Source organism: Pseudomonas sp. sp1636, from assembly GCF_030376615.1.
GTDB lineage: Bacteria > Pseudomonadota > Gammaproteobacteria > Pseudomonadales > Pseudomonadaceae > Aquipseudomonas.
In genome coordinates this window covers 111,015-163,594 of the sequence record NZ_JARRAB010000009.1, presented here as the reverse complement: position 1 = coordinate 163,594, position 52,580 = coordinate 111,015, and the positions used below count along the sequence as shown (strand labels likewise).

Genomic DNA, 52,580 nt, shown 5'->3' with positions numbered 1-52,580 from the left:
CCGGCTACTCTTCGGTCCCCACTGACGGCGTACGCCTTGCGTTATCAAGCATCGGGGGAATGTCGGCAGCGCCGACATCTCTCCCGCAACGAGGGCTTGGTTCGGCGCAGAGCCTGATACCGCCGGCCATATGTGGCAGGCAGCACGCCATGCCAGGTTACTCGGCAACCCATCTCGTCTACGGCCACGGGATCGCCCCCTGACAGACCTCGGACTCCGCTCCGCCAGGCGTAGACACCACGCTCAAGACCTTGCCGGCCGCCACCGGTGTATACGGCTATTGCCAAAATCGACCGCGAACAGCGTGCCGTCGCCCGCTACGGCAACCGCGATGGCATGCTCGAACTGACCTGGATCATCACCCCGGCTGCCGAAGCTGGTGAGAAAGCGGCCGTCCGCGGAGAATTTCTGGATCCGATGGTTGTAGAAGTCGGCGGCGAACAGATTGCCCTGTCGATCGACAGCCACGCCGGTCACGGTCGCGAACCAGCCGTTGAAGGGGCCGAAGATGTTGATGGCAAAGGGGCCACCCCATTTGCGCACGAACACTCCTTGGCGGTCGAATTGCTGTATTCGGTCGTTGTAGCCGTCAGCAACGTACAGCGCCCCCTCCGGGCCGATCGACACGGCAGTGGGGTAGTTGAACTCACCGGCGCCGATGCCGATCTTGCCGGTCGCGCCTTTCTGCCGGACAAAGCGGCCATCGGCCTCCAGTTGCTGAATGCGCTGGTTGTAGACGTCGGCGACCCATAGTTTGCCATCGACCGCGACTGCCACGCCGCCGGGAGAATCGAACTCGCCGGGGCCACTGCCCGTGCGGCCGATGATGCGCCTGGGCGTGCCGTCCAGGCCGAACACCTGGATGCGGTCGTTGAAGTATTCGGCCACATAGAGTTCGTCGGCGTGCAGCGTCAGGTTCATCGGCCGGCCGAGTTGCCCGACGCCACTGCCGGGCGTACCGAACTGGCGTTTGAAGTCGCCGTCGAAATCGAAGACCTGGATACGCCCGTTGCGTGCATCGGCAACGAACACCTCATCGCCAGCAACGGCGATGCCGGTCGGGTCGTTGAACTGCCCGGGGCCGCTGCCCGGCTCACCCCAGGCGCCGACGAACTCATAGGACGGCTCCAGGGGCGAGGGCACGAAGGCCAGCCAGGCGGACAGGCCGAGGAACGCCAGAATGATGATGGTATTACGGCCCAGCTTGAACACAGCAGCGCGTTGCATGGCGGCGCCCCTTAGAAGTTGACGCGAAAGCCGGCGGTGAGCCGGTAGTCGGTCTCCAGCGCGCTGCCGTTGAGTTGCTGATGCACGGGGATCTGCACGCCGGCCTCGAGGATCCATTTTTTTGTCACGTATTGCAGTCCGGGGGTGATGAACAGCGTGGTGCCTCCCGAATTCGCATCGGCGCTCCCGCCGCTGCGATCCTTGTCCGCGTGCAGCAGGTTGGCTTCGAGCACGCCATAGAGGAAAGCCGGAACGCCGGCACCCAGGCGACGTGGCAGCAGGCGGTACTGCAGCGAGCCGTCGACCTGCCAACGGTTGCCGGCCTGAAAGCCGTTGGCTTCGCCGTTGGCCTGGTAACTCACCTGGCTGTCGATTTGAAAGTCTAGGGTCTGATAGGTGAGCACCGCACCGCCGAGCGCATCCCAGGAACCGGAACCCGGCTGCAGTGCCGGCGGCAGACGGCCAAAACCGTCCCGAGCGTTATCCTCGCCGGTCGGCGCCTTCACCCCGAGGAACGGCGCGATGCGCAAGGTCTGTCCCGGCGCGTCGTACTGGTAGGCGGTGTAGCGGCCCAGCACGGTGAGATCGCCCATAGCGGACTTGCTTCGGCTGAGATCCTGCCCGCCCATGCGCATGTCCAGGCGCTTGTCGAACCAGGGCAGCATGCCGAACAGCGCGAAGTCGCCGGTTACGCCATAGCCCAGCACCGACACCAGCCCCGTCACCTGCATGTCGCGTCTGGCAGGGGTGGGGTCGCCGGCGCTTTGCATGAAGACCAACTGCTCGCGCCACACGTAGCCGCCTTCATGTACCGGCAGCGCCGTGTTGAAGGTGATAGGCGCGCTCCACGCGGCGGCGGGCGTCAGGCATAAGCTGGCCATGGCCAGTTTCAGCACTGTCTGCATGTCATTGCCCCTCTGGCGCAACCTGTTCGAAGGTGCGCAGGCTGAAGCCGGCGGCTTTTACTGCCTTCTGCACCGCAGCTTCATCGAGGATCGCGCCATCCTGCATGGTGACGATCACACTGCCGTCCTCGATATTGGTCTCAAGGCGTTCGACGCCGACGAGGGCGCTCAGCTTCTTCTCGATGCCATAGGCGCAGAAAGGGCAGGCCAGCCCGTCGACCGCGAGACGGTAGCTGGGGCCGGCGGCAAGCGCGGCCGCCGTGGCCATAAGCAGACTTACTGCCATGCCCAGCGTTGAGATGTAGCGGATGAATTTCATTGGCAGCTCCCATTCGTCTCGGTTCTGAGGAATCGGGTGAAGATGACCCTGGAACGCCTGGGTCAAATCTGGTTTGCCTTGCGCGCAGCAGCCCGGGCCCAGGCCAGTGCGACTGTTGGCAGCAGCAGCCATTGCAGCAGCGGCGAGACGCCGAGGGCAATGATCGGCGTCAGCGGCATCCATTCGGAATAGGCCCAACTCATCCGCACCGCCGTGTTGAACCACTCGCTGAACACTGTATACGCGAGACCGAAACCGACTGCGACGGCCCCTACCCGTCCCCAGCGCCAGCGCTCGAGCGGGCCGGCACGAGTGACGAGCAGCGCGACGAGCAGGGCCAGGACACCAATCAGCATGTCCCCCAGCGTGCAGTGGATGACGGCGTAGACGATGGATGCAGGCGACGCCTGCGTCCACAGGGTATAGAGCGGCAACTGGGCGAGTTCCCAGAGCAGGTTGAGGGGCGCGAAGACGACCAGATAGCGCACCAAGACCACGCGCCAGACGTGCGGATCTTCATGCCAGAGACGCCGCGTTCCTGTGCCTGTCGTCATCGATCGAACTCCTTGTGTCGGCCTGGCAAGCTAGCGCCCGTCGCGCCAGGCAGCGCTGATAGATTGTGAAAAGCTCCCGCCTACTGCGACCGTCTCGCGACGCTGATTGATATGTTCACAAGCTCTGGGCACAGGTGCTGGGAAGCTATTAACGCCCCTCTCTGGTCATCAGCACTATCTCGCCCAGCCCGAAGCAACATCACCTTGGCAGTGTCGCTGCCATGAATTCATAGCATGAACTCAACCCAGGTCTATTTTTGCACTTTCTGCCATTCAAACTTCATGAAGGGCTTATCAACCGGTGTCTTGGCAATGTGGTTGATGTAATTGCTCATGATTTTCTGGGATAGACCAAGGATCACTTCCAGTACATGACGCTGCTCATAGCCGGCAGCATAAAAGGCTTGCAGGTCTGCGCCTGCGACTTCACCACGGTTGCGAACCACTGCCAGGGTAAAGCTGCGCAAGGCTTCCAGTCGCTCGTTGGGTAACGGCGTTTCGTCGCGCAATGCATTGTTCACATCGTCCGCCACCTGCATCGCCTTGGCGATACCGGTATGTGCCGGCACACAGTAATGACAGCCGTGTTCGACGTTGATGCTCTGCCACACCACGGTTTTTTCATCGGCGTCAAAACTGCTGTCGAGAAATAGCGCATGCAATTTCTTGTACGCGTCCAGCACGCCAGGCGCCTCAGCCATTACGGCATGCAAGCCCGGGATCATGCCAAAGCTTTTCATGGAGTCCTCCAGCAATGGCTTGGCTGCTTGTGGCGCTGAAGACTGGTCATGCAGTTTGAAACTCTTCATGAAAATCACCTCTACGTGTATTGAGCGATTGCTCAACAATGGCAACCAGGCTAGCTATATTTGAGCGATCACTCAAGTTATAATTGAGCAACCACTCAAAACCATGAAAATATCGAGCGTCGTCACGGGCCGCTTTTCACAAACACTCAGGTTGAATCTTTAGCAGTTACCCTACCCGCCGATGCGAGCGAGAAACCCATGCCCAGAGTTGCTAAATATGATCGTCACACGGCACTGAACAGGGCTGTCGCTCTGTTCTGGGAACGCGGTTATTTCGCCTCATCGCTGAAACATATCGAGCAGGCGCTGGACATGCGCCCTGGCAGTCTCTATGCCACCTTTGGCAGCAAGAGCGGCTTGTTCGCCGAGGCTCTGGATCTGTACGCAGGCTACATGGGCGAAGAATTGCAGCGCCTGCTCGATACACATTCGTCTGTATTGGAAGCCCTTAAAGCCTATTTCCAGTCGCTAGCCTGCGCGTGCACGGCGACCAACGCACCCCCTGCCCGAGCCTGCATGATCGTCAAAACCCTGCTGGAAGTCGGCGATCAGGAGCCGCAACTGCAACTCAAGGTCAACACGCTGCTCGATGCCGTCGAGCATAATCTGAGCGCCGTACTTGAGCGCGCGCAGCAGCGCGGCGAGCTAAGCCCAGATATTGATTGCCCCCGACTGGCACGCCTGCTTCAGGCCCAAATCATTGGTTTGCGCGCCTTTGCCCAGCGCCAGACGCCCGCCCGGCACGTACTCGAACTTGCCGAGGATATGACCGCCCTGTTGGATCACTATGCGCAGAGAAGCACTGCGGCATAAGTCCATTGCCTCCTTGGAGTACAGCCGGCTTATCCGCGCACGCCAATCAAGATGGCAACCAATGGCCCGGCTGCCGAGTTGATGATTGCGCCGGCCGGTCTGCTATCCCCTATCCCGCGCAGCAGGACAGTTGCTGCACATCCTTGAAGAAGGTCTGCGCGCAGAGCTTGAGCCCCTCCACCATGGTCAGGTAGGGAAACAGCTGGTCGGCCAGCTCCTGCACCGTCATTCGCGCCCGAATGGCAATGGCGGCAGTCTGGATCAGCTCCCCCGCCTCGGCAGACACTGCCTGAACGCCCAGCAGTCGACCGCTGCCAGCTTCGGCGACCAGTTTGATGAACCCTCGGCTGTCGAAGTTGACCAACGCGCGCGGCACATGCTCCAGGCTCAGGATGCGGCTGTCGGTTTCAAGCCCGGCCTGCTGCGCCTGCACCTCGTTGTAGCCGACGGTGGCCACCTGCGGGTCGGTAAACACCACTGCGGGCATAGCCGCCAGATCGAGGCTCGCCTCGCCACCGTTCATGTTGATCGCCGCGCGGGTGCCGGCTGCCGCCGCCACATAGACGAACTGCGGCTGGTCGGTGCAGTCGCCGGCCGCATAGATATTGGCTGCGCTGGTGCGCATGCCCTGGTCGATCTGGATGCCGCCGCGCTGATTAAGCTTCACCCCGGCAGCTTCCAGGTTCATGCCTCGGCTGTTAGGCGTGCGTCCGGTGGCAACCAGCAACTGCTCGGCCCGTACCTCGCCGTGGTGAGTGCTCAGGATGAACTCGCCATTGTCGTAGGACACTTGGCTGGCTTGCGTGTGCTCCAGCACCTCGATGCCCTCCATGCGCAAGGCCGCCGTCAGCGCTTCGCCGATGGCCGGATCTTCGCGATAGAACAGCGTGTGACGCGCCAGGATCGTCACTTGGCTACCCAGGCGGGCAAAGGCCTGTGCCAACTCCAGCGCTACCACTGAGGAACCGATAACCGCCAAGCGGTTGGGAATCGCATCGCTCACCAGGGCCTCGGTGGAGATCCAGTACGGCGTGTCCTTGAGGCCAGGAATCGGCGGAACGGCCGGACTCGCGCCAGTGGCAACCAGGCAACGGTCGAACGCCAGCACGCGTTCGTCGCCTTTACTCAGCGCTACAACGAGGTGTTGGTCGTCCTGGAAGCTGGCCTGACCGCGCAGCACAGTGATGGCTTGAGAGCTCTCCAGTATGCCTTCGTACTTGGCTGAGCGCAGTTCGTCTACACGAGCCTGTTGCTGTGCAAGCAGCCGATCGCGCAGGACGATTGGCGTCGTGGCGGGCAATCCAGCGTCGAATGGGCTCTCGCGGCGCAGATGGGCCACATGCGCGGCGCGAATCATGATCTTCGACGGCACGCAGCCGATGTTGACGCAGGTGCCGCCGATGACGCCACGTTCGATCAGGGTGACGCGGGCACCGCCTTCCACCGCCTTGAGCGCGGCTGCCATGGCGGCACCGCCACTACCGATGACGGCAATGTGCAGCGCTTGCTCACCATTCGCCTGCGTAGTTTTTCGAACTGGCCTGTCCAGCGCTTGCTCGAATAGAACCGCAGAGTCGTTTGGGTTATTGGCTACCCGCGCACCGTAGCCGAGCGTAGTTACCGCCGCGATAAGCGGTTCCAGGCTCACCTGGCCATCGGTCGCGATTGCTGCCAATCCCTGGGGATAGGAAACACTCGCCGAGCGCACCCCCGCAACCTGCTCCAATGCCTGCCTGACATGCTCAGTACAGGATCCGCAGGTCATGCCCTCCACCTGGAGTTCGATCATCATTTTTCTCCCGTCTTCGAGGCGGCGATACAGCAAGCATTGGCTTTACGCTTCTTGTGCAGGGCGTACAGGGTCAGCGCAATAAAGGCGGCGAGTGCCGGTAACAGGACGTAGTCCAGGTACCCGGTCAAGGCGGACAGCCCGACTACCCCAAGCAGAATCACCAACAGCGGCGTAAAACAACACAGTGCCGCCACCACCGAGCCGCCCAGGCCGATCTTCAACAGCGTATTGGGGTTGCTCATCGTCACTCCTTGATCGACGCGGGATAGCCCGCGTTCTCGGTGGCTTTGGTGAGGGCATCTAGGTTGGTCTTGGTGTCATCGAAGGTGACTATTGCTTCGCGGTTCGCATAACTCACCTCGGCCTTGGACACCCCTTCGACCTTGGTCAGCGCCTTCTTCACCGTGAACGGGCAAGCGGCGCAGGTCATGCCGGGCACCGCCAGGGTGACGGTCTGCGTGGCCGCCCAGGTAGGCGCAGCTATGAGGGTGGTGAGGGCTACGGTTGCGAGCAGTTTTTTGTAAGGCGCATCCATGCGCCTTACCCCTGCGTGGCTGACGCGAGAATTTGTTCCGGACATTTTTTTCATCGCGAACTCCGATCAGTAGAACAAGGGCAGGATGTACGGGAAGCCGAGGGCGACCAGCACCAAGGCCGTCACCACCCAGAACAGCAACTTGTAGGTGGTACGCACCTGTGGAATCGCGCAGACCTCCCCCGTTTTGCAGACGGCTGCCGGTCGAAAGATCCGTCGCCAGGCGAAGAACAGTGCGACCAGCGCTGCGCCGATAAAGAGCGGCCGATAAGGTTCCAGCACGGTCAAGTTGCCGATCCAGGCCCCGCTGAACCCCAGCGTGATCAACAGCAGCGGCCCCAGGCAGCAAGTCGAGGCAAGCATCGCAGCCAGTCCTCCCGCGACCAGTGGGGCGCGTCCGTTTGACGGCTCAGACATGCTTTTCTCCTTCCGATTATTCGAGCGATGACCTAAGGTTACTTCCGTAGTCATGTACGGACTCAAGCGCTATGCACAGCAAACCAGAGAGCCTGACCATCGGTGCCTTCGCCAAGGCCGCCGGGGTTAACGTGGAAACCATCCGTTTCTATCAACGCAAGGGGCTGTTGGCGGAGCCGCAGCGCCCCCAGGGCGGTATCCGCCGCTACGGACAGGCGGACGTGGCGCGGCTGAGCTTCGTGAAAACGGCCCAGCGCCTGGGCTTCAGCCTGGACGAGATCGCCGAACTGCTACGCCTTGAAGATGGCACTCACTGCGCGGAGGCCAGCCACCTGGCCGAGTACAGGCTGCAGGACGTACGAGCCAAGCTGGCCGACCTGACGCGGATAGAGTCCGCTTTGTCCCAACTTGTGAGCGCCTGCCAAGCCGGCAAGGGCAAGGTCTGCTGCCCGCTGATCGCCTCGTTACAAGGCACAACGGCTCTCGCCGCCAGCGGCGCTGACATTGGCTGATGAGGGGCCACGCGCCGCCCCCGAGCCCACTGGCCAGCTGTCGAGCGGGCTGTCGATGAGCCCCCACGAATACCCGCTGCCGATCGACGGCCCCTGGAATGCCCTTCTCTGCCGGCTACTGCCTTCTGTTGGCAGGCTCAATTGTCTAAACAACCACCGCCGTGAATCAGATATTCCAAAGCCCGCAGCTTGCCCTCACGGTCTTCGTAGTGCATGACCGAGGGCACGACATCGCATACCTGGCTGGTGTCGCTGATGGACAGAACCCGCGCGATATCCAACTTCATCCCGTAGTGATAGGTCTCAACCGGGGTCTGCTCAAGGCGTGACGGGGCATCACGCGACACATCCTGGATCAGTTGAGTCTGGCCGGCATGTGCCAACCCTCCAGCACTGACCAGGGTTATCGCGGCGAACAGGCCGGCAATCCGGATTGTGCTTTTCATGACGTCATCCTCCAAAAGGGAATTTGACTTGCATGAATTTGATACGCACTTGAAGCGGTTGTTACACCTCGAGTCATGCGGCTAGACCCTACAGAAGCACTTGACCTACACCGATCAAGCCGGATCGATCCCGAGTTAATGCGTAGCTGAGGCCAGGCTTGAACTCGCAATCAATCAACAGGTAATCCATGCCTCGACTTAACCCGAGCGCTTCTCGATAGCGTGCTGGATATGACCAAGCGTGGCCTCTATCTCTGTACTGTTCGGCGGCACCGCTAACGCCTGCAAGACGGCCGACGTCAGAGCCAATTGTTTGATGTAGGTGCGGCAGTTTTTGCATTGGCGCAGATGCACATAGGCAGCGATGCGTTTTCCAAGGCTCAGTTGCTTATCGATAACATCCGAGCCTAACTGTGCCATTTCTCGGCAGGTCAGCATGTTCGTCCTCCTCGAAAAATGTAGCCGTCATATGTGGACAATCAGTCGTACCTCAACACCAAGCCCCCGACTGGAAACGTTCTTGGCTCGATGCGCAGCAGTGCAAATATCGAATGCCTTCACACATAGCCTTTCACAAGCGCTCAGCTGCGGCCGATAGATACCAGCGCCGCCTCGAGTTCCTGCGAACTCAGGTAAGACAGCGGCAAGGCGAGAAACTTGTCGACCCGATACACGATGCTCGCCACTGCCGCATCGAACACCGCATCGATGTCCGCCTGAGTGCCGCCTTCGGTTGCCGGGTCGGGCAACCCCCAGTGCGCTCTCAACGCACTACCAAAGAAGGTCGGACAAGGTTCGGCGGCGGCGTTGTCGCACAGGCTGATGAGCAGATCCGGCTGCAACTGCCGATGCTCTGCCTGGGACTTGCTGTGCAGTCCATCGATCGCGATGCCGGCGCGCTGTAGCGCCCTCAGGCTTTGCGGATGAACCCAGCCACACGGGTTGCTCCCCGCGCTGTAGGCGTGCATATGTGCTGGGGCCAGATGGTTGAAGATGGCCTCGGCGAGGATGCTGCGGCAACTATTGGCGGTACAGAGAAACAGAATATTCATCGCATGCTCACCTAACAATCAATGCCGGGTCAGGGCTGAACGCCTTGGGCCTGGTTCAGGGCCTGAACCCAGCTGTCGACGGAAATGGGTAAATAGCCGGTGATCTCCAGCGTACGATCTTCGAACACATCCTCACCTGGATGGGCCGCCTGCCAAGCCGCAACCACCTGATCGCGATGCTCGATCAGCGCCTGGATATGGGGGCGGAATAGCTGCAACAGTGCAGTCAGCCACAGATTGGCTGGCCAGGATGGATGGGCATGGTCGATGCAAAACGTCGGCAGCAGCTGTTTCACCGCTGCGGCGGGATACCAGGTCTCGCCCGTCACCCAGCGATTGCAGGCGAACAGTCCAATCGGCTGGCCCCAGGCATCCATGGACACGGCAATCAGATGGGCGATGGCCTCGTCGCCGCTCGGCCAGGGTTCACTCCCCGCTGGCGCCGACAGCGGTTGCAACGAACCGGGGATGCCCTGACCACGGATGAACGTATGGAAATGGCCATGTTCCAGGCCGCCTTCACGGTGAGCGTGGTAGTAGTACTGCGCATGGCTGTCACTGTCGTACACGTCGCTATCGGGGTAATGATTCATCTCGTAGAAGCCGTCATGGCCCTTGAGCAATTCGCCGACCACATTGAGACCGGCCTTGCTCAAGGCTCGCTGACAGCGACGGATTTCTTCTGCCGCAGCCAGTTGAGCCGATCGTTCTGCCGCGCTCAACCGCTCGGCATGTGGCAGTTCGATCGCACAGTCGGGCAGCGCGGTATCGAAAGCAGGAAGTTGGGCGTTCATGGCTGGATCTCGAAAAAGGGCCGGGGCGGAGGAGCAGCCGCCCCGGTCAAGGCACGTTCATTACTTGGCAGCGCAGGGGTTCTTGGCCGCACAGGGATTTTTCGCGGCGCAAGGGTTGGCCGCGGCACAGGGGTTCTTGGCGGCGCAAGGGTTGGCCGCACAGGGATTGGGCTTGAAACTCGTCTGCAGAGTTGCGGTATAGGCAACCAGCGCCGCCAGCTCTTTCGACTCCCAGCCCAGGGCCTTGGATGCCATGGGCGCGACCATGCAGATCTGGATCATCTCGTCGAGAAACACCTGGGACATGCCGAACTGATTCTTCGCCATGGCCACTTCATGGGGATATGCCTTGGCAAAACTGGCCTGGAACAGGTTGCCGCCCTGGTGGCAGGTAGCGCAAGACAGGCCGTTAGTGCTCAGCTTGGGATCCTTGTAGAGTTTCTCGCCATAGGCCTTCAGCTCGGCCTGTGCGCCTTGATAGGGTTTGTAGTTGGCCGGGCGCTTGACCGACTTGACGGCGCAGGGGTTCATCTTCGCCGCGCAGGGATTGGCGGCGCAGGGATTTTTCGCCGCGCACGGGTTTTTAGCCGCGCAGGGATTCTTCGCTGCACAAGGATTCAAGCTGCTGGGTGCGCACTTGCCCGCACATGGGCTGCAGGGGTTGGCGGCCATGGCCGGGCCTGAAAGTGCCATGGCCAGCACCGTCGCCGACACCATGCCGGCAAGGGGACGATAACAGTGTGAAGCAGGAAGGTCGGGGCATATGTGGCGCATAGTGATTTCCTCAATCCACGGTTAGCAACGGTACGTTGTGCACTTACCCTTGGGCAGCGGGCATCGAACTGGTCTGCGCCCTTGGGCAATAGCGGCAAAAAACCGAGTCATTCCCGATCCAGGCACCATAAGCAATGGATCTCTCCCACAGGTGGCACCTGCATGTGTTCGCCCAACAAAACTAAGAAGCAACTCGGCCGATTTTGTTACAGAGAGAGTCTCTCCAGAGAGAGTCTCTCCAATTAGGCGATGACTATGCCGCCACACCTGCCGCAGCTCATCGACGGTATGCAGCAAGCCGCCGATGGCTGACGTGACGGCTGGGCAGATCAACCAGCGCCTTAGCCACCAAGAGCGTTAGCCACCAAGAGCGACTCCTCCGCGGGAACCACTCCTCAGCAAAATACAATGCTCCGCAGGCGTCTTGGCCAAGTGACTACTGGCTCTTGGCGGCACAAGGATTCTTGGCTGCGCACGGATTCTTTGCGGCGCAAGGGTTAGCCGCACAAGGACTCTTGGCGGCACAGGGGTTCTTCGCCGCGCATGGGTTTGCCGCACACGGGTTCGCCGCACAGGGATTCATGGCCGCAGGTGCACACTTGGCGGCACAAGGCGAACAAGGATTTGCGGCCAGCACCGGCCCTGCCAACGCCATGCTTAGAGCACCCGCACACAGCATGGCGGCCAGGGGACGGCGAGCGACGGCGTTGGCTTTGTTTTTCAGTTGGTGAGTCATGTTAGTTCCTCAAATTTTTGTATGGAGTGCCGTGTCGTATGGGTAGGGAACTTCGATGTTGCTCCACCCTGGGAATGCGCACGCCGGATGCCCCCTTTGTTTACGGGCAAGCACCGTTCGCTTAACTCAGATGCAGGGAGCGCTGTTTTGTTACAAGCGCCCTCTGGATCAGTACACCCCCACGTTCTGTTACGCACTGGGCCCGGCTATTTCCCGCCCCCCGGTGGCAAAAAACCTGGAACAGTGACATGGCTTGCGGGCTTTCATATTCACGCCAGCCATGACAACTACGTTGTAACAATGCACTCTGGCTTGCCTCTAATTAACAACACGGATGACCTGCACTGCGCACTTGCAGGCCATTGATGGAGAAATAGATGGATGAACAGGAACTGATCAAACGGCTGCGCCAGGGTGACAAGGGCGCCCTGGCGTCGGTGATCAAACTGCATCATGCCTTCCTGGTGGCCATGGCCACCCCACTGGTGGGCAATGACCTCGCCGACGATGTCGCACAGGAAACCTGGCTGAGGGCTTTTGCCGCGATTGGCAAATTCGAAGGCCGCTCCAAACTGCGCACATGGCTCGCCCGGATCGCGATCAACGAAGCTCATGCCATGCGCCGCAAAACAGGTCGTGAAGTGTCCCTCGATGGCTGGGGTAGCGATAGCGGATCGCCCATAGGCATGCGCTTCAACGAGCAAGGTGCGTGGGAGGCACCGCCCATGCAGTGGCACCATGAAACACCCGACGAGCTTCTGACTGAAGCTGAACTCTATGAGTGCATTCACAAACACCTGCACAAGCTGCCTGAAGACCAGCAAAGCGTGGTGATGATGCGCGAGCTGGGCGGGCTGAACTACGGCGAAATAGCCCAGGCGCTTAATCTGGCGGAGGGCAATATCCGTGTATTACTGCACCGCGGGCGGCAACGGATGCATGCCATGCTTAATCATTTCGAGGAGGTAGGAGCATGCTGACCTGCCGTGAGATGTCCGAACTCGGCTCCGACATCATTGAGGGTGATCTGCGCTTAAGTACTCGCTGGGCAGTGTTCATGCATCTGAAAATGTGCCCACGCTGCACGCTGTACATCAAACAGCTGAAACTCACCGCTGAAGTACTGCAACAACTACCGTTAAACGCAGAAGCGGTTGATAGCGCGGCCATTCTGAAAAAACTGCAAGAGCGAGATACATAACAGAACTAGTCAGTGCTGTAACAAAAACGCGAGCAGATTCTCATAAGGGTACAGCCTCCATGAGGGGCAGACCTGACCATGAATCTGGAGTACGCGCTTGACTGACAGCACTGCAGCCGAAGCCCCCACCGCTATTGCCCCCTGCCTGGTCTTGTTGTGTAAGCGACCAGCGCTGGGGCACTCCAAGCAGCGCCTGGCGCAGCAAATAGGCCTGCAACCGGCCTTGGACATCGCTCAACTGCTGCTCGCTTGCGCCCTGGAAGATCTTCACCAATGGCCCGCGCCCAAGGTCATTGCCCCCGACCATTCGCGCCATTTGCCTTGGGCGCAGGCTCTCTGTCCGCAGGCCTTGGGCATGGCCCAACATGACGGCAATCTGGGTCAGCGCCTCAACGACCTGGATAGCCGATTGCACGCTCTCGACCTGCAGCGCTTGATCTACATCGGCAGTGACTGCCCCGTACTACAGCCCAGTGACTACCAGCGAGTGACCTGCCTGCTTGAAGCCAATGATACGGTGCTACTCGCAGCCAAAGATGGCGGCGTGGTGCTGATGGCCTCGAACCGTTCGTGGCCCGACCTGAGCGCACTGCCCTGGAGCACAGAGCACCTGGGCTCGGCTCTGTTTGACTGCTGTCAGCGAGCCGGCCACTCGGTGGCATGGGCCGGGGAGTTGTTCGATATCGACCACAAGGAAGATCTGTACGCGCTGCCCAGCCTGCTCGAACAACACGGCCAGCCTGCACGACTGAACCTGCACCACGCCCTGCAGCAATTGGGAGTGCCTGCCCATGCCTGTTAACCCGCCGATCAGCGTAATCATCCCCTGCTGGCAGGATACCGTCGTGCTCGAGCAGTTGCTGTCGCGCCTCAATCAACTGGCGCAACGCTCCAGGCAAGAGCTTCAACTTATCGTGGTCGATGCCGCGGGCTGTCAAACCTGCCGCCAACTGTGCCTGCAATACGAGGCACAATGGATACCGGCCGATCCCTGCAAGGGACGCAACTGCGCCTGGGCGCGATGCATGCCCGGCATTCGATCCTGTGGTTTTTGCATGCCGACGCCCAGTTACAAGGCAACCCACTACCCGATCTTCAAGCCAGAATGGCTTCAGGCGCGGTAGGCGGTTACTTCGCCTTCCACTTCAGCGGCAATGGCTGCTGGCAGAGCCGGTTGCTGGAACGGTTAATCGCCTGGCGCAACCATTTCGGGGTGCCCTATGGCGATCAGGGCATCTTTGTTGAGGCCAGTGCCTACTCTGCCTGCGGCCAGCACAGCCCCTGGCCGCTGTTTGAAGAGGTGGAACTGGTCAAGCAACTGCGCAAGCTGGGCCGCTTTGAACGTATCGCACAAGGTTTGAAAGCCGACCCCAGACGCTGGCAGCGCGACGGCTGGTGGCGCCGCTCATTGCACAATCGTGTGCTTGTGCTGGCCTATGTTCTCGGCGTACCGGCCACTTATCTGGCTCGACGCTACAACCGCGGCAACCCTACCCCCGCCCTCCCCGCCAACAAATCATAGGAGCCCTTATGCGCGCCCTGTTATTGCTCGTGATGCTAGGCCTGAGTGGCCTGTCGTTTGCCAAACCGTTCGAACACAACCATCCTCAATGGACAGCTCTGCTGGCTCGTCATGTCACCTGGGTAAAGCCCGGTTATGCCAGTCAAGTCGACTATCAGGGTTTCCAACAGGATCAGGCCGAGCTTGACAGCTACCTGGCCGTTCTTTCGAACGTGCCGCGCCAGCAATATGACACCTGGAGTCGCGACCAGCGTCTGGCCTTTCTGATCAATGCCTATAACGCCTTTACCGTAAAGCTTGTCACCGAGCATTACCCGCTAGACTCGATCAAGGACATTGGCGGCGTGTTCGGTAGCCCCTGGACTCAAGCATTCATCCCGCTGTTCGGGCAAACCTTGACGCTCAACCAGATCGAGCATTCGATGATCCGCGAACCCGGCGTATTCGACGAACCACGCATCCACTTCGCGGTTAACTGTGCCTCCATAGGCTGCCCGGCCCTGCGCCCCGATGCCTTCGTTGCCAGCACAATCGATGCGCAGTTACAGGACAGCCAGCGGCGCTTTCTCAGTGATCGCAGCCGTAACCGTTTCGATGCCGCCGGCGGCCATTTCCGAGTCTCGAAAATTTTCGATTGGTACGCCGACGACTTCACCAAGCAATCAGGCTCGCTGCAAACCTACCTGCAAAAACAGGCGACCTTGCTGGCAGCCGCCGAGGAGCAGGCACAGGCCCAGAGCACAAGCAAAGTAAAGTTCCTCGACTACAACTGGTCACTCAACCAAGCCCATTGATCCGGAGAGCGCCCGATGACAGACAAGACCGCATTGGTACTCGCCGGCGGCGGTAGCCTGGGCGCCGTGCAGGTTGGCATGCTGCAGGCGTTGATCGCGGCGGAGGTTGCGATCGACCTGGTGGTCGGGGCGTCGGTCGGCGCCATCAACGGTGCCCATTTCGCCAGCAAACCGAACGCCAAGGGCGTTGCCGAACTGGCCGACATCTGGTGCGCACTTGGCAAGCGGGATATTTTCCCCTTTTCCCTGCTGGGCGCGACCAAGGCCCTGCTGCTAAACCGCGGGCATATTCTCGATAATGCCGGCCTGCGCCGGATGATTCTGTCGGCACTGCCGATCAGTCGCCTGGAAGACTGCGAGCTGCCCCTGCATGTGGTCACCACCGACCTGCTCAGCGGTGCCGAGGTGTTGCAGTCACAGGGCGACATCCTCCAGGCGTTGCTGGCCAGCGCCGCCATTCCGCTGGTCTATCCGCCGATTGCCATCGACGGACACTTGCTGATGGACGGCGGCGTAGCCAGCAATACCCCGATCGCCAGTGCTGTGGCACTGGGCGCGAAGCGCATCCTGGTTCTGCCCACCGGTTTTGGTTGCGCCTGCAAGGCTCCGCCCAAGGGGTTCGTGGCGCTGGCTCTGCATACCCTCAACCTGATGAGCATGCGCCAACTGGTACGCGACATTGAGCTGTATACCCCGCAGGCCCGCATTCATGTGGCCGCACCCTTATGCCCCTTGGGCGTTTCGGTATTCGATTTCACTCAGACGCGCGACCTGATCGAGCGCGCCAAGCTGCAGACCCAGACCTGGCTGGAGAGCGGCGGGCTCGAGCAAACGGGCGTTCCCGACTCCCTGCGCGCGCACCTGCACGCTGATATGGATATGCAGGAGATGGCATGAACGCCTTCGTCGAACGGCACCAGCACCTCTGGCAATCCTTTCGCCGCCTGCCAATGTGGGTACAGTTATGGATGGCGGCCATCCTCTTGCCCGCCAACCTGCTCAGCCTGTTTCTGCTCGATTACCCCAGCGCGCGCATGATCGCGCTGGCCGCCCTGCTGGCGCTGGGCAGCAACATGCTGCTGATGTACTGGTATGCGGGGTTCACTCGGCTGATGGCCTTGCCCCATCTGCTGGTTTGGGGGCCACTTGAGGTGATGTTGCTGATGTATCTGATGGCAGGTGCACCCGCGCCGACTACCAATGAAGTCATGTACATCTGCCTGGTTCTGGCCGTGAACGGCATCAGCCTGTTGTTCGACGCTCGGGATTCCTGGCACTGGCTACAGGGAGAACGTCAGGTGTTCTGACCGTTGTGGACACCGGTTGGCTCTGCGCGCGGGCCTGCATGGCGCTGAAGAGGGACACCGCGAATGGCACCAGATAATTGAGCAATACGTGCGCAACGGACAGTTCAACTGCCCCCCAGAGTACTTCCCCCTGATTGATCAGGTTGAGAATGCTACCCACGACAAAGGAGATCTTCAGCGCGCGCCATACCAGATCACGCGACAGTCGAGAGCGCCATTCCCGCATCATGCCATGCCTCCAGCACTCGCCAGCATCTGCTCAAGCGGCATCCTGTCGGCAGCCTCTCGCACCACTTTGCGGATCAGCTCATGGTCGACATCCGGCTGCAGATCCGCTGGACTTCCGGTTCTTCCCGTAGGCCGAGCCACAAGTCTGGCATCCTCAGCTTCCAGAGCAAACTCTCCGCCGCAGTTGCGGCAGTAGATGTGTTCGCCCGCCTGCTGACTGCGTTTGAGAACCAGGGTGGGGCCGCACATGGGACACTCCTGCAACGGAATGCCATCATCCGAGTGGCCGATCACATGATCGAGCACGCCGCGTCTGCCCAGCTCGATAAACACTCGACTCAATTCGACGTCGAACTGACTGCCGCTCTGGCTTTGGATAATGGCTAACGCCTGCCCACGACTCATGCCGGTACGGTATGGACGGCTGCTGGTCATGGCATCGAACGCATCGCAGATACCGACGATACGTGCATCCAGATGAATGTCCTCGGCCCGCAGGCCGCGCGGATAGCCCTTGCCATCGGGGCGCTCGTGATGGCTGTAGACCGCCTCTTTGACCAGATCGGCCAGCGGGTGGCCAGCAAGCATGCGCCAGCCCATCTCCGGATGGGTGCGTACGACGGCAAACTCGTCTTCAGTTAAGGCACTGGTCTTGCGCAGCACGGCGTCGGCTATGCCGATCTTGCCCAAATCATGCAGAAAGCCGCCCAGGCTGGATCGAGCCACATCGGCCGAAGGTAACCCTGCCGCTTCGCCAAGCAACCTGGCATACCGCGACACTCGCCACAGATGGCCGCCGGTATAAGGATCCCTGGCTTCGACGAACCAGGCCATCATCAGCAGGCTACTGACCAACGCTTTCGACGGATCGTCAGCGTGCCCCGCCCCCTGCGCAGCCTTGCTCAACCAACCAGGGAGAAAAGATTGCATTGAACCGGCCTCCAGTGCCAGGGGGAAAAAGTAGGCGGCAAACACGACCGCAGAACCTTTTTACTACGGTTCTACGGCCCAGCGATTGGGTGGCACGTCCCTGTGCCGCGGGGTGGGTGATGCCGGCGTTGTTGGCATCTCCCCCCAAGCTTCAAACAGCAAGGTGAGAGCCATTAATGGGGGCTGCCATAGAGCGCTCTGTCCCTCAGGATGGGCGACCTGTAGCTGGGTTCCACCATTTCCTGCTGTTGCTCCGGCTGCTCGCTCGCAGTACCGGCGGCGGCGGGCTGCTCCTTGACCATCTGAGCAAAGCGCTCACCGGAGTCCTGGCTGGCGCGATTACTCACCAGTGCCTCTTGTTGCAGGCGGTAGTCGATCAGGCGGTCACTGCCACCTTCGGCCTGTGCCGTAGTCACGGCAGCGCCCATCATCAGCGCGGCCAGTACCGTCATACCCAGTATCGATTTCATGGTGTCATCCTCCAAAGAGATGCGTTACTCATCATTCGGATGACTGGGGAGCCCCTTTGTTACAGGCGACCTGCCGAACTGCAGTCGCCCCGCTTAGCCGACGGACGCAGCTTGCCCGCGGGAACCCCGGGTCTTATGGTGCCAAGGCCTGTTGACATACTTCAGCCGGTAATCTCTTGTCACATCTTAAGGAGCGCTGCTTGATAGGGCTGCACTTTCTCATCGCGATTTTGCTGTGGCGCCGGCGGCAAGTGTTGACGGGGCTGATCATCAGCGCCAGCCTGATCCTGGGAACGGCCAAAGCGTCGCCTCTCCCACCTAGCGTGCATCGGGGCGAACAGGCGGCACAGCGACTGCAGGACTGGCAATCGCTGATCGCACAATCGCTGCACTTAAGTGACGCTGAAAAGCTGCAGGTGGTTAATGCGTTTTTCAACCGCCATATCCGTTATGGCGAAGATACAGAGGTATGGGGGCAAGTCGATTACTGGGCCTCGCCACGAGAAACCCTTGAGTTGGGTGCCGGCGATTGCGAGGACTTCGCCCTCGCCAAGTACTTTACCCTGCGTCTGCTCGGTATTCCCGAGCAGCATCTGCGCCTGGTCTACAGCACGCTGACTTCGACCCAGCAGGCCCATATGGTATTGGGCTACTGGGCCGATGAGGGAAAGGATCCGGCCCTGCTCGACAACCTCCGCCCGGAGGTTCTTCCGACCCTTCAGCGACCTGACCTGCAGATGCAGTTCGCCTTCGATAGCGGTCACCTGTATCGGTTTGGGCAAAACCGTTTACTCGCGGTCGGCGATGCGCAATTGCTACCGGGATGGCAAGCCCTGAAGGCCAAAATGAGGCAGGAATCGATTCCTTTGTCCAATGCCATTCAGCTAGTCGTTGCGGAGCAGCTGCGCTTAAAACTCGAGATCTGACGGCCAGTTAGTAGCTTGCTTCAGGCTGTCGAGCCGATACCGGCATAATCACGAATGCTCACGCATCGTCAATCACTTCGCCTGCCCCCACAGGGCCGGTGTACCCCATCTGGAGCAAACGTCGCTTCCACCACTTAAGAAGTCCGTCCAGACGCTCTTGTCGCGGTTCAATCACACGCACGGTGCCTCCTGGGAGAGGGAGCGTCGTACCATCCGTTTGCGAGCCAGGCCCTATCAAGCCATGTCAGGCTGGAGTGGCTGGCGAAGCAGCTGGGTCACGCTGACACCACCATGATTAAGAAACACTATGCAAAGCTGATCCCGGACGACACCAAACGGATGGGCAGTGATGTGTCTGAGCAGATGGGATTTGGGGAGGGTTGGAGCGGTGCATAGCGGTCTGGAAGGACTGAATTTTGCCCCCAAATGCCCCCAGTTTTGCCCCCAAACGATTTTTAGCTTTCTAAAAGACAAGAAAAAGCCCCGTAACTCATTGAGCTACGGGGCTTTTTTGTATGGCGGGAAGATAGGGATTTGAACCCTAGGTGCTATCGCTAACACAACGGATTTCGAATCCGTCCCGTTCGGCCACTCCGGCATCTTCCCGTGGCGGCGCGCATGATAGCAGTACAAGCGCATTTAGCGAAGCCCAATCGGTAGATTTTTTCGCATGCATTTCAGATGCTTGCGTATGACCGCTCGGGGCAACAGGGCGGCCATTGCGGGCCTTGACAAGAAGAGACGCCTAAGCGCCTCTCCTGCACCGCACAACGGTCGATCAAGCGGTCAGCCGGGTCAGTGCCTCGCGATATTTGTCGGCGGTCTTCTGCGCGACTTCAGCCGGTACGGCGGGGGCTGGTGGCTCTTTGTTCCAGCCGGTGGATTCCAGCCAGTCGCGCACGAACTGTTTGTCGAAGCTCGGCGGGTTCTTGCCTTCGACATAGCTGTCGGCCGGCCAGAAGCGGCTGGAGTCAGGGGTCAGCACTTCGTCCATCAGGGTCAGGGTGCCGTTTTCGTCCAGACCGAACTCGAACTTGGTGTCGGCGATGATGATGCCGCGGGTAGCGGCGTACTCGACCGCGGCACTGTACAGGGCAATGGAGGTATCACGCACCTGGGCGGCCAGCTCGGCACCGATGATCGCGGCGCACTGCTCGAAGGAGATGTTCTCGTCGTGGTCGCCAACGGCGGCCTTGGTCGAGGGGGTGAAGATCGGCTGCGGCAGCTTGGAGGCTTCCTGCAACCCGGCCGGCAGCTGGATACCGCAGACGGTGCCGCTGTTCTGGTATTCCTTCCAGCCGGAACCGACGATGTAGCCGCGCACAATGGCTTCCACCGCCACCGGCTTGAGGCGCTTGGCGACTACCGCACGACCTTCCACCAGCGGCAACTCGGCGGCGGCCACCACGGCCTCGACCTTGTCGCCGGTGAAGTGGTTGGGCACCAGGTCGGCCAGCTTGTCGAACCAGAAGTTGGAAATCGCCGTGAGGATCTTGCCCTTGTCCGGGATCGGCTCGGCAAGAATCACGTCGAAAGCCGAGAGTCGGTCGGTGGCGACCATCAGCATGCGTTTGTCGTCGATTTCGTAGAGGTCGCGGACTTTGCCCGAGTAGATTTTTTTCAGGCTCAGGGTCGAGGGTGTGATCATGTCGGAGTTTCCGCCTTTAGCAAACGAAACAGGCGAAACCCTGAGGGTTTCGCCTATCGGTATTAGCGCTGTGCCTGCGGCTCGTTAGCCGAGGTTTTCCTGAATCAGACTCAGAATGCGGCGCGCCACGTCGGCTGGCGCCACGGTATTGAGGTCTTTCTCCACGGTAACCTGAACGCTGTCGCCGACCGGGGTCAGGCGCACCTGGTAACGCTCGGCACGCGCATCGATGGTTTCCTTGTCCGGCTCACTGCCAAACAGCTTGCCGAACAAGCCCGGCTCCTCATCTTTCTTCTGCGTTCCCTCGGCCAGGTTGATGTAGTAAACGCCGAGGCTGCGGTTGAGGTCGTCGATGCGAATATCAGCCCCCTCCAGCGAGCGGCCGACACCGGACCAGGCGCGATCGAAATCGGCGCCGAGGTTCAATACCGGGTTGCCATTACCGTCTTCCGACAAGCTGACCCGGCTCGGCGCATCGAAGTCGCGCGCGGCCAGCAGCGATACGGAACCACCCTGCTCGGCACTGCGTGCCATGCTCACCAGCATCTCGTCGAGCAGCGCGGCTTCCAGACGGGCATTGCCACTGCTGCCGGCGAAGGCCACGTCGGCGCTGCTGCCAGCTGGACGCTCGGCACTGAGCACGAAGACTTCGCTGGTATTGCGCTGCACGCCCGGCTCGATACGCACCCGCACGCGGGTTTCGGCATCCGCCGCCACGTCAGACGCACGGCTGTTCAGGCGCCGTGCCATAGCCGCGGACAGCTGATCGGAACGCTGCCAGGCGGTGACGAATTCGCCGACCTGCGGCCGCTCTTCGGCAATCCGGAAACCATTGTCTTCGAAGAATTGACGGGCGATCGGCCAGACTTCGGCCGGCACGCGCTGGGCGACCAACCAACGCGACTCGCCGCTTTTCTGCAGGCTGAATTCGCTGGCATTGGCACGCACGGCTAACGCCTGCGGACGCGGGACTTCGTATTCACCCTCGACCGTGCTGCTGGCCACCTGCTGCGGCACCGGCAACAACGGATCGAGGCGCTTGGCCACGACGTTCGCCGGCAACTGCATGGGGGCCGTTTGCCGGGCGGTGAGGTAGTCGCTGCCGCGATCGCGGAAATAGCCATCTTCACCATAGATCCAGCCACAACCGCTGACGCTGGAGATGATCAGAGCAAGTGCGGAGAGTCCGCCCAGTCGCTTCATGCGTAGTATTTCCTCAATTAAACCAAAACGCCGGACTGGCGCAGAGCCTGACGCAGCGGTTCATGACAACGCGGGCTGAGCCAGGTCAGCGGCAAGCGGATACCGTCCGGCATCATGCCCATTTCATGCAGGGCGAACTTCACCGGAATCGGATTGGACTCGATAAACAAGGCCTTGTGCAGCGGCATCAGACGATCGTTGATGGCGCGCGCAGTGGCGGCATCGCCAGCCATGGCGGCGGCACACAGCTCGCTCATGGCGCGTGGCGCGACGTTGGCGGTCACCGAGATGTTGCCCTTGCCGCCCATCAGCATCAGCTCGACGGCGGTGGCGTCATCGCCGGAGTACACCAGGAAATCCTTGCTCACCCGATCCAGGACTTCCCGGCCACGTTGCAGGTCGCCGGTGGCTTCCTTGATGCCGATGATGTTGGCGATCTTCGCCAGGCGCTCGACCGTTTCCGGCAGCATGTCGCACACGGTGCGGCCCGGCACGTTGTAGAGAATCTGCGGAATCGCCACCGACTCGGCGATATGCCGGAAGTGCAGGTACAGCCCTTCCTGGGTCGGTTTATTGTAATAAGGCGTGACCAGCAGGCAGGCATCGGCGCCCACATCCCTGGCGGCGCGTGTCAATTCGACCGATTCGCGCGTGGAATTGCCGCCAGTGCCGGCGATCACTGGTATCCGTCCGGCGACTTGATCGACCACACGTCGGATCACTTCGATGTGTTCGGACACTTCCAGCGTGGCCGACTCGCCGGTGGTACCGACCGCGACGATGGCGTTGGTGCCCTCTTGCAGGTGGAAATCCACCAGTTTGCTCAGGCTGTCCCAATCGAGACCACCTTGCGCATCCATGGGCGTGACCAGTGCCACCATACTGCCCGCAATCATGCAACCACTCCTGCCGGAAAAAAGAGAGCGGTAATGGTACTGGCGCCACCCACCTTGCACAAGCGAAGGAAAGGGCCGATCGGCAAGCGCGGTGACCGGGCGAACAACCCGGTATTCCTTTCACTCATCCATTTACTGGCATTCCCCTGAGCTGCGCTTTTCGCTACCCTTCCGGCTTTGCTCGGTACTCATTATGGGCCGAGCGTTCATCGCTCTAGGAATGCTGCATGTCCACCCCCCCAGTTCGCGAACAATTCCTCATCATCAGCGCACTCGGCCCCAACGCCATGGAGCTGACCAATGTGCTGTGCCGCACCTGCAATGAAAACCGCTGCGCCGTCGTCAGCACCCGCCTGAGCCGGCACGGCGAGTTCAGCGCCCTGGTGCTGCAGGTCTCCGGCAGTTGGGACGCCCTGGCGCGCCTGGAGTCGAGTCTGCCGGCCCTGGCCAAGAAACACGCCTTTACGGTCAACGTGACGCGCAGTGCGGCGGCGGAAAATCGCCCCCAGGCTCTGCCTTACGTGGCCTATGTCAGCTCGGCCTATCGTCCGGACATCCTCAATGAGTTGTGCCAGTTCTTCATCGACCACAACGTCGAACTGGAGAGCCTCACCTGCGATACCTACCTGGCCCCGCAGACCGGCGGCACCATGCTCAATGCCACCCTGACCGTGACGCTGCCGGCCGGCACCCAGATCAGTTGGCTGCGCGACCAGTTCCTCGACTTCTCCGATGCCTTGAACCTGGACGCCCTGATCGAGCCCTGGCGCCCACAAAATCCATAAGGAATCGCTCATGGCCGTAGCACTCGACACCCCGGTTGCCGATTTTCAGGCCCAGGCTACCAGTGGCCAGCAGGTTCAGCTGGCGGCGCTGCAGGGCCGGCAGGTGGTGATCTATTTCTACCCGAAAGACAGCACCCCGGGCTGCACCACCGAGGGCCAGGGCTTTCGCGACCACTACCCGGCCTTCCAGGCCGCCAACACCCTGGTATTCGGCGTATCGCGGGACAGCCTCAAGGCCCACGAGAACTTCAAGGGCAAACAGGCGTTCCCCTTCGAGCTGATCTCGGACAAGGATGAAGCGCTCTGCCGGCTGTTCGACGTGATCAAGCTGAAGAAGCTCTACGGCAAGGAATACCTGGGCGTCGACCGCAGCACTTTCCTGATCGACCAGCACGGCGTGCTGCGCCAGCAATGGCGCGGGGTGAAAGTGCCGGGCCATGTCGAGGCCGTGCTGGCCGCGGCACAGGAACTGCACCGAGCCTGAAGCCGGACGACGCCAAAGGCCGCTTGCCGGGGCTCCTGCAAGCGGCCTTTGGCATTTGACCAAGCCAGAATCACTTATCGCCCGGCGGTGCCCACAAGCAAGACCGCAGCCCCTCACTCACCCTGCAACGCCGACTCCTTACGCGGCCAGGCATTGAGCACGGCTTTGAACAGGGTCGCCAAGGGGATGGCGAAGAACACCCCCCAGAAGCCCCACAAGCCGCCGAACAGCAATACCGCGCAGATGATCGCCACCGGGTGCAGGTTGACCGCCTCGGAGAACAACAACGGCACCAGTACGTTACCGTCCAGCGCCTGGATCACCCCATACACCACCATCAGGTAGAGGAACTGATCGCTGAAGCCCCACTGGAACAGGCCGATCAGCGCCACCGGCACGGTCACCACCACGGCGCCAATATAGGGCACCACCACCGACAGCCCCACCAGCAACGCCAGCAGCGCCGCATAGTTGAGCCCCAGCGCGGCGAACGCGATGTAAGTGACCACGCCGCAGATGATGATTTCGATGAACTTGCCGCGAATGTAGTTGGCGATCTGCTGATTCATCTCCTCCCCCACCCGGGTCATCAGGGTGCGCTCACGCGGCAGGTAGCTGCGGAACCAGGCACCTATCACCTCACGATCCTTGAGGAAGAAAAACACCAGAATCGGCACCAGCACCAGATAGATCATGATGCTGGCCAGCAACGGCAGGCTGGACAGGGAGAACGACAGCGCCCACTGGCCGAACTTGCCGGCCTCGCCACTGATCGCCTCGGTCAATTGCAACACCTGGGCATCGCTGATCAGATCCGGGTAACGCTCCGGCAACAGCAAAAACAGCGACTGCCACTCGCCGAGCATGCGCGGCAGCTCGTTGAACAGGGTGCTCAGCTGGCGCCAGAGCAACGGCATCAACACCAGCAGGAACAAGGCCAGCGAGCTCATGAACAACAGGAACACCAGCGACACCGCCACTATCCGTGGCAGGCGTACGCGCTCCAACGCATTGACCAACCCTTGCATCAGGAACGCCAGCACCAGCCCGGTCAGCACCGGCGCCAGCATGCCGCCGAGGGTCAGGACAACGGCAAAGCCGAGCACCAACAGCACCGCCAGAACCACGGCTTGCTCATCGGAAAAATAGCGGTGCATCCAGTCGCGCAACACCTTAATCATCAATATTCCTTAGATCGAAACAACCCACGCAGAATGCGTATCAGGCTTTACGCAACCAATAACGGTAAACCCCCGCCTCTTCCTCTTCACGTAACAGGTCATGCCCTGCGAGCCTGGCGAAGGCACGAAAATCGCGTTGCGAGCCGGCATCCGTGGCGATGACCTTGAGCACCGCGCCGCTGGCCAGGCGATTCAACTCCAGCTTGGCCTTGAGCAGCGGCAACGGGCAATTCAAACCACTGGCATCCAACTCGGCGTCGCAGGCACCGCCCCACTCTTGTCCATCGTTCATTCGAGTCCTCCTAAACAGCGCCAAGGATACCCAAGACCGTGCAACCCTGGCCAGGTGAGCGCTTGCCCGGCTACAGTAACGACTTTGTCCGCCAAGAGCTCCGTGCATGAATGTTTTGCGCCCCATCCTGTTGACGCTCGCCTGCCTGGCCACCCAGCCCGGCCTGGCGAGCGATCTGCCGTCACTCGGCGACGCCAGCTCGGCGATTGTCTCGCCACAGCAAGAACATCAGCTGGGCCGTGCCTGGCTAAGCCTGCTGCGCGGCCAGATCAGCCAACTGTCGGATCCTCAGCTCAAGGATTTCGTCGAGAGCAGCGTTTACCGCCTGGGCGAAACCAGCGAACTGCAGGATCGACGCCTGGAGTTCGTCCTGCTCGACAGCCCGCAAATCAACGCCTTCGCCGCACCTGGCGGGATCATCGGGGTCAACGGTGGCCTGTTTCTCTATGCCCAGAGCGAAGCCGAATATGCCTCGGTGATGACCCACGAACTCGCCCACCTGTCGCAACGTCACTTCGCCCGCGGCCTGGAAGCGCAACAGCGCATGCAACTGCCGCTGATGGCCGCGATGCTCGCCGGCATCGTCGCCGCGGCAGCCGGTGCCGGCGACGTCGGCATGGCCGCCATCGCCTCGACCCAGGCAGCGGCCATCCAGGAGCAACGGCGCTTCTCCCGGCAGAACGAACAGGAGGCGGATCGGATCGGCCTGGTCAACCTGGAAAAAGCCGGCTATGACCCCCGCGCCATGCCGAGCATGTTCGAGCGCCTGATGCGCCAATACCGCTACGACCGCAAGCCACCGGAATTCCTCCTCACCCACCCGGTGTCCGAGTCGCGCATCGCCGACACCCGCAACCGCGCCGAACAAGCCAACATCGGCGGCATGACCGACAGCGTGCGTTATCAGTTGATGCGCGCCCGCGTACAACTGATCTACGAAGACACGCCGGGCCTGGCGGCCAAGCGGTTTCGCGCCATGCTCGATGAAAACCCCAAACATGAAGCCGCCCGCTACGGCCTGGCCCTGGCCCAGATCAAGAGCGGCCAGCACCAGAAGGCCCGCGAGAGCCTGCAAGCGCTGCTGCAATCGGCACCCGACGATATCGCCTACAACCTGGCCCAGGTCGAACTGGATAGCGCCTCCAGTCGCCTGCCAGAAGCACAGCGCCGCATCGAGCGGCTCATGGCCGACTACCCGAACAATTACCCACTGCAGCAGGCGCGCATCGACTTGCTGATGAAGCAGGCGCGTCCGCGGGATGCCGAGCACGCCCTCGATGACCTGCTGAAAAGCCGCGCGAACGATCCGGACGTCTGGTACCAGGTCGCCGAAGCACGCGGCCTCAGCGGCAACACCATTGGCCTGCACCAGGCCCGTGCGGAGTTCTTCGCCCTGGTCGGCGACTACGATCAGGCCATCGAGCAACTCGACTTCGCCAAACGCCGCGCCACCAACAACTTCCAGCTCGCCTCGCGCATCGACGCGCGGCAACGCGAGCTGCTGGAAGACCAGCGCATCATCGAGCAGATGCTGCGCTAAGGTCGATCCGACAGGTAGAAAGCCCGGATGTCGGGCTTTTATTCGGCTCTGTAGCCGTTAGGTGTTGTATCACCAGGCGCGAACTGCCTGCGATCCGTAGGAGGCCCGACCTCGGGGCGAGCTTTGGCTATACCGCGAAACGATGGGCAGGCAGCCCTGCGGGCTGCATTCGCCGCGGGGTCGCGTGACCCACATGGATGTGGGAAATGCCGCTAGCCTGTCAGGAACAGGCGCGGCCCTCCTACAAGAGATCGCGCATGCAACACATAATTGGGACATAGCCTTTTATTCAACAGCGTTACGCATTGCCCGACAGCTGGAGTCGCGCGGCCTGGGTGAAATCCAGCATGCGCTTGAGCGGCTTGATCGCCTTGGGGATCAGCGCGGGGTCGACGAAGATCTCGTTGCTGCCTTCGCGCAGGCTCTGCAGGGTGCGCTGCAGGGTGTTCATGGCCATCCACGGGCAGTGCGCGCAGCTGCGGCAGGCGGCGCCGTTGCCGGCGGTCGGCGCCTCTATGAACTCCTTGTCCGGACACAGCTGCTGCATCTTGTAGAAGATGCCGCGGTCGGTGGCGACGATAAAGGTCTTGTTCGGCAGGCGCTGGGCGGCCGCGATCAACTGGCTGGTCGAACCCACCGCGTCAGCCAAATCGATCACCGCCGTCGGCGACTCCGGATGCACCAGTACCGCAGCATCCGGGTACAGCGCCTTCATGTCCTCGAGCTGCTTGGCCTTGAACTCCTCGTGCACGATGCAGGCACCGTCCCACAGCAGCATGTCGGCACCGGTCTGGTTCTGGATATAACGCCCCAGGTGCTGATCCGGCGCCCAGATGATGCTCTCGCCGTTATCCATCAGGTGCTCGACGATCTCCACCGCGCAGCTGGAGGTCACCACCCAGTCGGCGCGCGCCTTCACCGCCGCCGAGGTATTGGCGTAGACCACCACGGTGCGCTGCGGATGCTGATCGCAAAACGCGGCGAACTCCTCCACCGGACAGCCCAGATCCAGCGAACAGGTCGCCTCCAGGGTCGGCATCAGCACGCGTTTTTCCGGATTGAGGATCTTCGCCGTCTCGCCCATAAACCTGACCCCGGCCACCAGCACGGTCTGCGCCGAGTGCTGATTGCCGAAGCGGGCCATTTCCAGGGAGTCGGAGACGCAACCGCCGGTCTCTTCGGCCAAGGCCTGCAAGACCGGGTCGCAGTAGTAGTGGGCAACCAGAACCGCATTCTGCTTTTTCAGCTCGGCGGCAATCTCGGCGCGGTAGAAGGCCTCCTGCTCGGGCGTCAGCGGCTTGGGCTGCTTGGCGTCCAGATGAGCCTGGACCAGGAGGCGTTCGGAAATCTGCGTCATGTCATCAGGCCCTGTACAGGTCGATCAACGGGAACTCGAGTATACCCGCCAGACTGGCTACGCGAGAGCAGATTGGACGGGCATACGGGGAGAAAAGCGCGCTGCAACAAAGAAAATCCTGCGCCCCTAGAGCCGCAGGATTTTCATAATAGTTTGATCTTAAAAGACTTTGCAAACAGGGCTAGCCGCAAGAAGGCGATGGCAACATTCCAGCTCCCGCATGAAAACCGCCCGCCCCGATGCTGGCGGCAACCCCATGGGTTCCGGCTGCCTTCGCAAAATAGCTGCAGAACAAGCATGGCCGATCACGCGGACTGGCGCCGACCGAGTAAAAACCAACGAGCACAAAAAAGCCCGGATGCCTTTACGGTAAAGGACATCCGGGCTTTCTTTAACCTTCCGTGGAAGGGTGTTTGGTGGGTCGTGTGGGATTCGAACCTACGACCAATTGGTTAAAAGCCAACTGCTCTACCAACTGAGCTAACGACCCGATGCAGGGCGCATGATACTGATTTAATTCAGGAAATCAACACCTGGCGGAAAATTTTTAACGATAGCGGGTCGGATCGGCCACTGCCGCTGCAGCAAACCCAGCCGCACGCAGGCGACAACTCTCGCATTTGCCACAGGCGCGGCCCTGCTCATCGGCCTGGTAACAGGACACCGTCAGGGCGTAATCGACGCCATGGCGCATACCCGCCTCGACGATCTCGGCCTTGCTCATGTCCTGCAGCGGCGCCTGGATGCGAAAGCCCTGACCCTCGACCCCGGCCTTGGTCGCCAGGTTGGCCATGCGCTCGAAGGCGGCAATGAACTCGGGACGGCAATCCGGGTAGCCGGAATAATCCACCGCATTGACCCCGATGAAGATATCGCGCGCACCCAGCACTTCGGCCCAACCCAAGGCCAGGGCGAGAAACACGGTATTGCGTGCCGGCACATAGGTGATCGGAATGCCTTCGGTCGGGCTTTCCGGCACGGCGATACTGCTGTCGGTCAGCGCCGAGCCACCGATGCCGTTGAGGTTCAGGCTGATGACTTTATGCTCGATTACGCCCAAGTGCCGAGCCACCTGCTCGGCCGCCAGCAATTCGGCGCGATGGCGCTGGCCATAATCGAAGCTCATGCTGTAACAGCTGTAGCCCTCGGCCTTGGCCAGAGCCAACACGGTGGCCGAATCGAGGCCACCGGAGAGCAGAATTAGCGCTTTCTTGTCACTCATGTCAGTGTCCCGGCTCGTCGTTCCAGAGAATCTTGTGCAACTGCATTTGCAAGCGTACCGGCAGGTTGTCGGCGACGATCCAGTCGGCCAGCGAACGTGCGCCCAGCTCATGATGGCTCGGCGAGAACAACACCTCACCGGCGCGCTCGTGCAAACGGTACTGGATCAGCTTGGTCACCGCCCAGTCATAGTCTTCGCGCGAGCAAATCACGAACTTGACCTGGTCGTTCGCCGTTAACAATTCGATATTCTCATAGCGATTGCGCGCCACTTCTGCCGAGCCCGGCGTCTTCAGGTCGAGCACCTTGCTCACTCGCGGATCGACCGCCGACACATCCAGCGCGCCACTGGTTTCCAGCGACACCTGGTAACCGGCATCGCACAAGCGCTGGAGCAAAGGGATGCAGTTGGGTTGCGCCAACGGCTCGCCGCCGGTCACACAGATATAACGTGGCCGGTAGCCGGCAATCTGCGCGACGATGGCGTCCAGGGACATGATCTCGCCACCGCTAAAGGCATAGGCGGTGTCGCAGTATCGACAACGCAAAGGACAGCCGGTCAGGCGAACGAACACGGTCGGCAAGCCGGCGGTGCGCGTCTCGCCCTGCAGCGAGTAGAAAATCTCGGTAATGCGCAGGGTATCTTGCATATCGGCCACGGGCGTGACGGCTAAACAGGCCATCCGCCTCCGTTGCGGGAAAAGGGGCGCGGATTGTAAACGAAAAAGGTTCTGGGAGAAATTTTTAACGTCGCGCAGCGACGGCCCGAAGGGTGCCGCCAGGGATGGCGGATTATAAAAAACCCGCGCCAGGCGCGGGTTTATCACTTCAGCTTTCAGCTTGAGGCTTGCCGCTGGTTCTTTACGGCAGCCGCTGCAAATCTCGCTGCGCCAACTGAGCGGCCGAACTGCCCGGATACTTGGCAATCACCTGTTGCAGGATGCCTTTGGCCTTATCTGCATTGCCCAGGCGCATCTCAACGTCGGCGAGCTTGAACAACGAGTCCGGCACCTTCGCATGCTGCGGATAGGCCTGACTGACCCGCGCAAAGGCCTGACCGGCACCTTGCAGGTCGCCTTTGGCCAGGTTCACCTCGCCCAGCCAATACTGGGCATTGCCGGCATATTGGCTATTCGGGTATTTACGCAAAAAGGCGCCAAACGCCTGGCTGGCCTTGTCGAAATCCTTAATTTTGATCAGATCGAAGGCGGCGTCGTAAAACAGCTTTTCCTTCTCTGGATCAGCCGGGCCGTTAGCGGCTGGCGCTTGCGCCTGGCCAATTGCCGGTGCCGGGGTACCGTTGGCGCTGGCCGCACCATCGGCAGGGGAATTCTGGGTGGCTGCAGCACCTGCTGCCCCACTGCTCAAACGTCGATCAAGATCCTGATAACGCTCCAGGCCTTCTTGCTTCAAACGCTGAATTTCATTCTGCTGCTCTTCGAGCATGCCGCGCAGCTGCGCGATTTCCTGCTGCATCTGTTGTAACTGGGTAAACACCATGCCTTGCGCCGAGGTCGGGGCCTCAGCCCCTCCCCCGACGTAGGCGCCGGACGTGCCATAACCGGATGGCGGATAACTACTGCTGCCATAATCGGCATTGTTGTCCACCACGGGAACCTCGGCCCAAGCCGCGAACGGCAGGCAGAGGGCCAAAACAGTCAAAGCACGGCGGCAGGTATGCATGGCTATTACTTACGCAGTTCTACGCGACGGTTCTGAGCCCAGGATTGCTCGTCGTTGCCAGTGGCAATCGCACGCTCTTCACCGTAGGAGACCAGTTCCAGCTGAGCCGGGGAAACACCCTGCAGCACCAGGTAGCGCTGAACGGCTTTCGAACGACGCTCACCCAGAGCCATGTTGTATTCACGGGTACCGCGCTCGTCAGCGTGGCCTTCCAGAACGACGCGAGCGCCATTGCCTTTCAGGTCTTTGGCATGAACGTCGAGTGCACGCATGGCTTCGGCTTTCAGGTCGGAGCTGTCGTATTCGAAGTAGAACGTGGTGATAGCGCGCAGAGCAGCTTCTTCGCTCATGCTGCCATCTACGGAACCGGCGTCGGCACCGTAACCAGCGTTCGGATCTACAGCGCCTTCACCGGCAGCATCGCCGCCTTTGGACGAACAACCAACAGCAACGGCCAGAGCCAGACCCAGTGCAGCAAATTTGCCAAACTTCAGCATTTCCATCATGTAACTCCTAATGAACCCCAGTGTGTTAAGCAGTGTTTCAAATACAGTACAACGGTGTAGCGCCGCATCAGTTCAGGTAGGGGGACCAGGAAGGCTCTCGAACTTCGCCTTGAGCGGTAGGAAGAGGGAGCCTCACACGCCCATTAATGGACGCTAACATCAAGACTCCCCGACCCTGCTGGCGGGTCGCGTAGATTAGCATGGTGCCATTGGGCGCAACAGTGGGCGACTCATCCAAACTTGTATCTGAAAGGATACGCAAATTGCCCCGTTGCAGATCCTGGGCCGCTACCTTGAACACGGTGTAACCATCCTGGCGATGGATCATCACCAGGGTCTTCTCATCCGCAGAGAGTTTCGGGTTGGCGTTGTAGTTACCGACGAAGGTCACCCGCTCCACCGCCCCGCTGTTGATGTTGGTTTTGTAGATCTGCGGCTTGCCGGATCGATCCGAGGTGAAGTAGATGGTGTTGCCATCCTTGCCCCAGAACGGTTCGGTATCGATCGACCCCTGATTGGTCACCCGCCGCAACTGCCGCGAGCCCATGTCCATCACATAGATTTCCGGATTGCCATCCTTGGACAGCACGAATGCCAGACGGCCGCCATCCGGCGACCAGGCCGGTGCGCCGTTGAGGCCGTCGAAATTGGTGATCTGCTCGCGCCGACCGGTATCGATGTGTTGGACGAAGATACGCGGACGCTTCTGCTCGAAGGACACATAGGCGATACGCCGGCCATCCGGAGCAAACGACGGCGACAGGATCGGCTCGCGCGATTGCAGCAAAGTCACCGCACGGGCACCGTCGTAGTCGGAACGCTGCAGGGTATAGCGGGTGTTGTTGACCGAGAAACGCTCGGCAGTGACGTAGAGCATGCGCGTGGAAAACGCCCCCTTGACCCCGGTCAGCTTCTCGAACGATTGATCGGCGATATGATGCGCCATATCGCGCAGCTGATCGGTGCCACCGCCTACGCTGCCGGTCAGCACCTGCTGCTCGGTGGCCACATTGAACAGGGCGTACTGCACCTGTAAGCGACCGCCACTGGGCAGCATGCTGCCAACCAAGACATATTGCGCGCCCAGGGCTTGCCAGTCGCGGTAGATGATCTCGCTGGCCTGACTCGGCCGGCTGATCATGTTCTGCGGCGGGATAGGTTCGAACACCCCGGAGTTGCGCAGGTCATCGCCAATAATCTTGGCCATATCCTCCGGCAGCACGGTGCCACCTTGCCAGCCGAACGGCACCACGGCGATAGGTGTCGCACGATCGGTACCTGTGCTGATCACCAAAGGATCAGCCGCCTGCACCGAGCCGACCAACATGGCCAAACCGAGCAAAACGATACGCATCAGGGTATTCACAGACCTAAATCCTCCGGTTTGAAGACGGCACGTCGCTGCCGGTAAAGTCGATCGAACGTAGTGCGATCCAATTGTTGCATTTCAGCGATGCGACCAACGTTGCGCACTGCTTGTACCGCGGAGCTGTCGAACGGCCCATCGCCACTGGAGCGGGTAACACTGGCGTTGATGATGGTGCCATCGGGCAACATCTCGATCATCACCTCTACACTCATGCCGTTACGCGCCGATGGCGGCCTGCGCCACTGCTCACTGACCAATTTGACGATCAAATCATCGAGGCTGCCGGCAACCTGGTCGCCCACTTCATCGGCCAGGGCTTGCTGGCGACCGACATCCTCGGAGAGAAGCTCGGCCAAGGCGGCGGCCTTCTTGTCTTCAGTCGCCTTGCGCTGAGCCGCCTCGGCGGCCTTTTTCCGGGCATCATCCGCGGCCTTTTTCTTGGCGGCCTCGGCGGCGGCTTTTTTCTTCGCCTCCTCGGCGGCTTTCTTCTTGGCGTCTTCTGTCGCTTTCTTCTTGGCGTCTTCGGCAGCTTTCTTCTTCGCCGCTTCATCCGCCGCTTTTTTCTTGGCGATATCGGCTAGCTTCTTCTGCTCGGCGGCTTTTTTCTCCGCGGCAGATTTCTTCTCTGCCTCGGCTTTCTTCGCCGCATCGGCCTTTCGAGCCTCCTCGGCCTTCTTTTGTTCCGCCGCTTTTGCCGCAACAGCCTGTTTTTCCTGCTCGGCCTTTTTCTGCTCGAGCTGCTCGGTTTCATAGATGGGCGCGGTGGTTTTCTTGGTTTCACCGGCAATTTTCTGGTTGGTCTGGGTGGTCGCCTGACTCTGCGACTTCAATTGATACAGGGTTGCCTGAACGATTGGCCTGGCTGGCGGCAAGTCCGGGGCGAAGGCAAAACTGACGAACAGCATGGCGAACATCAGGGTGTGCAGCGCCACAGCCCAGACTACAGGCCAAAACAGGCTTTCCGAAGGTGAAGGTTCGCGTTGCTGCCGCATCAGGGGGCCTCGGTAATCAGCCCGACGTTACCCACGTCAGCCTGCTGCAGACCACTCATGGCCAACATCACGGTACCGTAATCGACCGCCTTGTCACCGCGCACGAACACCTGCACCTGCCTGCCCTGGCTGCGACTCTGGTTGAGGATCGCAGTGACCGCGCTGGTCATCTCGTCCAGGGTCATGGCCTGATCCTGCACGGTATCGACATCGACCTCCGTTCCCATATTCCAGTAGTAGGATTTGTCGGCCTTGATCGAGATCGTCAGTACCTGGGCGTTATTGTCCTGCGGCAGAATCTCACTGCTGACTTTCGGCAGATCGACCTTAACCCCTTGGTTGAGCATCGGCGCGGTCACCATGAAGATCACCAGCAGCACCAACATCACGTCGATGTAGGGCACCACATTCATCTCGGAAACCGGCTTGCGTCTGTTGCGAATTCTAGCCATGGCTTGAAACCTATCTTGAGAGAGCCTAAGGCTTAGTCGTCGCTGGTGTGCACCTTACGGTGCAGGATCGCCTGAAACTCGTCGGCGAAGGTGTAGTAGCGACCGATCAGCATTTCCCCGCGCGCGGAGAAGCGGTTGTAGGCGATTACCGCAGGGATCGCCGCAAACAGGCCGATGGCGGTGGCGATCAAGGCTTCAGCAATGCCTGGCGCTACTGTGGCCAGGGTCGCTTGCTGCACCTGAGCCAGGCCGCGAAAGGAGTTCATGATCCCCCATACGGTACCGAACAAGCCGATATAGGGGCTGGTGGAGCCGACGGTGGCGAGAAACGGCAGGCTCTGCTCGAGCTTCTCTTCTTCACGCGAGATAGCCACGCGCATGCCGCGCGCCACACCGTCCATCACCGCATCCGGATCGACGCCCTGCTGCTGACGCAGACGGGAGAACTCCTTGAAACCGGCGCGGAAGATCTGCTCCAGCCCCGAGTCCGGATCCGGGTTGCTGCCGGCCTGGCGATACAGCTTGGACAGGTCGATACCGGACCAGAAACGCTCCTCGAAGTTGTCCAGGGCGCGCTTGGCGGCACGCAGCAAGGTGCTGCGCTGGAAAATCATGACCCACGAGGTGACCGAAGCGGCCACCAGCGTCAACATCACCAGTTGCACCACCAGGCTGGCATTGCTGATCAAACTCCACATCGACATGTGGTCAACGGTGTTGGCTTCCACGCTTACTCTCCTGCTTTGGCTGTACCCGCGCCGCTCAGGCCGGCAAAGGCCGCACGCAGAGCTTCGGGAAGGGCCCGGGGTTTCAAATTGTCGGCGCGCACACAGGCCACCAGAAACTGCCCTTCACAGAGCAGCGCATCATCCGTGGCCCGCCTGACCTGTTGACGAAAACGCAGGCTGGCACGGTTTAACTGCATTACTTCAGCGCTTACCCGCAATTCATCATCCAGGCGTGCCGGCGCGTGGTAACGCGCCTCACTGGAATGCACGACGAATAACAGGCCCTCACCCGCCAGCGTCGACTGGGCAAAGCCCAGGTCGCGCAGCCGCTCGGTGCGAGCCCGCTCCATGAATTTGAGGTAATTGACGTAGTAGACGATGCCGCCTGCATCCGTGTCTTCGTAATAAACCCGACAAGGATGGGCGAAAGGCTGAACTCCGTTTTGCGCGTGCATACTCTAGTGCTAGCTCCTGAACTTGCCAATCACCGACAGCAAGTATTTTTGCTTACTCGCCATCGGCAGCAAATAAGTCGACGGACGGCAAATCGCCCATGCGCTTCGGCATATTCAGGCCGAAATGCAGGTAGGCATGCCGGGTCACCACGCGTCCGCGTGGGGTGCGCATGATGTAGCCCTGTTGAATCAGGTAGGGTTCCAGTACGTCTTCGATGGTGTGGCGCTCCTCGCTGATCGCCGCCGCCAAGCTGTCGACCCCTACGGGGCCGCCATCGAACTTCTCGATCATGGTCAGCAGCAGCCGGCGATCCTGGTGATCGAAGCCACGCTCGTCGACATCCAATAGGTTCAGGGCCGAGTCGGCAATCTGCCGGGTGATGCCACCCCGACCGCGCACCTGGGCGAAATCCCGCACCCGGCGCAGCAGACGGTTGGCGATGCGCGGCGTACCGCGGGCACGCCGGGCGATTTCGAAGGCGCCCTGGGCCTCGATCGGCAAACCGAGAATGCCTGCCGAGCGCGTGACAATGGTGGTCAGATCCTCGGTGTTATAGAACTCCAGGCGCTGGACGATACCGAAACGGTCGCGCAACGGATTGGTCAGCATGCCCGCGCGGGTGGTGGCGCCCACCAGGGTGAAGGCCGGCAAGTCGAGCTTGATCGAACGCGCGGCGGGGCCCTCACCGATCATGATGTCCAGCTGGAAGTCTTCCATCGCCGGGTACAGCACTTCCTCGACAATCGGCGACAAACGATGGATTTCGTCGATGAATAGCACATCGCCCGGTTCAAGATTGGTCAGCAGCGCGGCCAGATCGCCCGGCCGTTCCAGCACCGGGCCGGAGGTGCTCTTGATCGACACGCCCATCTCCTGGGCGATGATATTGGCCAGCGTGGTCTTGCCCAGCCCCGGCGGGCCGAAGATCAGGGTGTGATCGAGGGCTTCACTGCGCCCCCGGGCAGCCTGGATAAACAGCTCCATCTGCTCGCGCACGCTCGGCTGGCCGATGTATTCGGCCAGCTTCAACGGCCGAATGGCGCGATCCACCTGCTCGTCGCGGTCGCGGCTGGTGGCGGTAATCAGGCGATCTGCTTCTAACATCGAGAGTTACACCATTCCCTTCAGGGCACGACGGATCATGTCTTCACTGCTCAGCCCATCGGCCTTGATGGCGGAGACGGCGCGACTGGCTTCCTGTGGCTTGTAGCCGAGAGAAATCAGCGCACTGACTGCATCATTCTCCGCATGTGGGACTGCGCCGGCGGCACGAGGTTCAACCACCAGAGTCGCCATGCCCGGCACGGCCTCCCAGGCCTTGAAGCGATCTTTCAATTCAACCAACAGACGCTCGGCGGTTTTCTTGCCGACGCCGGGTATCTTTACCAGCACCGAGGCGTCTTGCGCCTGCACGCAGCGCACCAGCTCATCGACCTCCAGCCCGGACATCAGAGCCAGCGCCAGTTTCGGGCCGACGCCGTTAAGCCGGATCAGCTCGCGAAACAGCTGGCGCTCGCGCTTCTCGAAGAAACCGTAGAGCAAATGCGCGTCTTCACGCACCACCAGGTGCGTGTGCAGGGTCAGCGCTTCGCCGACTGCCGGCAAACGGTACAAGGTCGTCATGGGCACTTCCAGCTCATAGCCCAGGCCATTCACATCCAGAATCAAATGCGGCGGCTGCTTCTCCGCCAGGGTGCCGCACAAACGTCCAATCACCGCTGTTTTCCTTGAGTAACCCTATAAACGAAGGCGGCCACTGCGCCGTTTGGCAGCGACCAGGCCGTGTGGAATCAGGCTTTGGCGGTGATGAGCGTGGCACAGGGCGATGGCCAGGGCATCCGAGGCATCGATCTGCGGTTTCTGCACCAGCTTGAGCAGATGCATGACCATCATCTGCACCTGCTCCTTGCCTGCCCCGCCCGTGCCGGCAATCGCCTGCTTGACCTGGGTCGCGGTGTACTCGGCAATCTCCAGCCCCGCCTCGATCCCCGCCACGATTGCCACGCCACGAGCCTGGCCGAGCTTGAGTGCCGAGTCCGGGTTGCGCGCCATAAACACCTGCTCGATGCCCATGGTCACCGGCCCGTAGGTTTCGATCACCTCGCGTACGCCGCGAAAAACGCTTTGCAAGCGCTCGGGCATCGAGCCGCTACCGGTACGAATACAGCCCGAGGCGACATATTCACAGCTGCGCCCGGTATCACGCACCACACCATAACCGGTGATGCGCGAACCGGGGTCGATACCGAGGATCAACGTCATGCCCTGCCACCCGCCCAAGTTGTCGAGCCAAGCCGACAACCATACTGTTTATCTATCCAGTTGGCGAGTATAGGGGCAGGCATCGGCGCCGTCACCCACATAGCAGCCATAAAAAAACCGGGAGCGCCTGGGCAACATCATCCCAGCAGCTTCCGGCTCTTTCGCCCAACCAACAATCAGCCAAGCTGCTCCATGATCTCGTCGGGAATCTCGGCGTTGTGATAGACGTTCTGCACGTCGTCGAGGTCTTCCAGCATGTCGATCAACTTGATCACTTTCTGCGCGGTTTCCAGATCCGTGACGGGCGCACTGATCGACGGAATCATCGCCACCTCGGCCTCGTCGCCCTTGAACCCGGCCTTGCCCAGCGCCTCGTTTACCGCGTGGAAGTCGGCAAACGCGGTATACACCTCGACCGAGCCGTCCTCGCCGCTGACGATATCGTCGGCACCGGCTTCCAGCGCCGCCTCCATCAAGGCGTCTTCATCGACGCCGGGGGCGTAGCTGATCTGCCCCTTGCGCTCGAACATATAAGCCACCGAACCGTCGGTGCCCAGATTGCCGCCGCACTTGGTAAAGGCATGGCGCACTTCGGCGGCGGTGCGATTGCGGTTATCGGTCATGGCTTCGACGAAGATCGCCACGCCACTGGGGGCATAACCTTCGTAACTCAGCTCGACCATGTTGTCGGCTTCGTCCGAACCGACCCCGCGGGCAATCGCCCGGTCGATGGTGTCGCGGGTCATGTTGGCGGTCAGCGCCTTGTCTACCGCCAGGCGCAGACGCGGATTGTCGGCCGGCAGGCCGCCGCCCTTGGCGGCGACGGTCAACTCACGAATGAGCTTGGTGAAAATCTTGCCGCGCTTGGCGTCTTGACGCCCCTTGCGGTGTTTGATGTTGGCCCACTTGGAATGACCAGCCATAACTCACTCCGTCATTACTTGAATCAGGTTGCGTAACCCCATAACGAAGAAGCCTGGCAAACCCAGGCTCCTTGTCTCCAGCAAGGCTTATTCGGCCTTGGGCTGCTCGCGCAGGCGAATATGCAACTCGCGCAACGCCTTGGCATCCACCACGCCCGGCGCCTGAGTCATCACACAGGCCGCGCTCTGGGTTTTCGGGAAGGCGATCACTTCACGGATCGACTGGGCGCCGGTCATCAGCATCACCAGACGATCCAGGCCGAAGGCCAGGCCACCATGCGGCGGCGCACCATACTTCAGCGCGTCCAACAGGAAGCCGAATTTCTCCTGCTGCTCGTCTTCGCTGATACCGAGCACCCGGAACACCGCCTGCTGCATGCCCTTGTCGTGGATACGGATGGAACCGCCACCCAGCTCGGTACCGTTGAGCACCATGTCGTAAGCGCGCGACAGCGCGACGGCCGGATTGGCCTCCAGCTCGGCGGCGCTGCAGCTTGGCGAAGTGAACGGGTGGTGCAACGAGGTCAGGCTGCCGTCGTCGCTCTCTTCGAACATCGGGAAATCGACGACCCACATCGGCGCCCACTCGCAGGTCAGCAGATTGAAATCGTGGCCCAGCTTGATCCGTAACGCACCCAAGGCTTCGCTGACGATCTTGGCCTTGTCGGCGCCGAAGAAAACGATATCGCCATCGACCGCACCGACGCGATCGAGGATCACATTGAGATTGTCCAGCGGGATGTTCTTGACGATCGGCGACTGCAGGCCTTCGACGCCATTGGCACGCTGGTTGACCTTGATATAGGCCAGGCCCCGAGCGCCGTAAATGCCGACGAACTTGGTGTACTCGTCGATACGGCTGCGCGGCATGCTCGCCCCGCCCGGTACGCGCAACGCGGCAACCCGGGATTTCGGGTCGTTGGCCGGGCCACTGAACACCTTGAAGTCGACGCTTTGCAGCTGATCGGCGACATCGACCAGCTCCAGCGGAATACGCAGATCCGGCTTGTCCGAACCGTAGCGGCGCATGGCTTCTGCAAAGGTCATGTGCGGGAAGTCGGCGAACTCGACGTTCAGCACTTCCTTGAACAGCTGGCGAATCATCTTCTCGGTGATGCCCATGATGTCGGCTTCATCGAGGAAACTGGTCTCGATGTCGATCTGGGTGAATTCCGGTTGACGGTCGGCGCGCAGGTCTTCGTCGCGAAAGCACTTGGCGATCTGGTAGTAGCGGTCGAAGCCGGCGACCATCAGCAGTTGCTTGAACAGCTGCGGCGACTGCGGCAGGGCAAAGAAACTGCCGGCGTGGGTGCGGCTCGGCACCAGATAGTCACGCGCGCCTTCAGGCGTGGCACGGGTGAGGATCGGCGTTTCCACGTCGAGGAAGCCGTTCTCGTCCAGGTAGCGACGGATGCTGGTGGTGATGCTCGAACGCAACTTCAACTTGGCCGCCATTTCCGGGCGACGCAAATCGATGAAGCGGTAACGCAGACGGGTTTCCTCGCCGACATCGGTGTATTCGTTGAGCGGGAACGGCGGGGTTTCCGCCTCGTTCAGCACTTCCAGCGCATAACCGAGCACCTCGATGGCGCCACTGGCCATGTTGGCATTACCGGCACCGGCGGGACGCAGGCGCACCTTGCCGGTGATCTTCACCACATATTCGCTGCGCACCCTATCCGCGGCAGCAAAAGTCTCGGCGCGATCCGGATCGAATACCACCTGGGCCAGACCTTCGCGGTCACGGATGTCGAGGAAGATCACCCCGCCATGGTCACGGCGGCGATGTACCCAACCGCAAAGGGTGATTTCCTGGCCGTCCAGGCTCTCGTTCAGTTGGCCGCAATAATGGCTGCGCATCATGGTGGTAATCGCTTCTCTTGAGTCTTCAATTCGTTGGGCCGCGTGGAGTGCGGCGCGCTTGTCCGGGGCCATGCCTGGCGGCAGGTTCACGCGGTTTTTCTGCAATTGCAACATCCGCTGGGGCCGGCAATCGACCGACGACGCACTCGCGCCAGACCGCCCTCAACCCGCGTTTCGCGGCAAAGCGCGAGATTATATATGGTTAAGCCCTCACTTGCAGCCGCCAGCCCAAGCGCTTTTGTCTGCTCGCCTATACTCACCCAACCCTTACGGAGAGTACTCATGACCACATCCAGTCCCGGCGAACTGTCCAACGATGTGCTGGAAGATTTTCGCCAGGAAGCCGCGGAACAGTTTCAGCGTTGCGAACAATTGCTGATCGAACTGGAGCACTGCCCCGACGATAAAGAGAAGCTGCGCGATCTGTTCCGCCAGGTACATACCCTCAAGGGCAACCTGGACTACATCGGCCTGAACGCCCTGGTTCCTCTGCCGCAGGCCATGGAGGATGTTCTGGACTGCCTGCGCGAGGCGCGTTTGAGTTTTGACAGCCTGCTCGGCGACATCCTGCTGGTGACCCTGGATCACCTCAAAGAGCTGATAGCCCAAGGCCTTGGCGGCACCACTGCCCGCCTCGATCCCGAGCAGCTCCATGCACTCAGCCAAGCCTTGCGCGAACTGGCCGCTGCACCTACCTCCCGGCAGGCCGAGGTTCGCCGCTCGCTGCTGCAACAACTCGACCCCAACAGCCAGTTACCCGCCCCGACCACCTCAAACGACCCACAGGCTGCCGAACTGCTCGAACGGCACGGCATCGCACTGGACGAAGACCTGCTGTTCTTCATCGAGCTGATGCGAGCCAGCGAACGCCGCTCGCACTACTGGCAGGGCCGCGGTTTACGCCAACTGGATCTGGCCTTGGCCATCAACCAACTCGGCAATGCAGCGGAACAACCCGCGCAACTGGCGGCCGCCGTATGCCTGCACGACCTGGGCATGGCCTTCTTGCCCCTGGACATGCTGCACAAGGAGGCCAGCCTCAGCCACACAGAACTCCAGCAGATGCAGTCACACCCACGCCTGGCTTATGACCTGCTGCAACGCCTGCCGCGCTGGGATGCAGCTGCCAACATTATCCTGCAACACCAGGAGCATGCCGACGGCAGCGGCTACCCCGAAGGCCTGCGGGAGAGCGACATCCGCCCCGGCGCCCTGATTCTCAACATCGTCGACACCTTCGATGCGCGCACCCATGAACGCGCCCACCAATCCCTGAGCAAACGCCCACTACTGCGCGCCATCCTCGAAATCAACGGCTTGGCAGGTCGCCAGTTCAGCTCCCACTGGGTCGATGTGTTCAACCGCACCCTGCAGCAACACCCCCTCCTCGCCCACCGTTAACGGACCGTTGCACCAGGCTGCCAGCGGCCCGGGCCCGCCGGCAGCCCCAGCGACCCTTCATCGACGACGCCCGCCTCCCTCGGAGCTACTGGCCAGGCTAATGCGCAAGAGTTGAACCACATGCCGCCCATAGCCGCAAACAATAGAACCCATTGACATAAGCCAAGATCGACCCTGCAGAGCCTATGCTAGGCTCTGCCCAATACGCGCGAAGACCAACTCCGCGCCACCTGAAAGGAGCAATGGTATGGAAATCAATATCGGAATCGCCGAGCAGGATCGTGCCGCCATCGCCGAAGGCCTATCTCACCTGCTCGCCGACACTTACACCCTGTATCTGAAAACCCATAACTTCCACTGGAACGTCACCGGCCCGATGTTCAACACCCTGCATCTGATGTTTGAAGGCCAATACACCGAACTGGCACTGGCAGTCGACCAGATCGCCGAACGCATCCGCGCCTTGGGCTTCCCGGCTCCCGGCACCTATGCAGCCTATGCACGCCTGTCCTCGATCCAAGAAGAACAAGGCGTACCGAGCGCCGCCGACATGATCAAACAGTTGGTTCAGGGTCAGGAAGCCGTGACCCGCACCGCTCGCGGGATCTTCCCGCTGCTCGACAAAGTCAGCGACGAACCCACCGCAGACTTGCTGACCCAGCGCATGCAAGTGCATGAAAAAACCGCCTGGATGCTACGCAGCCTACTCGACGCCTGACCGCTCACCGAGCCCTACCTGCAAACAGCCACAGAGTCGCCTCGAGCCGAAATGCGCCTGGAAGGCTGCCCGAAAAGAATGCCGGAGTGCAAACGGCAGGTGTGCATTGAGGAAGCTCAACAAAATCAACGCATTTGCCCATGGATGCGAAGACTTCGCATCCATGGCCTGCGCCCCCATTTATGGAAGTCGCCATTCCTGGCCAAGCTCCCAGCAACCTGTCGGACTTTGGCACCCGTAGCGAGAAAGCCTGGGATCAAGCGGGTTTGTCCAGCCAAACGCGGCGAATAGCCGCTCTATTTAACGAGCTTGACTGGAAAAAGCCAATATCCAGGCTTTCGCAGCAGAACAGCCCCAAGCCCGACAGGCTGCTAGGCTTAGAACCCTTATTTGTTCTATGCTCCGGCCACCCGCAACTTGCCACAGTGACGTGCATGAGCAAGCCAAACAAAACCCCCAGCATCATCGAGCGCTATCCCGAAGACACGCGCGAGGCGGCCACGCTACTGAAGCAAGCCGTACCCCTGATGATGCGCCACAGCATACCGCCCAATCCCCTACACTATGCCCTCTGGTACACCTACAGCCAAGGCCGGGAACCGGAGCTCAATCGTCGTCTGGACAAGATCGTCAAAGACTTCGACAGCTTCCCGGTGGAAGCAGCCGTCAAATTGTTTCGCGACTACATCATTCGCCACGAACTCGAAGAAGCCCGCGCCGGCCAGCAACAAGTCATCGAACTGGTCGACGGCATCGAAGACGACGTCTCCCGCAGCGTGACCGGCAGCCACAACTATCAAGCCAGCCTGGAACAGGGCCTCGTCGCACTGAGAGAACCGATCATCGATGACCTGCCCAACGTCCTGAACGACCTGCAACAAAGCACCCAACTGATGCAGGATCAGCAAGAGAAGTTTCTCTACCGCATACGCGCAGCACAGAACGAGATCCAACACCTGCGCAGCCAACTGGAACGCGCCCACGTCGCCGCGACCCTCGACAACCTGACCCAGGTATTCAACCGGCACGCCTTTACCCGCCTACTGGAACAGGCGCTCAGCGGCGAACATCAAGGCGTGGCCCTGGTGATGCTGGATATCGACCACTTCAAACAGTTCAACGACCAATATGGCCACCCCCTGGGTGATCGAGTTCTGCAACATGTCGGCCAACTGCTGCGCGAGGCACTGCCGCCGCGCGCCATCGCCGCACGCTACGGTGGCGAGGAGTTCTGCGTGATCCTTCGCGATTGCTTCGACTCCCAGAGCGCACACGCCTTCGCCGATAGCCTGCGCCTGAAAATCCAGTCGCTGCGCATCAAAGTGCGCCGCACCGATCAGGTACTCGACAGCATCAGCGCCTCCTTCGGCTTCTCCCTCGCCCAGCCCGGCGACAACCTGGAAAGCTTGCTTACCCGCGCCGATGACGCGCTTTACCAGGCCAAACACAACGGTCGCAACCAGGTGCACCCCGAGCTTTGCGAGAGCGCCCTAAGCGCTTGATTTGAGTAGCTCACCTCTTTGCGGTTAAATACGCCCCGTGCCGCTGCTCCGAGCCATTGGAGCGGCGCATAGGCCAATTACACACGCACTCACAACGCCCTCTAGTCAAGGCAATGCCTGCGCAATCGGCTCTTCCTGGCGACCCTTTAATAAGTGAGCTCATTAAACATGTTGAAAATCGTCCACCTGCTAACGGGCCTCATCGCCCTGCTGCTGTCATTTGTGCCAAGCCTCAGCAACGACACCCTGCCATTTCTGCAACAGCCAGAGGCTCTGTGCCTCGCCTTGCTCGGCTTACTTAACCTGATCCTGGCACCCCAACTGCCTATCTGGCATGCGAATCTGCGCCATCAACTGCAAAACCTGGTTTCCGCCCTGCTGATACTGGGCACACTGCTGCAAGCCCTGATCCTCCTGGCCCCGCTACCAACGATTGCCGACCTGCCCGCCACCCTGTTCAGCCTGCTCACCGTACTGAGCGCAGTGCTGCTGCACCTGGCGACCAACCTGCGCCTGAAAGTCCGCGACAACGCAGTGGTTCACAACATGGCCGACCGGGAAACCGGTACGGTCAAATGGTTCAATACCTCCAAAGGTTTCGGCTTCATATCCCGCGATTCGGGCGACGATATCTTTGTCCACTTCCGCGCCATTCGCGGCGAGGGTCATCGCGTATTGGTCGAAGGCCAGCGCGTCGAATTCTCCGTTATGCAGCGCGACAAAGGTCTGCAAGCGGAAGACGTGATTGCCGCCTCCCCCGCCCGCCGCTAACCCACCCATGAAAACCAGAAAGCCCGCAGAATGCGGGCTTTTCTGTTTATAAGACTTATAAGCCGGCTCTAATGGGCTGAACAGAACCTTGCAGGAGGCAGCCCCGCGACGAATGCCGCCCGCAGGGCTGCCAGGCTTGGTGTCGCGACGCAGGCAAAGGCTTCGCCCCGAACCCGAGCCTCCCACAGTGAAGACTCAAGCCGACGAATTTGAGTTAACCAACTAACCATGCGGCTACTAATAGTGAGGCGGTGGCGCCTCATCTTCTGCCGAGCCGAACTGCCCACCTATCTCCTCCTGGCGCCTGGCCAGAACCGCGACCTGCAACTGCAAGCGCTCCAACGCCCTCTGCTGAGCCACCAGCACATCATTGAGCGCCTGAATGGTGTCATCCTGAAAAGCCAGCCGGCTTTCCAGATCGGTAATTCGCTGCTCCGCCTCCATCCCTCAACCCTCGATAAAATAGAAATTTTCAGCCAACACCAAACGCAACCTGTCCTTGATCGCCAACACCTGCTCATCGGTATACGGCTGCACAGGCAACCGCCCCCACACAGGCGCCGGCCAGGCTGCATCATCGCGACGCCGAGCAATCACATGCATGTGCAGCTGACTGACCACGTTGCCTAGAGTGGCAATGTTCATTTTGTCGGCACCAAAGGCATCCTTGAGGGTTTCTGCCAGCATCGTGGTTTCTTGCCACAGTGCCTGCTGATCATCGGCATCGAGCTGAAACAGCTCACTGACCTCCTCGCGCCTGGGCACCAGGATAAACCACGGATAATGTGCATCATTCATCAACAGTAAACGGCACAGCGGAAAATCGCCCACCGGCAGAGTGTCCTGCTGCAAACGCGGATCCAAAACGAACATAGGCCACCCTCCTGCCAGACCACTCAATAGACAAAGCTTAGCGCCATACAGCGTAAACCCTGCAGGATACGCGGGAGTCGCAGCGGATTCACCCTCGCACCCGCACAAGCACACGCCAACAGGGCGCGCACCATTTTTGCGCACACTTTGTTTCTTACCGTAATGGAACCCCCACAGGCGTTACGCCTACAGCCCCACTCCAGCCAGATAAATGCTGCCCACACACCGAAAGCAGTGGGCGCGCCAGCCAATCGGCCACCGCCGACCCAACTGCAATGGAGCGACTGCAACCCCCATGAAAGCTGGTGACAACAGCTTTACACGCTCGACAGGAGAAGCCCAGATCGAGCAAAATAGCGACAAATGACGAGAACCTCGCACTTTGAGCACGAGTCTTGCTTTAAGCTAGCTCGACCCGGGAGACCGTGCCGCCAAGCAACAAACCCAATCGCCAGCAACCGTAATTACCAAATTCGTCAGTGCTGAAAAATACACGCGGGATCTACAGAATTGCGACATGCTTCATCGTCTTTTGCGACACGACAGTGAAGAAAGCGCAAGGAATAGATTGCAACTATCGCCAACTTTGGCTGCGTGCTATAAGTTAGCGCCGACACAAAAAGAAAGAGCTGTCCATATAACAATTAGTTGGACAGCGCAACTCTTCTAAACCAAAGGAGCAATCACGATGCAAGTGATGAAGTGGAGCGTAATCGCCCTCGCAGTAGCCGCGGGCAGCACCCAGATGGCAGTAGCCTCTAGCCAATCCGAGTCCAAGGGCTTTATTGAAGACAGCAGCTTCAATATCTTCAATCGTGCGCTGTATCACAACCGCGACTTCCGTAATGGCGCCGGCAACATTGCTGATGCCACTAAAGCAAGCGGCTTCAAGAACGGCTATCGCGAAGAATTCGGCCTGGGCATCCGCCTGCTCGCCGAGTCTGGCTTCACCCAAGGCACCGTGGGTGTAGGTGTTGACGCTCACTCCCTCTCCAGCATCAAGCTGGACAGCGGTCGTGGTCGCACCGGCTCTGGCCAGTTCGCTAACGACTCGGACGGTCGCGCTGAAGACACCCAGACCGAAGTGGGCGGCGCGATCAAGTTCCGCATCTCCGACACCGTTCTGAAATACGGCAACCAGTTCGTCGGCAGCCCGGTATTCGCCACCGACGACAGCCGCATCCTGCCGGAAGTCGCTACCGGCACCCTGCTGACCAGCAACGAAATCGCAGGCCTGGAGCTGACCGCAGGTCGTTTTACCGCCATCAGCAGCCAAACCGGTACTGGTCGCGACAGCAACACCCAAGGCGGCGAGACTCTGAAGTCCGCTAACATCGTCGGCGCCAGCTATAGCTTCACCGACAATTTCAGCGGTGCCATCCACGCATCGGACGTTGAAGATTTCTGGAAAAAGAAATATGTCAACCTGAACTACAACCTGCCACTGGCAGAAGAGCAGGCTCTGAACTTCGACTTCAACTACTACAAGTCGAATGACGACGGCCGGAAACTCGCCGGCGAGCTGGACAACAAAATCTGGAGCTTGGCGGCTGCCTACTCCCTGGGCGCGCACACCTTCACCCTGGCCCACCAGCGCTCCTCCGGCGACACCGGCTACAACTACGGCGTCGACGGTAACGGCACCATCTTCCTGTCCAACTCGGTTCAGTACTCCGACTTCCTCGGCAAGGACGAGCGCTCCTGGCAGGCTCGCTACGACATCAACATGGCCACCTTTGGCGTTCCGGGCCTGAGCTTCATGACCCGCTACGTTACTGGTGACAACATTGACGCCGGCACCGACACCGATGCCAAGGAACACGAACTGGATATCGAAGCCAAGTACGTGATCCAGGAAGGTGCGGCCAAGGATCTGTCCTTCCGTGTTCGCAACGCGATCTATCGCGCCAACAGCGACTACGACAATGACAACAATGACTTCCGCCTGATCGTCGAATACCCGCTGAGCGTGTTGTAATTCAGCTGTAATTCGTTAGCGATATGAAAAGCCCGGCTTGTGCCGGGCTTTTTCTTGGCCGCCAACTAACCATTGGTCAATATTTAACCAACTCTTATCATAGTGGCAATGCATAAGTTCCGGTCACATGCGCCACCAGCTCTTCTGCATTACCCAACGAATACAGCGACACTTCGCAAACCGCCTGACGCCTGCTTAATCGCAGAATCCGCGCCTCGGCCAACAAGTCCACCGGCTTGGGCTTGACCAGGAAGTTGATATTCAAATTGGAGGTCACCGCCATCTCGACGCGCCCGAGCCGTCCCAGCACCACCGCATACATGGCGGCATCCGCCAGCGCCATGATGGTCGGCCCCGACAACGTGCCGCCCGGGCGGATCAGCTTGGTGTGAAACGGCACCCGCGCCAGCACCCCCTGCGCATCCAGCCGGTCGATGCACAGCTCGATGTCTTCCGCGATCGGCAACCCCGCCCGAATCAGCGCCTGAACCTGTTCCGCCGTCAATACCGTCACTCTCGCCTCCTCTTGAACCAGCTGCCTGCATCCTGTACGCCACAGTACAGGCACCGTACAATGCCGACCTATTAAAAGCCCTTGCAACCGACAGAACGGCCAATTATGCGCACCAGTCAGTTCCTGCTCTCGACCCTCAAAGAAACCCCTTCCGACGCCGTGGTAATCAGCCACCAGCTGATGCTGCGCGCCGGCATGATCCGCAAACTCGCCTCGGGTCTGTACACCTGGTTACCGATGGGCCTGCGCGTGATGCGCAAGGTGGAAGCCATCGTTCGCGAGGAAATGAACGCCGCGGGCGCCCTCGAGGTGCTGATGCCGGCGATTCAGCCCGCCGAATTGTGGCAGGAGTCGGGCCGCTGGGAGCAATACGGCCCCGAGTTGCTGCGCCTGAAGGATCGTCACGGCCGTGAGTTCTGCGTCGGCCCGACTCACGAAGAGGTGATCACCGACCTGGCGCGCAACGAATTGAGCAGCTACAAGCAACTGCCGCTCAACCTGTACCAGATCCAGACCAAGTTCCGCGACGAGATCCGCCCGCGTTTCGGCTTGATGCGCGGCCGTGAGTTCATCATGAAGGACGCCTACTCCTTCCATGCCGATCAGGCGTCGCTGCAAGCGACCTATGACCGCATGCACCAGGCCTACTGCAACATATTCACCCGCCTGGGCCTGAATTTCCGTCCGGTACAGGCCGATACCGGCTCGATCGGCGGCACCGGCTCCCATGAGTTCCACGTCCTGGCCGAATCCGGCGAAGACGACATCGCTTTCAGCGACAGCTCCGACTACGCCGCCAATATCGAGAAGGCCGAAGCCATTCCGCGCGAAACTGCGCGTGGCGCAGCAGGCGAAGCGCTGCGTCTGGTCGACACCCCCAACACCAAGACCATCGCCGACCTGGTAGAAGGTTTCGATCTGCCCATCGAGAAAACCATCAAGACCCTAGTGGTGCATGGCGCCGAGGCCGGCACCCTGATTGCCCTGATCATTCGCGGCGACCACGAACTGAACGAAATCAAGGCGGCCAATCTGGAGCAAGTGGCCAGCCCGCTGGTAATGGCCTCGGAAGCCGAGCTGCGCGACGCCATCGGCGCCGGCGCCGGCTCCCTTGGGCCGCTAAACCTGCCATTGCCGTGCATCGTCGATCGCTCGGTCGCCCTGATGAGCGATTTCGCCATCGGCGCCAACATCGACGACAAGCACTACTTTGGCGTGAACTGGGAACGCGACCTGCCACTGCCGGCCGTCGCCGACCTGCGCAACGTCGTCGCTGGCGACCCCAGCCCGGACTGCCAGGGCACGCTGGAGATCAAGCGCGGCATCGAAGTCGGGCACATCTTCCAGCTCGGCCGCAAATACAGCGAAGCGCTGAACTGCACCGTGATGGGCGAGAATGGCAAGCCGACGACCCTGACCATGGGTTGCTACGGCATCGGCGTATCCCGCGTGGTTGCCGCCGCCATCGAGCAGAACAACGACGAACGCGGCATTCTCTGGAACGACACACTGGCGCCGTTCCAGATCGCCCTGGTGCCGCTGCGTTATGAAACCGACGCGGTACGCGAAACCACCGACCGACTCTATGCCGATCTGACGGCGGCCGGCTTTGAAGTGCTGCTCGATGACCGCGACAAAAAGACCAGTCCGGGGATCAAATTCGCCGACATGGAATTGATCGGCATCCCCCATCGCATCGTGATCAGCGATCGCGGCCTGGCCGAAGGCAATCTGGAATACAAGAGCCGTCAGGAAACCGAAGCTCAGGTAGTGGCCGTCGCCGACATCATGTCCTTTATCCACCCACGTATCCGCCGCTGATTTCAGCCTTTGATAAGAGCCGTCATGTTCAAACGAAGCACCCTGGGCCACGTCGGCGCCGCACTCTGCGGCGCCCTTTTTCTGAGTGGCTGCGCCAACCAATTGCCGCAACGCAGCGAGCATGAGGAGCGTGTCGAGCGCAAACTGCTGGATCACAGCCTGCAAATAGACGTTGGCGAGCCACGCGTACTGGAGCTGCCGCAACGGCGGGTGCGGGTGCACGAACAGAAGACCTTCGAGGTGACCGCATTCGAGGTCAGCCGTCGCTACGACCGCTACACGCCTTACCAGCCTTGGCGCGAGCTCTACGAAGTGCCGCTGGGCGCAGTTGCCGTAGTCGCCGGCATCGCCGCCAATGCCCTCAACGTGGTCTTGCTCGGCAGCCTGCCGGACAGCGCCACCAAAGACTGGATCAGCTATGGCTTTGCCGGGCTTAATCCGTTCATGAACGCCGAGTCCAACGGCCGCTCGCAGCAGAACCTCGCCAGCCTCGACGAGCAACGTCAGGATGCGCGCATGGAGTACTCCAGCCTACCCTGGGCCGAGCGCTCGGTACTGGTCAAAGCCAGCGAGCAAACCCATGAACTGCTGACCGACCGCAATGGCGTGCTGCGTCTCAACCTGCTCGACAGCCCCTTTGCCGAGCAGGATGTCAGCCGCATCGGCACCTTGCAGTTGAGCGTCGAAGACCCGCAAGGCTCGACCCGAGCGGATGCCAGCTTATTGGTCAGCCGCACCCTGCGCGGCAAACTGCAGGAAGCGCACAAGCTGATCTACGACGATCTGGAGGGCGATGATGTCGAACAATGGGTGCACCGGGTCAAGCGTTTGTCCGAGCTGGGCCTGGAGGAAGAAGCCAGCGAGCTGGAGCAGAGCCTGATCGAACTGACCCGCAACGACCCCGACCTGCAGGAAGGCTTCCTGCAGGCGTTGATGCGCGATGCCGGGCGCCTGGTCGCCGACCCCGGCAACGACTGAACGCGAACATGGCCTTGCGTCTGTGCCTGACCCTGCTGATCGCGTTCCTGAGCCTGCCCGGCCATGCCAGCCTGGGCCAGGCGCCGGAGCCGGAACTACGCGCGCTGCTGCAACGCACAGTGGCCGCAGCCGATAGCTTTCAGGACCGCTTCGATGCGCAGGTCTGGTTGCTGGACATGTCGACCCGCATGGCGCGTTATATCCCGGCAGCGGAAGAACGTCTGACCCTGCTCAGGCTGGTGCACCGCGAAGCCAGCAAGGCCGGCTTGCGCCCCGACCTGGTAGTGGCCCTGATCCACACCGAAAGCCACTTCGACCGCTTCGCCATTTCCTCGGCCGGCGCCCAGGGCATGATGCAGGTCATGCCCTTCTGGAAAGCCGAACTCGGTCGCCCGCAGGACAACCTCACCGATAACGCCACCAATTTGCGCTACGGCTGCACCATCCTCAGCTTCTATCTGCGCAAAGAGAACGGCAACCTGAGCCGCGCCCTGGCTCGCTACAACGGCAGCCTCGGCAGTCACGCCTACCCCGCCAAGGTCATCGGATTCTGGCACGACTTCTGGTACGTCAAGCCGTGAGATGGGTGGACGCGACAGAATCGCCTGACTGACCGCCCCGTAGCCCGTACATGCAAGCCTCCCCGGATTGCCGCCGGGCGTGCAACTGCACGCCATCAGCGCCGCACGATGAACCCGGCGATTCCTTGCAGCGCCTGTTCCTCCAGCGCGAGCGCGGTGACCTTGGCCCGAGGCGGCCCCTGTTCCAGCCAGGCGGCCAACTCGCGCACTGCGGGTTCCTCGCCTTCGAACAACACCTCGACGCGACCGTCGCCGAGGTTACGCACCCAGCCATCCACATCCAGGCGCTCGGCTTGTTCGGCAGTGGCCTGGCGAAAGAACACTCCCTGCACGCGACCGCTGACATAACCATGTAAACAAATCCGCCGCATGCCACTAGCCTCCCGTTCGTAAAGCCTGCACCCGCGCCGCCAGGCCGGCCGCCGTCTGCTCGCCGAGCAGGCGCTCGCGCATCTGCCCCCGGTCATCGACGATATAGGTAACCGGCAGCACGGCACTGGGCGGCAGTCCATAGCGCGCCGCCGGGTCTTGTTCGAGCA

64 protein-coding genes, 2 tRNA genes and 2 pseudogenes (2 of these 68 cut by a window edge) are annotated in these 52,580 nt (G+C 60.6%); 25 read left to right on the top strand and 43 right to left on the bottom strand.

Annotated features, from left to right (window positions below; all coding sequences use genetic code 11):
• Positions 1 to 25 carry the 3' portion of a hypothetical protein gene (locus tag P8H27_RS11405; protein WP_289637579.1) on the top strand. It extends 257 nt beyond the left edge of the window, so only the last 25 of its 282 coding nucleotides appear in the window; the start codon falls outside the window, past its left edge; the stop codon is at positions 23 to 25.
• A gap of 218 nt (positions 26 to 243) precedes the next feature.
• On the opposite strand, the gene P8H27_RS11400 is transcribed toward P8H27_RS11405, so the two are convergent.
• The 5 genes from P8H27_RS11400 to P8H27_RS11380 form a co-directional block, all read right to left on the bottom strand.
• On the bottom strand, positions 244 to 1,227 hold the full coding sequence (locus P8H27_RS11400; protein WP_289637578.1) for an NHL repeat-containing protein: 984 nt from the start codon (positions 1,225 to 1,227) through the stop codon (positions 244 to 246).
• 11 nt (positions 1,228 to 1,238) lie between these two features.
• Positions 1,239 to 2,132 carry a transporter gene (locus P8H27_RS11395; protein ID WP_289637577.1) on the bottom strand — a complete coding sequence of 298 codons (894 nt, stop codon included), beginning with the start codon at positions 2,130 to 2,132 and terminating at the stop codon, positions 1,239 to 1,241.
• A gap of 1 nt (position 2,133) precedes the next feature.
• Positions 2,134 to 2,451 (bottom strand): heavy-metal-associated domain-containing protein, encoded by a 318-nt coding sequence (locus P8H27_RS11390; RefSeq protein ID WP_289637575.1) that lies wholly within the window; start codon positions 2,449 to 2,451, stop codon positions 2,134 to 2,136.
• A gap of 62 nt (positions 2,452 to 2,513) precedes the next feature.
• Positions 2,514 to 3,005 (bottom strand): hypothetical protein, encoded by a 492-nt coding sequence (locus P8H27_RS11385; RefSeq protein ID WP_289637573.1) that lies wholly within the window; start codon positions 3,003 to 3,005, stop codon positions 2,514 to 2,516.
• 251 nt (positions 3,006 to 3,256) lie between these two features.
• Positions 3,257 to 3,814 carry a carboxymuconolactone decarboxylase family protein gene (locus P8H27_RS11380; RefSeq protein ID WP_289637572.1) on the bottom strand — a complete coding sequence of 186 codons (558 nt, stop codon included), beginning with the start codon at positions 3,812 to 3,814 and terminating at the stop codon, positions 3,257 to 3,259.
• Positions 3,815 to 4,012: 198 nt separating this feature from the next.
• On the opposite strand from P8H27_RS11380, the gene P8H27_RS11375 reads away from it, so the two are divergent.
• Entirely contained in the window at positions 4,013 to 4,627 is a 615-nt protein-coding gene (locus tag P8H27_RS11375; protein ID WP_289637570.1) for a TetR/AcrR family transcriptional regulator, read from the top strand.
• A 109-nt stretch (positions 4,628 to 4,736) separates the two neighbouring features.
• On the opposite strand, the gene merA is transcribed toward P8H27_RS11375, so the two are convergent.
• The 4 genes from merA to merT all read right to left on the bottom strand — a co-directional run bounded on the left by merA (position 4,737) and on the right by merT (position 7,371).
• Positions 4,737 to 6,416, bottom strand: a complete 1,680-nt coding sequence (gene merA / locus P8H27_RS11370; RefSeq protein WP_289637621.1) for a mercury(II) reductase — start codon at positions 6,414 to 6,416, stop codon at positions 4,737 to 4,739.
• Positions 6,416 to 6,661 (bottom strand): mercury resistance system transport protein MerF, encoded by a 246-nt coding sequence (gene merF / locus P8H27_RS11365; protein WP_289637569.1) that lies wholly within the window; start codon positions 6,659 to 6,661, stop codon positions 6,416 to 6,418. Before merF ends, merA begins: the two co-directional genes overlap by 1 nt.
• 2 nt (positions 6,662 to 6,663) lie before the next feature.
• Positions 6,664 to 6,954 (bottom strand): mercury resistance system periplasmic binding protein MerP, encoded by a 291-nt coding sequence (gene merP, locus P8H27_RS11360; protein WP_289637568.1) that lies wholly within the window; start codon positions 6,952 to 6,954, stop codon positions 6,664 to 6,666.
• A gap of 66 nt (positions 6,955 to 7,020) precedes the next feature.
• The gene (merT, locus tag P8H27_RS11355; RefSeq protein WP_289637567.1) at positions 7,021 to 7,371 is read right to left on the bottom strand and encodes a mercuric ion transporter MerT; all 351 of its coding nucleotides are present in this window, start codon (positions 7,369 to 7,371) and stop codon (positions 7,021 to 7,023) included.
• A gap of 71 nt (positions 7,372 to 7,442) precedes the next feature.
• Here merT and merR point away from each other — a divergent pair, with 71 nt between their 5' ends.
• The gene (merR, locus tag P8H27_RS11350; RefSeq protein WP_289637565.1) at positions 7,443 to 7,883 is read left to right on the top strand and encodes an Hg(II)-responsive transcriptional regulator; all 441 of its coding nucleotides are present in this window, start codon (positions 7,443 to 7,445) and stop codon (positions 7,881 to 7,883) included.
• A 137-nt stretch (positions 7,884 to 8,020) separates the two neighbouring features.
• Here the strand turns inward: merR and P8H27_RS11345 are convergent, their stop codons facing one another.
• The 5 genes from P8H27_RS11345 to P8H27_RS11325 form a co-directional block, all read right to left on the bottom strand.
• The gene (locus P8H27_RS11345) at positions 8,021 to 8,329 is read right to left on the bottom strand and encodes a DUF2790 domain-containing protein (protein WP_289637563.1); all 309 of its coding nucleotides are present in this window, start codon (positions 8,327 to 8,329) and stop codon (positions 8,021 to 8,023) included.
• 198 nt (positions 8,330 to 8,527) lie between these two features.
• The gene (locus P8H27_RS11340; protein ID WP_289637562.1) at positions 8,528 to 8,767 is read right to left on the bottom strand and encodes an anti-sigma factor; all 240 of its coding nucleotides are present in this window, start codon (positions 8,765 to 8,767) and stop codon (positions 8,528 to 8,530) included.
• Positions 8,768 to 8,910: 143 nt separating this feature from the next.
• On the bottom strand, positions 8,911 to 9,381 hold the full coding sequence (locus P8H27_RS11335) for an arsenate reductase ArsC (protein ID WP_289637561.1): 471 nt from the start codon (positions 9,379 to 9,381) through the stop codon (positions 8,911 to 8,913).
• Positions 9,382 to 9,410: 29 nt separating this feature from the next.
• Positions 9,411 to 10,175 (bottom strand): DUF6969 family protein, encoded by a 765-nt coding sequence (locus tag P8H27_RS11330; protein WP_289637560.1) that lies wholly within the window; start codon positions 10,173 to 10,175, stop codon positions 9,411 to 9,413.
• A gap of 60 nt (positions 10,176 to 10,235) precedes the next feature.
• Positions 10,236 to 10,706, bottom strand: a complete 471-nt coding sequence (locus tag P8H27_RS11325) for a c-type cytochrome (protein ID WP_289637558.1) — start codon at positions 10,704 to 10,706, stop codon at positions 10,236 to 10,238.
• Here P8H27_RS11325 and P8H27_RS11320 point away from each other — a divergent pair.
• The 9 genes from P8H27_RS11320 (at position 10,678) to P8H27_RS11280 (ending at position 16,509) form a co-directional block, all read left to right on the top strand.
• Positions 10,678 to 10,911 (top strand): hypothetical protein, encoded by a 234-nt coding sequence (locus P8H27_RS11320; RefSeq protein ID WP_289637556.1) that lies wholly within the window; start codon positions 10,678 to 10,680, stop codon positions 10,909 to 10,911. The two genes, P8H27_RS11325 and P8H27_RS11320, sit on opposite strands and share 29 nt — an antisense overlap.
• A gap of 1,151 nt (positions 10,912 to 12,062) precedes the next feature.
• Positions 12,063 to 12,665 (top strand): RNA polymerase sigma factor, encoded by a 603-nt coding sequence (locus P8H27_RS11315; protein WP_289637554.1) that lies wholly within the window; start codon positions 12,063 to 12,065, stop codon positions 12,663 to 12,665.
• Positions 12,659 to 12,886 (top strand): anti-sigma factor, encoded by a 228-nt coding sequence (locus P8H27_RS11310; RefSeq protein ID WP_289637552.1) that lies wholly within the window; start codon positions 12,659 to 12,661, stop codon positions 12,884 to 12,886. Before P8H27_RS11315 ends, P8H27_RS11310 begins: the two co-directional genes overlap by 7 nt.
• 97 nt (positions 12,887 to 12,983) lie before the next feature.
• A complete protein-coding gene (locus P8H27_RS11305; RefSeq protein ID WP_289637550.1) occupies positions 12,984 to 13,688 on the top strand; it encodes a DUF2064 domain-containing protein in 705 nt (234 codons plus the stop codon).
• Entirely contained in the window at positions 13,678 to 14,010 is a 333-nt protein-coding gene (locus tag P8H27_RS11300; protein WP_289637625.1) for a hypothetical protein, read from the top strand. The genes P8H27_RS11305 and P8H27_RS11300 overlap by 11 nt, the downstream gene beginning before the upstream one ends.
• Entirely contained in the window at positions 13,908 to 14,408 is a 501-nt protein-coding gene (locus P8H27_RS11295) for a hypothetical protein (RefSeq protein ID WP_289637548.1), read from the top strand. The genes P8H27_RS11300 and P8H27_RS11295 overlap by 103 nt, the downstream gene beginning before the upstream one ends.
• A gap of 8 nt (positions 14,409 to 14,416) precedes the next feature.
• The gene (locus tag P8H27_RS11290) at positions 14,417 to 15,202 is read left to right on the top strand and encodes a DUF547 domain-containing protein (protein WP_289637545.1); all 786 of its coding nucleotides are present in this window, start codon (positions 14,417 to 14,419) and stop codon (positions 15,200 to 15,202) included.
• 15 nt (positions 15,203 to 15,217) lie between these two features.
• The gene (locus P8H27_RS11285) at positions 15,218 to 16,099 is read left to right on the top strand and encodes a patatin-like phospholipase family protein (protein ID WP_289637543.1); all 882 of its coding nucleotides are present in this window, start codon (positions 15,218 to 15,220) and stop codon (positions 16,097 to 16,099) included.
• On the top strand, positions 16,096 to 16,509 hold the full coding sequence (locus P8H27_RS11280; protein WP_289637541.1) for a hypothetical protein: 414 nt from the start codon (positions 16,096 to 16,098) through the stop codon (positions 16,507 to 16,509). The genes P8H27_RS11285 and P8H27_RS11280 overlap by 4 nt, the downstream gene beginning before the upstream one ends.
• Before the next feature lie 225 nt (positions 16,510 to 16,734).
• Here P8H27_RS11280 and P8H27_RS11275 read toward each other — a convergent pair whose 3' ends face one another.
• Positions 16,735 to 17,712, bottom strand: a complete 978-nt coding sequence (locus P8H27_RS11275) for an HD-GYP domain-containing protein (RefSeq protein ID WP_289637539.1) — start codon at positions 17,710 to 17,712, stop codon at positions 16,735 to 16,737.
• A 128-nt stretch (positions 17,713 to 17,840) separates the two neighbouring features.
• Positions 17,841 to 18,137, bottom strand: coding sequence for a hypothetical protein (locus P8H27_RS11270; RefSeq protein WP_289637538.1), 297 nt, complete (start codon positions 18,135 to 18,137; stop codon positions 17,841 to 17,843).
• A gap of 200 nt (positions 18,138 to 18,337) precedes the next feature.
• Here P8H27_RS11270 and P8H27_RS11265 point away from each other — a divergent pair, with 200 nt between their 5' ends.
• On the top strand, positions 18,338 to 19,063 hold the full coding sequence (locus P8H27_RS11265; RefSeq protein WP_289637537.1) for a transglutaminase-like cysteine peptidase: 726 nt from the start codon (positions 18,338 to 18,340) through the stop codon (positions 19,061 to 19,063).
• Between the two features lie 516 nt (positions 19,064 to 19,579).
• On the opposite strand, the gene P8H27_RS11260 is transcribed toward P8H27_RS11265, so the two are convergent.
• The 4 genes from P8H27_RS11260 to dapA form a co-directional block, all read right to left on the bottom strand.
• Positions 19,580 to 19,669, bottom strand: a tRNA-Ser gene (locus P8H27_RS11260).
• Positions 19,670 to 19,841: 172 nt separating this feature from the next.
• Positions 19,842 to 20,711, bottom strand: coding sequence for a phosphoribosylaminoimidazolesuccinocarboxamide synthase (locus P8H27_RS11255; protein WP_289637535.1), 870 nt, complete (start codon positions 20,709 to 20,711; stop codon positions 19,842 to 19,844).
• 84 nt (positions 20,712 to 20,795) lie between these two features.
• Positions 20,796 to 21,914, bottom strand: coding sequence for an outer membrane protein assembly factor BamC (bamC, locus tag P8H27_RS11250; RefSeq protein ID WP_289637534.1), 1,119 nt, complete (start codon positions 21,912 to 21,914; stop codon positions 20,796 to 20,798).
• 17 nt (positions 21,915 to 21,931) lie between these two features.
• Positions 21,932 to 22,810, bottom strand: coding sequence for a 4-hydroxy-tetrahydrodipicolinate synthase (gene dapA, locus P8H27_RS11245; protein ID WP_289637532.1), 879 nt, complete (start codon positions 22,808 to 22,810; stop codon positions 21,932 to 21,934).
• A 227-nt stretch (positions 22,811 to 23,037) separates the two neighbouring features.
• On the opposite strand from dapA, the gene P8H27_RS11240 reads away from it, so the two are divergent.
• Complete coding sequence (locus P8H27_RS11240; RefSeq protein ID WP_289637531.1) at positions 23,038 to 23,595, top strand: glycine cleavage system protein R; 558 nt, start codon at positions 23,038 to 23,040, stop codon at positions 23,593 to 23,595.
• A 10-nt stretch (positions 23,596 to 23,605) separates the two neighbouring features.
• Positions 23,606 to 24,079 carry a peroxiredoxin gene (locus tag P8H27_RS11235; RefSeq protein ID WP_289637529.1) on the top strand — a complete coding sequence of 158 codons (474 nt, stop codon included), beginning with the start codon at positions 23,606 to 23,608 and terminating at the stop codon, positions 24,077 to 24,079.
• A 113-nt stretch (positions 24,080 to 24,192) separates the two neighbouring features.
• Here P8H27_RS11235 and P8H27_RS11230 read toward each other — a convergent pair whose 3' ends face one another.
• Together P8H27_RS11230 and P8H27_RS11225 are read right to left on the bottom strand one after the other, a co-directional pair.
• Entirely contained in the window at positions 24,193 to 25,260 is a 1,068-nt protein-coding gene (locus P8H27_RS11230; RefSeq protein WP_289637528.1) for an AI-2E family transporter, read from the bottom strand.
• Positions 25,261 to 25,300: 40 nt separating this feature from the next.
• A complete protein-coding gene (locus P8H27_RS11225; protein ID WP_289637527.1) occupies positions 25,301 to 25,552 on the bottom strand; it encodes a sulfurtransferase TusA family protein in 252 nt (83 codons plus the stop codon).
• Positions 25,553 to 25,658: 106 nt separating this feature from the next.
• Between P8H27_RS11225 and P8H27_RS11220 the strand changes: the two genes are divergently transcribed.
• Entirely contained in the window at positions 25,659 to 27,092 is a 1,434-nt protein-coding gene (locus P8H27_RS11220; RefSeq protein WP_289637525.1) for a M48 family metalloprotease, read from the top strand.
• 298 nt (positions 27,093 to 27,390) lie between these two features.
• Here the strand turns inward: P8H27_RS11220 and nadA are convergent, their stop codons facing one another.
• From nadA to aspS, 16 genes and pseudogenes are all read right to left on the bottom strand, one after another.
• The gene (gene nadA, locus P8H27_RS11215; protein WP_289637524.1) at positions 27,391 to 28,449 is read right to left on the bottom strand and encodes a quinolinate synthase NadA; all 1,059 of its coding nucleotides are present in this window, start codon (positions 28,447 to 28,449) and stop codon (positions 27,391 to 27,393) included.
• 414 nt (positions 28,450 to 28,863) lie between these two features.
• Positions 28,864 to 28,939, bottom strand: a tRNA-Lys gene (locus P8H27_RS11210).
• A gap of 57 nt (positions 28,940 to 28,996) precedes the next feature.
• Positions 28,997 to 29,671 (bottom strand): 7-cyano-7-deazaguanine synthase QueC, encoded by a 675-nt coding sequence (gene queC, locus P8H27_RS11205; RefSeq protein ID WP_289637522.1) that lies wholly within the window; start codon positions 29,669 to 29,671, stop codon positions 28,997 to 28,999.
• Between the two features lies 1 nt (position 29,672).
• Positions 29,673 to 30,320, bottom strand: a complete 648-nt coding sequence (queE, locus tag P8H27_RS11200; protein ID WP_289637620.1) for a 7-carboxy-7-deazaguanine synthase QueE — start codon at positions 30,318 to 30,320, stop codon at positions 29,673 to 29,675.
• 211 nt (positions 30,321 to 30,531) lie between these two features.
• A complete protein-coding gene (gene ybgF, locus P8H27_RS11195; RefSeq protein ID WP_289637520.1) occupies positions 30,532 to 31,353 on the bottom strand; it encodes a tol-pal system protein YbgF in 822 nt (273 codons plus the stop codon).
• 5 nt (positions 31,354 to 31,358) lie between these two features.
• Positions 31,359 to 31,856 (bottom strand): peptidoglycan-associated lipoprotein Pal, encoded by a 498-nt coding sequence (gene pal, locus P8H27_RS11190; protein ID WP_289637518.1) that lies wholly within the window; start codon positions 31,854 to 31,856, stop codon positions 31,359 to 31,361.
• A gap of 70 nt (positions 31,857 to 31,926) precedes the next feature.
• Positions 31,927 to 33,225, bottom strand: a complete 1,299-nt coding sequence (tolB, locus tag P8H27_RS11185) for a Tol-Pal system beta propeller repeat protein TolB (RefSeq protein WP_289637517.1) — start codon at positions 33,223 to 33,225, stop codon at positions 31,927 to 31,929.
• Positions 33,222 to 34,220 carry a cell envelope integrity protein TolA gene (tolA, locus tag P8H27_RS11180; protein ID WP_289637515.1) on the bottom strand — a complete coding sequence of 333 codons (999 nt, stop codon included), beginning with the start codon at positions 34,218 to 34,220 and terminating at the stop codon, positions 33,222 to 33,224. Before tolA ends, tolB begins: the two co-directional genes overlap by 4 nt.
• On the bottom strand, positions 34,220 to 34,672 hold the full coding sequence (tolR, locus tag P8H27_RS11175) for a protein TolR (RefSeq protein ID WP_289637513.1): 453 nt from the start codon (positions 34,670 to 34,672) through the stop codon (positions 34,220 to 34,222). The genes tolA and tolR overlap by 1 nt, the downstream gene beginning before the upstream one ends.
• A gap of 32 nt (positions 34,673 to 34,704) precedes the next feature.
• Positions 34,705 to 35,400: a protein TolQ gene (gene tolQ / locus P8H27_RS11170; protein ID WP_289637512.1), complete on the bottom strand. Its 696-nt coding sequence runs from the start codon at positions 35,398 to 35,400 to the stop codon at positions 34,705 to 34,707.
• A pseudogene (gene ybgC, locus P8H27_RS11165) lies at positions 35,381 to 35,855 on the bottom strand (tol-pal system-associated acyl-CoA thioesterase). Before ybgC ends, tolQ begins: the two are co-directional and overlap by 20 nt.
• Before the next feature lie 52 nt (positions 35,856 to 35,907).
• Positions 35,908 to 36,960 (bottom strand): Holliday junction branch migration DNA helicase RuvB, encoded by a 1,053-nt coding sequence (gene ruvB / locus P8H27_RS11160; RefSeq protein ID WP_289637511.1) that lies wholly within the window; start codon positions 36,958 to 36,960, stop codon positions 35,908 to 35,910.
• Between the two features lie 6 nt (positions 36,961 to 36,966).
• Positions 36,967 to 37,572: a Holliday junction branch migration protein RuvA gene (gene ruvA / locus P8H27_RS11155; RefSeq protein WP_289637510.1), complete on the bottom strand. Its 606-nt coding sequence runs from the start codon at positions 37,570 to 37,572 to the stop codon at positions 36,967 to 36,969.
• A 21-nt stretch (positions 37,573 to 37,593) separates the two neighbouring features.
• Positions 37,594 to 38,118 (bottom strand): crossover junction endodeoxyribonuclease RuvC, encoded by a 525-nt coding sequence (ruvC, locus tag P8H27_RS11150; RefSeq protein ID WP_289637508.1) that lies wholly within the window; start codon positions 38,116 to 38,118, stop codon positions 37,594 to 37,596.
• A 176-nt stretch (positions 38,119 to 38,294) separates the two neighbouring features.
• Positions 38,295 to 39,041, bottom strand: a complete 747-nt coding sequence (locus P8H27_RS11145; RefSeq protein ID WP_289637507.1) for a YebC/PmpR family DNA-binding transcriptional regulator — start codon at positions 39,039 to 39,041, stop codon at positions 38,295 to 38,297.
• Positions 39,042 to 39,128: 87 nt separating this feature from the next.
• Entirely contained in the window at positions 39,129 to 40,904 is a 1,776-nt protein-coding gene (aspS, locus tag P8H27_RS11140; protein WP_289637619.1) for an aspartate--tRNA ligase, read from the bottom strand.
• A 282-nt stretch (positions 40,905 to 41,186) separates the two neighbouring features.
• On the opposite strand from aspS, the gene P8H27_RS11135 reads away from it, so the two are divergent.
• The 5 genes and pseudogenes from P8H27_RS11135 to P8H27_RS11115 all read left to right on the top strand — a co-directional run bounded on the left by P8H27_RS11135 (position 41,187) and on the right by P8H27_RS11115 (position 45,296).
• Positions 41,187 to 42,305: an HD domain-containing phosphohydrolase gene (locus tag P8H27_RS11135; RefSeq protein ID WP_289637506.1), complete on the top strand. Its 1,119-nt coding sequence runs from the start codon at positions 41,187 to 41,189 to the stop codon at positions 42,303 to 42,305.
• Between the two features lie 247 nt (positions 42,306 to 42,552).
• Positions 42,553 to 43,023 carry a Dps family protein gene (locus P8H27_RS11130; RefSeq protein WP_289637504.1) on the top strand — a complete coding sequence of 157 codons (471 nt, stop codon included), beginning with the start codon at positions 42,553 to 42,555 and terminating at the stop codon, positions 43,021 to 43,023.
• Positions 43,024 to 43,457: 434 nt separating this feature from the next.
• Positions 43,458 to 44,525: a GGDEF domain-containing protein gene (locus P8H27_RS11125; RefSeq protein ID WP_289637503.1), complete on the top strand. Its 1,068-nt coding sequence runs from the start codon at positions 43,458 to 43,460 to the stop codon at positions 44,523 to 44,525.
• Between the two features lie 168 nt (positions 44,526 to 44,693).
• Positions 44,694 to 45,014 (top strand): annotated as a pseudogene (locus tag P8H27_RS11120) (cold shock domain-containing protein membrane protein); the annotation flags it as partial.
• A 57-nt stretch (positions 45,015 to 45,071) separates the two neighbouring features.
• Positions 45,072 to 45,296 (top strand): cold-shock protein, encoded by a 225-nt coding sequence (locus tag P8H27_RS11115; protein ID WP_289637618.1) that lies wholly within the window; start codon positions 45,072 to 45,074, stop codon positions 45,294 to 45,296.
• Between the two features lie 237 nt (positions 45,297 to 45,533).
• Here the strand turns inward: P8H27_RS11115 and P8H27_RS11110 are convergent, their stop codons facing one another.
• Positions 45,534 to 45,740: a SlyX family protein gene (locus tag P8H27_RS11110; RefSeq protein WP_289637501.1), complete on the bottom strand. Its 207-nt coding sequence runs from the start codon at positions 45,738 to 45,740 to the stop codon at positions 45,534 to 45,536.
• Between the two features lie 3 nt (positions 45,741 to 45,743).
• The gene (locus P8H27_RS11105) at positions 45,744 to 46,169 is read right to left on the bottom strand and encodes an HIT domain-containing protein (protein ID WP_289637500.1); all 426 of its coding nucleotides are present in this window, start codon (positions 46,167 to 46,169) and stop codon (positions 45,744 to 45,746) included.
• A gap of 688 nt (positions 46,170 to 46,857) precedes the next feature.
• Between P8H27_RS11105 and P8H27_RS11100 the strand changes: the two genes are divergently transcribed.
• A complete protein-coding gene (locus P8H27_RS11100) occupies positions 46,858 to 48,147 on the top strand; it encodes an OprD family porin (protein ID WP_289637498.1) in 1,290 nt (429 codons plus the stop codon).
• 97 nt (positions 48,148 to 48,244) lie between these two features.
• On the opposite strand, the gene P8H27_RS11095 is transcribed toward P8H27_RS11100, so the two are convergent.
• The gene (locus tag P8H27_RS11095) at positions 48,245 to 48,652 is read right to left on the bottom strand and encodes a PaaI family thioesterase (RefSeq protein WP_289637616.1); all 408 of its coding nucleotides are present in this window, start codon (positions 48,650 to 48,652) and stop codon (positions 48,245 to 48,247) included.
• A 114-nt stretch (positions 48,653 to 48,766) separates the two neighbouring features.
• Here P8H27_RS11095 and P8H27_RS11090 point away from each other — a divergent pair, with 114 nt between their 5' ends.
• Genes P8H27_RS11090 through P8H27_RS11080 form a run of 3 tightly spaced genes read left to right on the top strand, consistent with a single transcriptional unit; the run spans position 48,767 to position 52,041 of the window.
• Complete coding sequence (locus P8H27_RS11090) at positions 48,767 to 50,482, top strand: proline--tRNA ligase (RefSeq protein ID WP_289637496.1); 1,716 nt, start codon at positions 48,767 to 48,769, stop codon at positions 50,480 to 50,482.
• A gap of 24 nt (positions 50,483 to 50,506) precedes the next feature.
• A complete protein-coding gene (locus tag P8H27_RS11085) occupies positions 50,507 to 51,460 on the top strand; it encodes a hypothetical protein (RefSeq protein ID WP_289637495.1) in 954 nt (317 codons plus the stop codon).
• A gap of 8 nt (positions 51,461 to 51,468) precedes the next feature.
• Entirely contained in the window at positions 51,469 to 52,041 is a 573-nt protein-coding gene (locus tag P8H27_RS11080; protein ID WP_289637494.1) for a transglycosylase SLT domain-containing protein, read from the top strand.
• A 95-nt stretch (positions 52,042 to 52,136) separates the two neighbouring features.
• Here the strand turns inward: P8H27_RS11080 and P8H27_RS11075 are convergent, their stop codons facing one another.
• Together P8H27_RS11075 and P8H27_RS11070 are read right to left on the bottom strand one after the other, a co-directional pair.
• Positions 52,137 to 52,412, bottom strand: coding sequence for an acylphosphatase (locus P8H27_RS11075; protein WP_289637492.1), 276 nt, complete (start codon positions 52,410 to 52,412; stop codon positions 52,137 to 52,139).
• A 4-nt stretch (positions 52,413 to 52,416) separates the two neighbouring features.
• Positions 52,417 to 52,580 carry the 3' portion of a TlpA disulfide reductase family protein gene (locus P8H27_RS11070; protein WP_289637491.1) on the bottom strand. 316 nt of this gene lie beyond the right edge of the window, so only the last 164 of its 480 coding nucleotides appear in the window; its start codon lies off the right edge, out of view — the gene reads right to left on this strand; it ends in the stop codon at positions 52,417 to 52,419.

What these genes read in the sequence shown, in the direction of transcription:
- P8H27_RS11400 (WP_289637578.1), bottom strand. Translation starts at nt 1,227, where the DNA reads ATGCAACGCGCTGCTGTGTTCAAGCTGGGCCGTAATACCATCATCATT.
- P8H27_RS11395 (WP_289637577.1), bottom strand. Translation starts at nt 2,132, where the DNA reads ATGCAGACAGTGCTGAAACTGGCCATGGCCAGCTTATGCCTGACGCCC.
- P8H27_RS11390 (WP_289637575.1), bottom strand. Translation starts at nt 2,451, where the DNA reads ATGAAATTCATCCGCTACATCTCAACGCTGGGCATGGCAGTAAGTCTG.
- P8H27_RS11385 (WP_289637573.1), bottom strand. Translation starts at nt 3,005, where the DNA reads ATGACGACAGGCACAGGAACGCGGCGTCTCTGGCATGAAGATCCGCAC.
- P8H27_RS11380 (WP_289637572.1), bottom strand. Translation starts at nt 3,814, where the DNA reads ATGAAGAGTTTCAAACTGCATGACCAGTCTTCAGCGCCACAAGCAGCC.
- P8H27_RS11375 (WP_289637570.1), top strand. Translation starts at nt 4,013, where the DNA reads ATGCCCAGAGTTGCTAAATATGATCGTCACACGGCACTGAACAGGGCT.
- merA (WP_289637621.1), bottom strand. Translation starts at nt 6,416, where the DNA reads ATGATCGAACTCCAGGTGGAGGGCATGACCTGCGGATCCTGTACTGAG.
- merF (WP_289637569.1), bottom strand. Translation starts at nt 6,661, where the DNA reads ATGAGCAACCCCAATACGCTGTTGAAGATCGGCCTGGGCGGCTCGGTG.
- merP (WP_289637568.1), bottom strand. Translation starts at nt 6,954, where the DNA reads ATGGATGCGCCTTACAAAAAACTGCTCGCAACCGTAGCCCTCACCACC.
- merT (WP_289637567.1), bottom strand. Translation starts at nt 7,371, where the DNA reads ATGTCTGAGCCGTCAAACGGACGCGCCCCACTGGTCGCGGGAGGACTG.
- merR (WP_289637565.1), top strand. Translation starts at nt 7,443, where the DNA reads ATGCACAGCAAACCAGAGAGCCTGACCATCGGTGCCTTCGCCAAGGCC.
- P8H27_RS11345 (WP_289637563.1), bottom strand. Translation starts at nt 8,329, where the DNA reads ATGAAAAGCACAATCCGGATTGCCGGCCTGTTCGCCGCGATAACCCTG.
- P8H27_RS11340 (WP_289637562.1), bottom strand. Translation starts at nt 8,767, where the DNA reads ATGCTGACCTGCCGAGAAATGGCACAGTTAGGCTCGGATGTTATCGAT.
- P8H27_RS11335 (WP_289637561.1), bottom strand. Translation starts at nt 9,381, where the DNA reads ATGAATATTCTGTTTCTCTGTACCGCCAATAGTTGCCGCAGCATCCTC.
- P8H27_RS11330 (WP_289637560.1), bottom strand. Translation starts at nt 10,175, where the DNA reads ATGAACGCCCAACTTCCTGCTTTCGATACCGCGCTGCCCGACTGTGCG.
- P8H27_RS11325 (WP_289637558.1), bottom strand. Translation starts at nt 10,706, where the DNA reads ATGAACCCCTGCGCCGTCAAGTCGGTCAAGCGCCCGGCCAACTACAAA.
- P8H27_RS11315 (WP_289637554.1), top strand. Translation starts at nt 12,063, where the DNA reads ATGGATGAACAGGAACTGATCAAACGGCTGCGCCAGGGTGACAAGGGC.
- P8H27_RS11310 (WP_289637552.1), top strand. Translation starts at nt 12,659, where the DNA reads ATGCTGACCTGCCGTGAGATGTCCGAACTCGGCTCCGACATCATTGAG.
- P8H27_RS11300 (WP_289637625.1), top strand. Translation starts at nt 13,678, where the DNA reads ATGCCTGTTAACCCGCCGATCAGCGTAATCATCCCCTGCTGGCAGGAT.
- P8H27_RS11295 (WP_289637548.1), top strand. Translation starts at nt 13,908, where the DNA reads ATGCATGCCCGGCATTCGATCCTGTGGTTTTTGCATGCCGACGCCCAG.
- P8H27_RS11290 (WP_289637545.1), top strand. Translation starts at nt 14,417, where the DNA reads ATGCGCGCCCTGTTATTGCTCGTGATGCTAGGCCTGAGTGGCCTGTCG.
- P8H27_RS11285 (WP_289637543.1), top strand. Translation starts at nt 15,218, where the DNA reads ATGACAGACAAGACCGCATTGGTACTCGCCGGCGGCGGTAGCCTGGGC.
- P8H27_RS11280 (WP_289637541.1), top strand. Translation starts at nt 16,096, where the DNA reads ATGAACGCCTTCGTCGAACGGCACCAGCACCTCTGGCAATCCTTTCGC.
- P8H27_RS11270 (WP_289637538.1), bottom strand. Translation starts at nt 18,137, where the DNA reads ATGAAATCGATACTGGGTATGACGGTACTGGCCGCGCTGATGATGGGC.
- P8H27_RS11255 (WP_289637535.1), bottom strand. Translation starts at nt 20,711, where the DNA reads ATGATCACACCCTCGACCCTGAGCCTGAAAAAAATCTACTCGGGCAAA.
- bamC (WP_289637534.1), bottom strand. Translation starts at nt 21,914, where the DNA reads ATGAAGCGACTGGGCGGACTCTCCGCACTTGCTCTGATCATCTCCAGC.
- dapA (WP_289637532.1), bottom strand. Translation starts at nt 22,810, where the DNA reads ATGATTGCGGGCAGTATGGTGGCACTGGTCACGCCCATGGATGCGCAA.
- P8H27_RS11240 (WP_289637531.1), top strand. Translation starts at nt 23,038, where the DNA reads ATGTCCACCCCCCCAGTTCGCGAACAATTCCTCATCATCAGCGCACTC.
- P8H27_RS11235 (WP_289637529.1), top strand. Translation starts at nt 23,606, where the DNA reads ATGGCCGTAGCACTCGACACCCCGGTTGCCGATTTTCAGGCCCAGGCT.
- P8H27_RS11230 (WP_289637528.1), bottom strand. Translation starts at nt 25,260, where the DNA reads ATGATTAAGGTGTTGCGCGACTGGATGCACCGCTATTTTTCCGATGAG.
- P8H27_RS11225 (WP_289637527.1), bottom strand. Translation starts at nt 25,552, where the DNA reads ATGAACGATGGACAAGAGTGGGGCGGTGCCTGCGACGCCGAGTTGGAT.
- P8H27_RS11220 (WP_289637525.1), top strand. Translation starts at nt 25,659, where the DNA reads ATGAATGTTTTGCGCCCCATCCTGTTGACGCTCGCCTGCCTGGCCACC.
- nadA (WP_289637524.1), bottom strand. Translation starts at nt 28,449, where the DNA reads ATGACGCAGATTTCCGAACGCCTCCTGGTCCAGGCTCATCTGGACGCC.
- queC (WP_289637522.1), bottom strand. Translation starts at nt 29,671, where the DNA reads ATGAGTGACAAGAAAGCGCTAATTCTGCTCTCCGGTGGCCTCGATTCG.
- queE (WP_289637620.1), bottom strand. Translation starts at nt 30,320, where the DNA reads ATGCAAGATACCCTGCGCATTACCGAGATTTTCTACTCGCTGCAGGGC.
- ybgF (WP_289637520.1), bottom strand. Translation starts at nt 31,353, where the DNA reads ATGCATACCTGCCGCCGTGCTTTGACTGTTTTGGCCCTCTGCCTGCCG.
- pal (WP_289637518.1), bottom strand. Translation starts at nt 31,856, where the DNA reads ATGGAAATGCTGAAGTTTGGCAAATTTGCTGCACTGGGTCTGGCTCTG.
- tolA (WP_289637515.1), bottom strand. Translation starts at nt 34,220, where the DNA reads ATGCGGCAGCAACGCGAACCTTCACCTTCGGAAAGCCTGTTTTGGCCT.
- tolR (WP_289637513.1), bottom strand. Translation starts at nt 34,672, where the DNA reads ATGGCTAGAATTCGCAACAGACGCAAGCCGGTTTCCGAGATGAATGTG.
- ruvB (WP_289637511.1), bottom strand. Translation starts at nt 36,960, where the DNA reads ATGTTAGAAGCAGATCGCCTGATTACCGCCACCAGCCGCGACCGCGAC.
- ruvC (WP_289637508.1), bottom strand. Translation starts at nt 38,118, where the DNA reads ATGACGTTGATCCTCGGTATCGACCCCGGTTCGCGCATCACCGGTTAT.
- P8H27_RS11145 (WP_289637507.1), bottom strand. Translation starts at nt 39,041, where the DNA reads ATGGCTGGTCATTCCAAGTGGGCCAACATCAAACACCGCAAGGGGCGT.
- aspS (WP_289637619.1), bottom strand. Translation starts at nt 40,904, where the DNA reads ATGATGCGCAGCCATTATTGCGGCCAACTGAACGAGAGCCTGGACGGC.
- P8H27_RS11135 (WP_289637506.1), top strand. Translation starts at nt 41,187, where the DNA reads ATGACCACATCCAGTCCCGGCGAACTGTCCAACGATGTGCTGGAAGAT.
- P8H27_RS11130 (WP_289637504.1), top strand. Translation starts at nt 42,553, where the DNA reads ATGGAAATCAATATCGGAATCGCCGAGCAGGATCGTGCCGCCATCGCC.
- P8H27_RS11125 (WP_289637503.1), top strand. Translation starts at nt 43,458, where the DNA reads ATGAGCAAGCCAAACAAAACCCCCAGCATCATCGAGCGCTATCCCGAA.
- P8H27_RS11115 (WP_289637618.1), top strand. Translation starts at nt 45,072, where the DNA reads ATGGCCGACCGGGAAACCGGTACGGTCAAATGGTTCAATACCTCCAAA.
- P8H27_RS11110 (WP_289637501.1), bottom strand. Translation starts at nt 45,740, where the DNA reads ATGGAGGCGGAGCAGCGAATTACCGATCTGGAAAGCCGGCTGGCTTTT.
- P8H27_RS11105 (WP_289637500.1), bottom strand. Translation starts at nt 46,169, where the DNA reads ATGTTCGTTTTGGATCCGCGTTTGCAGCAGGACACTCTGCCGGTGGGC.
- P8H27_RS11100 (WP_289637498.1), top strand. Translation starts at nt 46,858, where the DNA reads ATGCAAGTGATGAAGTGGAGCGTAATCGCCCTCGCAGTAGCCGCGGGC.
- P8H27_RS11090 (WP_289637496.1), top strand. Translation starts at nt 48,767, where the DNA reads ATGCGCACCAGTCAGTTCCTGCTCTCGACCCTCAAAGAAACCCCTTCC.
- P8H27_RS11085 (WP_289637495.1), top strand. Translation starts at nt 50,507, where the DNA reads ATGTTCAAACGAAGCACCCTGGGCCACGTCGGCGCCGCACTCTGCGGC.
- P8H27_RS11080 (WP_289637494.1), top strand. Translation starts at nt 51,469, where the DNA reads ATGGCCTTGCGTCTGTGCCTGACCCTGCTGATCGCGTTCCTGAGCCTG.
- P8H27_RS11075 (WP_289637492.1), bottom strand. Translation starts at nt 52,412, where the DNA reads ATGCGGCGGATTTGTTTACATGGTTATGTCAGCGGTCGCGTGCAGGGA.